General features: G+C 64.0%; 55 protein-coding genes and 3 tRNA genes (2 of these 58 cut by a window edge). 29 read left to right on the top strand and 29 right to left on the bottom strand.

What is annotated here, in order from left to right:
• Positions 1-715: the 5' portion of an MFS transporter gene (locus AC1DMY_RS08150; RefSeq protein ID WP_477164460.1), read on the bottom strand. 560 nt of this gene lie to the left of the window's left edge; 715 of the gene's 1,275 nt are visible here — the first part of the coding sequence; the start codon lies at positions 713-715; the stop codon falls past the left edge of the window.
• A 70-nt stretch (positions 716-785) separates the two neighbouring features.
• Between AC1DMY_RS08150 and AC1DMY_RS08155 the strand changes: the two genes are divergently transcribed.
• Complete coding sequence (locus AC1DMY_RS08155; RefSeq protein WP_477164461.1) at positions 786-1,397, top strand: TetR/AcrR family transcriptional regulator; 612 nt, start codon at positions 786-788, stop codon at positions 1,395-1,397.
• Between the two features lie 3 nt (positions 1,398-1,400).
• Here the strand turns inward: AC1DMY_RS08155 and AC1DMY_RS08160 are convergent, their stop codons facing one another.
• Together AC1DMY_RS08160 and AC1DMY_RS08165 are read right to left on the bottom strand one after the other, a co-directional pair.
• Entirely contained in the window at positions 1,401-2,345 is a 945-nt protein-coding gene (locus AC1DMY_RS08160) for an MBL fold metallo-hydrolase (protein ID WP_477164462.1), read from the bottom strand.
• 106 nt (positions 2,346-2,451) lie between these two features.
• Positions 2,452-3,153 carry a pirin family protein gene (locus AC1DMY_RS08165; protein WP_477164463.1) on the bottom strand — a complete coding sequence of 234 codons (702 nt, stop codon included), beginning with the start codon at positions 3,151-3,153 and terminating at the stop codon, positions 2,452-2,454.
• Between the two features lie 237 nt (positions 3,154-3,390).
• On the opposite strand from AC1DMY_RS08165, the gene AC1DMY_RS08170 reads away from it, so the two are divergent.
• From AC1DMY_RS08170 to AC1DMY_RS08190, 5 genes are all read left to right on the top strand, one after another.
• Positions 3,391-3,466: transfer RNA gene (locus AC1DMY_RS08170), tRNA-Gly, on the top strand.
• Between the two features lie 83 nt (positions 3,467-3,549).
• Positions 3,550-3,623, top strand: a tRNA-Cys gene (locus tag AC1DMY_RS08175).
• A 101-nt stretch (positions 3,624-3,724) separates the two neighbouring features.
• A tRNA-Leu gene (locus AC1DMY_RS08180) sits at positions 3,725-3,811 on the top strand.
• A 42-nt stretch (positions 3,812-3,853) separates the two neighbouring features.
• Positions 3,854-4,099, top strand: a complete 246-nt coding sequence (locus tag AC1DMY_RS08185) for a hypothetical protein (protein WP_477164464.1) — start codon at positions 3,854-3,856, stop codon at positions 4,097-4,099.
• Positions 4,100-4,250: 151 nt separating this feature from the next.
• Entirely contained in the window at positions 4,251-4,919 is a 669-nt protein-coding gene (locus AC1DMY_RS08190; protein ID WP_477164465.1) for a response regulator, read from the top strand.
• 70 nt (positions 4,920-4,989) lie between these two features.
• Here the strand turns inward: AC1DMY_RS08190 and AC1DMY_RS08195 are convergent, their stop codons facing one another.
• Complete coding sequence (locus tag AC1DMY_RS08195; RefSeq protein ID WP_477164466.1) at positions 4,990-8,223, bottom strand: Rne/Rng family ribonuclease; 3,234 nt, start codon at positions 8,221-8,223, stop codon at positions 4,990-4,992.
• A 342-nt stretch (positions 8,224-8,565) separates the two neighbouring features.
• Here AC1DMY_RS08195 and AC1DMY_RS08200 point away from each other — a divergent pair, with 342 nt between their 5' ends.
• Positions 8,566-9,606, top strand: a complete 1,041-nt coding sequence (locus AC1DMY_RS08200; RefSeq protein ID WP_477164467.1) for an RluA family pseudouridine synthase — start codon at positions 8,566-8,568, stop codon at positions 9,604-9,606.
• On the opposite strand, the gene AC1DMY_RS08205 is transcribed toward AC1DMY_RS08200, so the two are convergent.
• Together AC1DMY_RS08205 and AC1DMY_RS08210 are read right to left on the bottom strand one after the other, a co-directional pair.
• Entirely contained in the window at positions 9,535-11,070 is a 1,536-nt protein-coding gene (locus AC1DMY_RS08205; RefSeq protein WP_477164468.1) for a CPBP family glutamic-type intramembrane protease, read from the bottom strand. The two genes, AC1DMY_RS08200 and AC1DMY_RS08205, sit on opposite strands and share 72 nt — an antisense overlap.
• On the bottom strand, positions 11,067-11,408 hold the full coding sequence (locus AC1DMY_RS08210) for a 4a-hydroxytetrahydrobiopterin dehydratase (protein ID WP_477164469.1): 342 nt from the start codon (positions 11,406-11,408) through the stop codon (positions 11,067-11,069). Before AC1DMY_RS08210 ends, AC1DMY_RS08205 begins: the two co-directional genes overlap by 4 nt.
• A gap of 138 nt (positions 11,409-11,546) precedes the next feature.
• On the opposite strand from AC1DMY_RS08210, the gene AC1DMY_RS08215 reads away from it, so the two are divergent.
• A complete protein-coding gene (locus AC1DMY_RS08215; RefSeq protein ID WP_046971167.1) occupies positions 11,547-12,155 on the top strand; it encodes an NfuA family Fe-S biogenesis protein in 609 nt (202 codons plus the stop codon).
• 71 nt (positions 12,156-12,226) lie between these two features.
• Here the strand turns inward: AC1DMY_RS08215 and AC1DMY_RS08220 are convergent, their stop codons facing one another.
• Together AC1DMY_RS08220 and AC1DMY_RS08225 are read right to left on the bottom strand one after the other, a co-directional pair.
• A complete protein-coding gene (locus tag AC1DMY_RS08220; protein WP_046971168.1) occupies positions 12,227-12,580 on the bottom strand; it encodes a c-type cytochrome in 354 nt (117 codons plus the stop codon).
• A 17-nt stretch (positions 12,581-12,597) separates the two neighbouring features.
• Positions 12,598-12,921: a c-type cytochrome gene (locus tag AC1DMY_RS08225; RefSeq protein ID WP_046971176.1), complete on the bottom strand. Its 324-nt coding sequence runs from the start codon at positions 12,919-12,921 to the stop codon at positions 12,598-12,600.
• Between the two features lie 179 nt (positions 12,922-13,100).
• On the opposite strand from AC1DMY_RS08225, the gene AC1DMY_RS08230 reads away from it, so the two are divergent.
• On the top strand, positions 13,101-14,270 hold the full coding sequence (locus AC1DMY_RS08230) for a glycoside hydrolase family 18 protein (RefSeq protein ID WP_477164470.1): 1,170 nt from the start codon (positions 13,101-13,103) through the stop codon (positions 14,268-14,270).
• Positions 14,271-14,582: 312 nt separating this feature from the next.
• Here the strand turns inward: AC1DMY_RS08230 and AC1DMY_RS08235 are convergent, their stop codons facing one another.
• From AC1DMY_RS08235 to AC1DMY_RS08250, 4 genes are all read right to left on the bottom strand, one after another.
• A complete protein-coding gene (locus AC1DMY_RS08235; protein ID WP_477164471.1) occupies positions 14,583-15,815 on the bottom strand; it encodes a TraB/GumN family protein in 1,233 nt (410 codons plus the stop codon).
• A gap of 76 nt (positions 15,816-15,891) precedes the next feature.
• Positions 15,892-16,782 (bottom strand): carbon-nitrogen hydrolase, encoded by an 891-nt coding sequence (locus tag AC1DMY_RS08240; RefSeq protein WP_477164472.1) that lies wholly within the window; start codon positions 16,780-16,782, stop codon positions 15,892-15,894.
• A 133-nt stretch (positions 16,783-16,915) separates the two neighbouring features.
• A complete protein-coding gene (locus AC1DMY_RS08245) occupies positions 16,916-17,950 on the bottom strand; it encodes an agmatine deiminase family protein (RefSeq protein ID WP_477164473.1) in 1,035 nt (344 codons plus the stop codon).
• 302 nt (positions 17,951-18,252) lie between these two features.
• On the bottom strand, positions 18,253-18,540 hold the full coding sequence (locus AC1DMY_RS08250; protein ID WP_477165002.1) for a hypothetical protein: 288 nt from the start codon (positions 18,538-18,540) through the stop codon (positions 18,253-18,255).
• A gap of 285 nt (positions 18,541-18,825) precedes the next feature.
• Between AC1DMY_RS08250 and AC1DMY_RS08255 the strand changes: the two genes are divergently transcribed.
• Genes AC1DMY_RS08255 through recJ form a run of 3 tightly spaced genes read left to right on the top strand, consistent with a single transcriptional unit; the run spans position 18,826 to position 23,374 of the window.
• Complete coding sequence (locus AC1DMY_RS08255) at positions 18,826-20,733, top strand: ABC-F family ATP-binding cassette domain-containing protein (RefSeq protein WP_477164474.1); 1,908 nt, start codon at positions 18,826-18,828, stop codon at positions 20,731-20,733.
• Between the two features lie 8 nt (positions 20,734-20,741).
• Positions 20,742-21,662 (top strand): phosphoglycerate mutase, encoded by a 921-nt coding sequence (locus AC1DMY_RS08260; RefSeq protein ID WP_477164475.1) that lies wholly within the window; start codon positions 20,742-20,744, stop codon positions 21,660-21,662.
• Positions 21,659-23,374 carry a single-stranded-DNA-specific exonuclease RecJ gene (gene recJ, locus AC1DMY_RS08265; RefSeq protein WP_477164476.1) on the top strand — a complete coding sequence of 572 codons (1,716 nt, stop codon included), beginning with the start codon at positions 21,659-21,661 and terminating at the stop codon, positions 23,372-23,374. The genes AC1DMY_RS08260 and recJ overlap by 4 nt, the downstream gene beginning before the upstream one ends.
• Positions 23,375-23,392: 18 nt before the next feature.
• Here recJ and AC1DMY_RS08270 read toward each other — a convergent pair whose 3' ends face one another.
• The 4 genes from AC1DMY_RS08270 to AC1DMY_RS08285 all read right to left on the bottom strand — a co-directional run bounded on the left by AC1DMY_RS08270 (position 23,393) and on the right by AC1DMY_RS08285 (position 26,829).
• On the bottom strand, positions 23,393-24,184 hold the full coding sequence (locus tag AC1DMY_RS08270; RefSeq protein ID WP_477164477.1) for a hypothetical protein: 792 nt from the start codon (positions 24,182-24,184) through the stop codon (positions 23,393-23,395).
• A 124-nt stretch (positions 24,185-24,308) separates the two neighbouring features.
• Positions 24,309-25,256 (bottom strand): helix-turn-helix transcriptional regulator, encoded by a 948-nt coding sequence (locus AC1DMY_RS08275; protein ID WP_477164478.1) that lies wholly within the window; start codon positions 25,254-25,256, stop codon positions 24,309-24,311.
• A gap of 195 nt (positions 25,257-25,451) precedes the next feature.
• On the bottom strand, positions 25,452-26,384 hold the full coding sequence (locus AC1DMY_RS08280; protein ID WP_477164479.1) for a LysR family transcriptional regulator: 933 nt from the start codon (positions 26,382-26,384) through the stop codon (positions 25,452-25,454).
• Positions 26,385-26,517: 133 nt separating this feature from the next.
• On the bottom strand, positions 26,518-26,829 hold the full coding sequence (locus tag AC1DMY_RS08285) for a hypothetical protein (protein WP_477164480.1): 312 nt from the start codon (positions 26,827-26,829) through the stop codon (positions 26,518-26,520).
• 204 nt (positions 26,830-27,033) lie between these two features.
• On the opposite strand from AC1DMY_RS08285, the gene AC1DMY_RS08290 reads away from it, so the two are divergent.
• Positions 27,034-27,276 carry a hypothetical protein gene (locus AC1DMY_RS08290; RefSeq protein ID WP_477164481.1) on the top strand — a complete coding sequence of 81 codons (243 nt, stop codon included), beginning with the start codon at positions 27,034-27,036 and terminating at the stop codon, positions 27,274-27,276.
• A 376-nt stretch (positions 27,277-27,652) separates the two neighbouring features.
• Here the strand turns inward: AC1DMY_RS08290 and AC1DMY_RS08295 are convergent, their stop codons facing one another.
• On the bottom strand, positions 27,653-28,258 hold the full coding sequence (locus AC1DMY_RS08295; protein ID WP_477164482.1) for a TetR/AcrR family transcriptional regulator: 606 nt from the start codon (positions 28,256-28,258) through the stop codon (positions 27,653-27,655).
• A gap of 180 nt (positions 28,259-28,438) precedes the next feature.
• Here AC1DMY_RS08295 and AC1DMY_RS08300 point away from each other — a divergent pair, with 180 nt between their 5' ends.
• Entirely contained in the window at positions 28,439-29,365 is a 927-nt protein-coding gene (locus AC1DMY_RS08300) for a helix-turn-helix domain-containing protein (protein ID WP_477164483.1), read from the top strand.
• Between the two features lie 81 nt (positions 29,366-29,446).
• The gene (locus tag AC1DMY_RS08305) at positions 29,447-30,577 is read left to right on the top strand and encodes an FAD-dependent monooxygenase (protein WP_477164484.1); all 1,131 of its coding nucleotides are present in this window, start codon (positions 29,447-29,449) and stop codon (positions 30,575-30,577) included.
• 103 nt (positions 30,578-30,680) lie between these two features.
• Here the strand turns inward: AC1DMY_RS08305 and AC1DMY_RS08310 are convergent, their stop codons facing one another.
• Positions 30,681-30,965: a hypothetical protein gene (locus AC1DMY_RS08310; protein ID WP_477164485.1), complete on the bottom strand. Its 285-nt coding sequence runs from the start codon at positions 30,963-30,965 to the stop codon at positions 30,681-30,683.
• A gap of 222 nt (positions 30,966-31,187) precedes the next feature.
• Between AC1DMY_RS08310 and AC1DMY_RS08315 the strand changes: the two genes are divergently transcribed.
• From AC1DMY_RS08315 to AC1DMY_RS08330, 4 genes are read left to right on the top strand one after another with little or no spacing between them, the layout of a single operon-like run.
• On the top strand, positions 31,188-31,895 hold the full coding sequence (locus tag AC1DMY_RS08315) for a MarC family protein (RefSeq protein ID WP_477164486.1): 708 nt from the start codon (positions 31,188-31,190) through the stop codon (positions 31,893-31,895).
• Positions 31,896-31,897: 2 nt separating this feature from the next.
• Positions 31,898-33,559, top strand: coding sequence for an alpha/beta hydrolase (locus AC1DMY_RS08320; RefSeq protein ID WP_477164487.1), 1,662 nt, complete (start codon positions 31,898-31,900; stop codon positions 33,557-33,559).
• Positions 33,556-33,732, top strand: a complete 177-nt coding sequence (locus AC1DMY_RS08325; RefSeq protein WP_477164488.1) for a hypothetical protein — start codon at positions 33,556-33,558, stop codon at positions 33,730-33,732. Before AC1DMY_RS08320 ends, AC1DMY_RS08325 begins: the two co-directional genes overlap by 4 nt.
• Positions 33,733-33,737: 5 nt before the next feature.
• Entirely contained in the window at positions 33,738-33,941 is a 204-nt protein-coding gene (locus tag AC1DMY_RS08330; RefSeq protein ID WP_477164489.1) for an MliC family protein, read from the top strand.
• 36 nt (positions 33,942-33,977) lie between these two features.
• Here the strand turns inward: AC1DMY_RS08330 and AC1DMY_RS08335 are convergent, their stop codons facing one another.
• Together AC1DMY_RS08335 and AC1DMY_RS08340 are read right to left on the bottom strand one after the other, a co-directional pair.
• Complete coding sequence (locus AC1DMY_RS08335) at positions 33,978-35,189, bottom strand: alpha/beta fold hydrolase (RefSeq protein WP_477164490.1); 1,212 nt, start codon at positions 35,187-35,189, stop codon at positions 33,978-33,980.
• Between the two features lie 5 nt (positions 35,190-35,194).
• Positions 35,195-35,575 (bottom strand): hypothetical protein, encoded by a 381-nt coding sequence (locus AC1DMY_RS08340; RefSeq protein ID WP_477164491.1) that lies wholly within the window; start codon positions 35,573-35,575, stop codon positions 35,195-35,197.
• Between the two features lie 175 nt (positions 35,576-35,750).
• On the opposite strand from AC1DMY_RS08340, the gene AC1DMY_RS08345 reads away from it, so the two are divergent.
• Positions 35,751-37,142, top strand: coding sequence for an aminotransferase-like domain-containing protein (locus AC1DMY_RS08345; protein ID WP_477164492.1), 1,392 nt, complete (start codon positions 35,751-35,753; stop codon positions 37,140-37,142).
• Positions 37,143-37,157: 15 nt separating this feature from the next.
• Here the strand turns inward: AC1DMY_RS08345 and AC1DMY_RS08350 are convergent, their stop codons facing one another.
• Positions 37,158-38,198: an AraC family transcriptional regulator gene (locus tag AC1DMY_RS08350; protein ID WP_477164493.1), complete on the bottom strand. Its 1,041-nt coding sequence runs from the start codon at positions 38,196-38,198 to the stop codon at positions 37,158-37,160.
• A gap of 517 nt (positions 38,199-38,715) precedes the next feature.
• On the opposite strand from AC1DMY_RS08350, the gene AC1DMY_RS08355 reads away from it, so the two are divergent.
• On the top strand, positions 38,716-40,107 hold the full coding sequence (locus AC1DMY_RS08355) for a DUF3300 domain-containing protein (RefSeq protein ID WP_477164494.1): 1,392 nt from the start codon (positions 38,716-38,718) through the stop codon (positions 40,105-40,107).
• A 45-nt stretch (positions 40,108-40,152) separates the two neighbouring features.
• Entirely contained in the window at positions 40,153-41,085 is a 933-nt protein-coding gene (locus AC1DMY_RS08360; protein ID WP_477164495.1) for a DUF2950 family protein, read from the top strand.
• 24 nt (positions 41,086-41,109) lie between these two features.
• On the opposite strand, the gene AC1DMY_RS08365 is transcribed toward AC1DMY_RS08360, so the two are convergent.
• The 4 genes from AC1DMY_RS08365 to AC1DMY_RS08380 form a co-directional block, all read right to left on the bottom strand.
• Positions 41,110-42,264 (bottom strand): FUSC family protein, encoded by a 1,155-nt coding sequence (locus tag AC1DMY_RS08365; protein WP_477164496.1) that lies wholly within the window; start codon positions 42,262-42,264, stop codon positions 41,110-41,112.
• 67 nt (positions 42,265-42,331) lie between these two features.
• The gene (locus tag AC1DMY_RS08370; RefSeq protein ID WP_477164497.1) at positions 42,332-42,547 is read right to left on the bottom strand and encodes a rubredoxin; all 216 of its coding nucleotides are present in this window, start codon (positions 42,545-42,547) and stop codon (positions 42,332-42,334) included.
• Between the two features lie 138 nt (positions 42,548-42,685).
• Positions 42,686-43,855 (bottom strand): hypothetical protein, encoded by a 1,170-nt coding sequence (locus AC1DMY_RS08375; protein WP_477164498.1) that lies wholly within the window; start codon positions 43,853-43,855, stop codon positions 42,686-42,688.
• 27 nt (positions 43,856-43,882) lie between these two features.
• A complete protein-coding gene (locus AC1DMY_RS08380; protein WP_477164499.1) occupies positions 43,883-44,731 on the bottom strand; it encodes a hypothetical protein in 849 nt (282 codons plus the stop codon).
• Positions 44,732-44,967: 236 nt separating this feature from the next.
• Here AC1DMY_RS08380 and AC1DMY_RS08385 point away from each other — a divergent pair, with 236 nt between their 5' ends.
• From AC1DMY_RS08385 to AC1DMY_RS08395, 3 genes are all read left to right on the top strand, one after another.
• Positions 44,968-46,422 (top strand): DUF3300 domain-containing protein, encoded by a 1,455-nt coding sequence (locus AC1DMY_RS08385; protein WP_477164500.1) that lies wholly within the window; start codon positions 44,968-44,970, stop codon positions 46,420-46,422.
• An 11-nt stretch (positions 46,423-46,433) separates the two neighbouring features.
• Entirely contained in the window at positions 46,434-47,336 is a 903-nt protein-coding gene (locus AC1DMY_RS08390) for a DUF2950 domain-containing protein (RefSeq protein ID WP_477164501.1), read from the top strand.
• Between the two features lie 162 nt (positions 47,337-47,498).
• Positions 47,499-48,728: a BamA/TamA family outer membrane protein gene (locus tag AC1DMY_RS08395; protein WP_477164502.1), complete on the top strand. Its 1,230-nt coding sequence runs from the start codon at positions 47,499-47,501 to the stop codon at positions 48,726-48,728.
• A 47-nt stretch (positions 48,729-48,775) separates the two neighbouring features.
• On the opposite strand, the gene AC1DMY_RS08400 is transcribed toward AC1DMY_RS08395, so the two are convergent.
• Both AC1DMY_RS08400 and AC1DMY_RS08405 read right to left on the bottom strand, forming a co-directional pair.
• Positions 48,776-49,234 (bottom strand): hypothetical protein, encoded by a 459-nt coding sequence (locus tag AC1DMY_RS08400; RefSeq protein ID WP_477164503.1) that lies wholly within the window; start codon positions 49,232-49,234, stop codon positions 48,776-48,778.
• A gap of 76 nt (positions 49,235-49,310) precedes the next feature.
• Positions 49,311-50,003, bottom strand: coding sequence for a response regulator (locus tag AC1DMY_RS08405; RefSeq protein ID WP_477164504.1), 693 nt, complete (start codon positions 50,001-50,003; stop codon positions 49,311-49,313).
• 491 nt (positions 50,004-50,494) lie between these two features.
• On the opposite strand from AC1DMY_RS08405, the gene AC1DMY_RS08410 reads away from it, so the two are divergent.
• The 3 genes from AC1DMY_RS08410 (at position 50,495) to AC1DMY_RS08420 (ending at position 53,250) form a co-directional block, all read left to right on the top strand.
• Positions 50,495-52,072: a sensor histidine kinase gene (locus tag AC1DMY_RS08410; protein ID WP_477164505.1), complete on the top strand. Its 1,578-nt coding sequence runs from the start codon at positions 50,495-50,497 to the stop codon at positions 52,070-52,072.
• Positions 52,069-52,683, top strand: a complete 615-nt coding sequence (locus tag AC1DMY_RS08415; protein ID WP_441602424.1) for a response regulator — start codon at positions 52,069-52,071, stop codon at positions 52,681-52,683. Before AC1DMY_RS08410 ends, AC1DMY_RS08415 begins: the two co-directional genes overlap by 4 nt.
• 102 nt (positions 52,684-52,785) lie before the next feature.
• On the top strand, positions 52,786-53,250 hold the full coding sequence (locus AC1DMY_RS08420) for a response regulator (protein ID WP_477164506.1): 465 nt from the start codon (positions 52,786-52,788) through the stop codon (positions 53,248-53,250).
• Here AC1DMY_RS08420 and ligD read toward each other — a convergent pair.
• On the bottom strand, positions 53,247-54,149 hold the full coding sequence (gene ligD / locus AC1DMY_RS08425; protein WP_477164507.1) for a non-homologous end-joining DNA ligase: 903 nt from the start codon (positions 54,147-54,149) through the stop codon (positions 53,247-53,249). The genes AC1DMY_RS08420 and ligD overlap by 4 nt on opposite strands.
• Before the next feature lie 23 nt (positions 54,150-54,172).
• Entirely contained in the window at positions 54,173-54,409 is a 237-nt protein-coding gene (locus AC1DMY_RS08430) for a hypothetical protein (protein WP_477164508.1), read from the bottom strand.
• 331 nt (positions 54,410-54,740) lie between these two features.
• Between AC1DMY_RS08430 and AC1DMY_RS08435 the strand changes: the two genes are divergently transcribed.
• Positions 54,741-54,941 carry the 5' portion of a hypothetical protein gene (locus AC1DMY_RS08435; protein ID WP_477164509.1) on the top strand. 36 nt of this gene lie beyond the right edge of the window, so only the first 201 of its 237 coding nucleotides appear in the window; the start codon lies at positions 54,741-54,743; the stop codon falls past the right edge of the window.

Genomic DNA, 54,941 nt, shown 5'->3' on the forward strand with positions numbered 1-54,941 from the left:
GGAACCAGAACGTGCGCTGCTTCGATGCCGTCGCCAAGGTGCCCAGCGCAATGGCGAGCAGGTTGCGACGCGGTGCCGTGTCGACTTCGTCTTCGGTCGCGCCGTAGGGGCGCAGGCCGATGTCCGACGGACGCTCCGGCAGCAGCCACCAGGCGAGCGGGATCAACAGGGCGCATCCTGCCGCGACGGTCCATACCACTGGACGCCAACCGCCATGTTCGGCAATCGCGGCCAGCGCCGGCAGGAAGGCGAGGGTGCCGGTCGCCGTGCTCGCCGTGAGCAAGCCCATCATCAGACCGCGATGGGTGACAAACCAGCGATTGACCACCGTGGCGCCCAGCACGATTGCCACGCAACCCGATCCGATGCCGGAGAACAGTCCCCAGCTCAGCATCAGGTGCCAGGGCTGCGTCATCCAGGCGCTGGCAGCAATGGACAGGGTCATCAAGACCAGGGCCGCGATCAGCGTCCGGCGCACGCCTACGGCCTGCATAAGCGCTGCCGCGAAGGGTCCGACCATGCCGTACAGGAAGATGCCCAGGGCGGCCGAGAGGGAAATCGTGTCCCGGCTCCAACCGAAAGCTTTGCCCAGCGGAAGGATCAGCACGCCAGGAGCGGCGCGGACGCCCGCAGCGGCGAGCAGGGCCAGGAAGATCACGCCGGCGACGACAAAGGCGTACTTCTGGCCGAAGGGGCGGGTGCGCGGTATAGTCATGTTACCGACCGGTACGTGGAATGGGCGAATCGTACGTACCGATCGGTAACATTGTCAACCCTGATCAGCCATGCCGACCAAACGCAGCCAGACCCCGCCAACCGAACCCACCTCCGACGCCAAACCCAAGGCGGCCGAACGGATTCGCCGCACCGCGCGCGAACTGTTCTATCGCGAAGGCATCCGTGCGATCGGCGTCGAAGAAATCGTGACGCGCGCCGGCGTGACCAAGCCCAGTCTCTACCGGAGCTACGCGTCCAAGGACGAACTCGCCGCCGAATACCTGCGCGACTACGAAGTGGCGTTCTGGAAAGTGTTCGAGGCTGGCGCGCAAATCCATCCCGACGATGCGCGCGCGCAGCTGATGGCGTACTTCGAAGGGCTGGCTCAGCGCGCCACGCAAGCGGGCTATCGCGGCTGCGGCTTGACCAACGCCGTGGTGGAATATCCCGGCGACGATCATCCCGCGCGGAAGGTCGCCGAGGAACACAAGCAGAAGTTGCGCGAGCGACTGATCGAACTGTCGACCGCGATGGGCGCGAAGGATCCGGCGTTGCTTGCCAATGGATTGCTCTTGCTGCTCGAAGGCACTTACTCCTCAGGCCAGCTATTCGGACCGCACGGCCCGGCGGAATCGCTGGTCAAGGTGGCGAACCAGTTGATCGACGCCTCCCTGCGTTGACCTTTAGTCGGCGCGGCGCTGCTGATCCAGCCAGATGCCGAGGCCTTGCGCGTTGAGCTCCACGTCCATGCCCAGGATTTCCAGCAATTGCGCGCGGTCACCCGACCAGCCATGCGCTTGTGCGCGGGCCAGATAGAGATCGGTCAAGGCGGCTTTCATCGCTTCATGGCGGTGCGCTGCCTCCGTTGAAGCATGCGCGGCCGATCGAGCGATGGACACCATCGCATCAATCTGCGTGTGCAAATCATCGGCGAGCCTTTCAACGCCTTCGACGCGGTCGTAATGGGTGAGATACATCGCCAAGGGTTGCAGCGCGATCAGTCGGCTGATCGAGGCATGCAAGGCCTCCGGGTCGAACTGCACAGGCGATGTCGTGGGCAGGATGAAAGGGCCTCTCGCGGTGTCGAATTCGCGATACGACAAGCCGAACGTGTCGCCGGTGAAGCACACCCTGGCGCGTTCGTCGTAAACACCCAGATGATGGCGCGCGTGCCCCGGTGTATCCAGACATAGCAATGGACGACCCGACAGCGAAACCACATGGCCGTCCGGTGCTTCAACCACGCGTTCAGCGGGGATGGCGCGCAGACGTCCATATGTGGACTCCATCACTTCTTCGCCATAGACCGCCGACGCGCCTGCCCACAGTTGACTGGGATCGATCATGTGCCGCGCGCCGCGCGGATGCACGACCACCCGCGCATTCGGCAGCTGCGCGATCAACTCGCCCGCGCCGCCGGCATGATCGAGATGGACGTGAGTGAGGATCAGCCAGTCGACGTTCGCGGGAGCAAGGCCCGCCGCGTCCAGCGCCTTGAGCATATTGGGCACGGCATAGTTGGTGCCGCAGTCGACAAACGCTGCGTGTCCATTTTCCACCAGCAAGTAGGCCGCGTCGAAGTGAGGCCGAACGAAGCCGGTGTCGATCGTATGAATACCGTGTGCCATCGCCAACCTCGCGCTGTGGGATCAGGCGAGGTTAGCAAGGTCGCTGCAGCGGTTCACTCCCACCTTGGTCGGACGGAGGATGGACAGCGCCATCCTCCGCGATCAATCACGCCGCCGTATCGACCAGCACCAGCTCGGCGTCTTCAAGCGCCGTCACGGTGAGCTTCGATTCGTCGCGAATCGCCGCACCGTCGCGGGCATCGAGCGCCACGCCGTTCACTTCGATCTTGCCCTTGGCGGGGACGAGATAGGCGTAACGAGTGGTGTCCAAGTCGTACACCGCCGTCTCGCCAGCTTTCAGCGTCGCACCCAGCACGCGCGCATTCGTGCGCAGGGGCAGGGCATCGGCGTCGTCGTTGAAACCGCTGGCGAGCGTTACAAAGCGGCCGGAACGATCGCCCAGCGGGAACGGCTTGGTACCCCACGACGGCGGTTTGCCGTGCTCATCGGGAATGATCCAGATCTGGAAGATCTGCGTGTTGCCCGATTCCAGGTTGTACTCCGCATGCGTGATGCCCGAACCGGCACTCATCACCTGCACATCGCCGGCTACCGTGCGGCCCTTGTTGCCAAGATTGTCCTGGTGGGTGATGGCGCCTTCGCGCACATAGGTGATGATTTCCATGTCCGCATGCGGATGCGGCGGAAAGCCCGTCTGCGGCGCGATGGTGTCGTCATTCCACACCCGCAGCGCACCCCAGCCCATGCGCGCAGGGGCGTGATAGTTGGCGAACGAGAAGTGATGCTTGGCGTCGAGCCAGCCATGGTTGGCTCCGCCCAGGCTATTGAAAGGTCGACGGTCGATCATGCTGCACTCCTGATAGTGGGTAGCGCGATAAGCGCCTCCACACAAGATAAGCCCGCGCGCCGTGGTTACCAGTCACTGCAAAGGGAACGGACTGTTGCCGGAATACGCTTATGGGGCGACGGCGGGTTGCGGCTCGAGGTTTCGAGACGCCGGCGGCAGGGCCGGGCGGAATGATGAAAAAAGTCTTGCCAGACTCTTCACAAATGCCTTCGTTCTGCTATTATTTCCGACTCAGACGCGGGAATAGCTCAGTTGGTAGAGCACGACCTTGCCAAGGTCGGGGTCGCGAGTTCGAGTCTCGTTTCCCGCTCCAGTTTTTCGGCAAAACCTCGGCATTCCGGGGTTTTGTTTTTTCAAACGGATGGTGACTGTTTCAGGTTACGATCCGTGCGCAATGGCCTGGTGGCAGAGTGGTCATGCAGCGGCCTGCAAAGCCGTGTACGCCGGTTCGATTCCGACCCAGGCCTCCATTGCGCACCAGCATCAACCCGCCGCCAGGCGGGTTTTTTCTTGGCCTCATCCCTGCAGGCGCCCGTCGCACGCGTGCTAGGATGCGCATCCTTCCGTATCGGCCCGGATGGCGAAACTGGTAGACGCAAGGGACTTAAAATCCCTCACCCGCAAGGGTATCCCGGTTCGATCCCGGGTCCGGGCACCAATCGCATGATCACCGCTGCGAGTCGCACTATCGAGGGATGTCATGAGCGGCATCAGACTACTTGGCCCTTTTGAGGATCGCGTGGCGGCGCAATTGCCGGAAGGCTTTGTCGTGGGCCATTGCGAGAGTGCTGGTAGGATCGAACAGAGGGCGATCATCCAAGGCGTGGTTCGTCGTGTTGGCGAACAGCAGTGGACGGATGAACATGGCCACGAAATGACTGTGCTGGTCGAGGATTTCGACCTTGATGCAGTGGCCTTGCGGAACTGGTCAACGGGTGTCGAATAAGCTCGTCAGTGTCACGGCGATGAGACATGTAAGGCAATGCCGTTCACGCCAGTAGGCCCTTATTGCGGATCTGTTTTTTAGGTAGTTCAGCTGCTTGCATTAACCCAGGCGGCGGCCTATGGTCATTAGACACACCCAAGGAGGGAGACTGGTGATCAAGGTAGTTTTAATTGACGATCACGAGCTGGTGCGCACAGGGTTCAGGATGATCCTGCAGCAGCAGCCGGATATTCAGATCGGCGGCGAAGCGGGAACTGCCGAAGAAGGGTTGAGACTGATCCGCGCCAAGGCGCCGGATATCGCCCTGGTGGATGTCCATATGCCCGGCATGAGCGGCATCGAGCTGACCGAGCGTGTATCGCGGTCCAAGCTGGCCACCCACATCATCATTGTCACCGTGGTGGACGACGCACGTTTCCCCAAGCGCTTGCTCGACGCCGGCGCGCTTGGCTATCTCACCAAGGGTTGCACCTCCGAAGAGTTACTCGACGCGGTACGCCAAGTCGCGTCCGGCCGACGCTATCTGGCTCCGGCGGTGGCGCAGCAGCTGGCACTGGCGACTTTGGATGGGGAGGGTTCCCCGTTCGACGCCTTGTCCAGTCGCGAGCTCGAAGTGGCCATGATGCTGGTCCGTGGCAAAGCCCTCACCATGATCGGTGAGCAGCTCAATCTCAGCCCCAAGACCGTATCCACTTATAAGCAGCGCCTGATGGAAAAGCTGCAGGTGGATCATGTGATCAGTCTGGCGCACCTGATGACGATCCACGGCCTGCTCGATACCCACAACAACCAGGTAGGCAACAACCAGCCAGGCGGTTGATCTTCTTCAAGGGCAGGCACAAAAAAAGCCGGACATGCGTCCGGCTTTTTTTTATCGGCCAGACGCGTCCTCAACCGTGCGAGGAGGCGTCCTTCTTGACGTCATCTGCGGTTTCTTCGCTAACCGCATGAGGCGCTGCCGGCTCGACGGCCTGCGGCTGCGACAGTGCGGCATGCGCCAGCAGATCGCCCTGTGTGGGCGAAGCTACTGGCGTCGCTTCGGGGTCTACCAGGTGCTCGGTCTTGACCGCTACCTCATTGTGCTCCGCAATCGCGGTGGCGGCGGGCTCAGCAACGGCGGCGTGACTGATCGGCGCCGACACCGGCTCGATCTTCGGCGACACATCGAGATGCGCGCGGAAGTCGATGGTGGTGGTGGCTTCGATCGGCGCGGCCTCGACAGCCACCGGGGCGACTGCCGGTTCCACGGCGTGGGTAGTGCTCGAAGGGATGTCGGTGATCGGGCTGTGCGTCGCGGCTTCGAACACCGGAGCGGCCGTCGCCATCACGGGTTCTGCGTGCACCGGCGTGGCGTTCGACGCTTCGCGGAAGGCGGGCGCTTCGACCTGCACATGCTCGGCGACGTGTTCCATCACCGCTTCGGCAGCCGGAATCGGCGGCAGCGTCGGCAGATTGAACGAGGTGGGCGCAACGGCGCTAATCACCTGCTCGGGCGCGTGCATCGGTGCCTGCGGCGCGGCAACAGGGGCGGTTTCCTGCGACTTGACCGGCGCCGCGTCGAGCGTAGCAGCGGGCGATTCCTCACGAGTCGCATGCACCACGGCGGTAGCAGCGGCCGTACTGACCACCGCGGCGGTCACCTGCGCAACCGGGGCCGGGGCGGCGGTGGCGGCGGGTGGTGCGGCAGAGGTTGTTGCCTCGGACCGGTCTTCATCGTCCAGGTCATCGAAGTCCTGGCCATCGGCCGATTCCGCTGCCTGCGTTCCGGTCTGGGTGGCGTCTTCATGGCGGCGACGACGACGGCCACCGCGACGGCCGCGACGACGGCGCGACTGGCCGCCCTCGGCTTCCGCGGCGCCCGCGACGGCCGGTGCCGTATCGGCGACGACAGCTTCACCGGTGGTCTCGCCCGGTGCCACCAGATTCTGGTTCTTGATCAGCTCGGCGTCCGCGGCGTTGGCGGGACGCTCTGCCAGCGCATGGCTGGCTGCCGACGCGGTGACGACGGCTGCTGCTGCGGTCGCGGCGGGCTGGGCCTGCTGGCCCTGCTGCTGCGGCTGGCGCGGCTGGCGGGGCTGCTGTTCCTGGCGCGGCTGTTGCTGCTTGCGCTCGCCCTGGGCTGCCTGCTGGCCTTCGCCCTTCGGCTGCTGCGGCTGACGATCCTGCTTGGGCTGCTGCTGGGCTTGCGGCTGACGTTCTTGCTTGGGCTGCTGGCGACCGCCCTTGGCCTGCTGCTGTCCCTTCTGGCCCTGCTGCGGCTGCTCGCGACGCTGCTGCTGGCGGTTGCCCTGCGGCTGGCCGCCTTGGGCCGGGCGAGCGCGCTCGTCGCGGCGGTTGTTGTTGCGGTTGGAGCTTGCCGGTTCGGCCTTGACGGTCGGGGCCGGTTCGGCCGGTGCGGAGGTGCCGCGGAACCAGCCGAGCAGGCGCGAGATCACGCCGCCGGCAGGGGCGGGTGCGGCAGCCGGCTGGCGTGCAGCAGGTGCCTGCGGAGCCGCCTCGGCCGCGCTTTCTTCGCGCACGGGAGCCGGCGACGACGGCACGATGCCGCTGACGGCGGGCTGCTCGCTGCTGCCCAGCGCCTGGCCCATCTTGGGCACAGCGGAGGCTTCGACGGCGGTGAGGCGCTCATAGCTGGGCTTGCTGTGCTCGCCCATGTCAGCTTCGCGGATACGCTGGATTTCGATATGCGGCGTCTCGAGCTTGTCGTCCGCCACGATGACCACGTGCACCTTGTTGCGCAGCTCGATCTCAACCACGCTGGCGCGCTTTTCGTTGAGCATGAAGTTGGCCACGGTCGGCGGGGCCTGCACCAGCACCTGGCCGGTGTTGTCCTTCATCGCGTGCTCTTCAATGAGACGCAGGGTGGACAGGGCCAGCGACTCGACGCCGCGGATATGGCCATGGCCTTCGCAGCGCGGGCATACGATCTGGGTGGCTTCGCCAAGCGACGGACGCAGGCGCTGGCGCGACATCTCAAGCAGGCCGAAACGCGAGATGCGGCCGATCTGCACGCGGGCGCGGTCCAGCTTCAGCGCGTCCTTGAGACGCTCTTCCACTTCGCGCTGGTGCTTGGGGCTGTCCATGTCGATGAAGTCGATCACGATCAGGCCGCCGGCATCGCGGATGCGCAGCTGGCGGGCGATTTCCACCGCCGCTTCAAGGTTGGTGTTGAACGCGGTTTCTTCGATGTCGCTGCCCTTGGTGGCCTTCGACGAGTTGATGTCGATGGCGGTGAGGGCTTCGGTCTGGTCGACCACGATCGAGCCGCCGGAGGGCAGGCGGACCTGGCGGTCGAACACGCTCTCGATCTGGGTTTCGATCTGGTAGCGCGAGAACAGCGGGGTCTCGTCGCGGTACATCTTGAGCTTGCGCAGGGCGTTGGGCATCACCTGCTGCATGAACTCGCGCGCGTCGTTGTACAGCGATTCCTCGTCGATGAGGATTTCGCCGATGTCGTTGCGCAGGTAGTCGCGCAGGGCGCGAATGAACAGCTTCGATTCCTGATAGATCAGGAACGGGGCCTTCTGCGCCTGGGCGGCGCCGGAAATGGCCTTCCACAGCTGGAGCAGGTAATCCAGATCCCACTGCAGCTCTTCGGCGTCGCGGCCGAGGCCGGCGGTGCGCACGATCAGGCCCACGTCGTCAGGGACGTTGAGGTGCTCCAGCGCTTCCTTCAGCGCCTGGCGGTCTTCACCCTCGATGCGACGCGACACGCCACCCGCTTTGGGGTTGTTCGGCATCAGCACCATGTAACGGCCGGCGAGGCTGATGAAGGTGGTCAGGGCGGCGCCCTTGTTGCCACGCTCCTCTTTCTCCACCTGCACGACCACTTCGTGACCTTCTTTGATGAGGTCACGGATATTGGCCTTGTTGGGGTCCAGGCCCGGCGTGAAGTACTCGCGGGCGACTTCCTTCAGCGGCAGAAAGCCGTGGCGTTCGGCACCGTAGTCGACGAAGCAGGCTTCCAGGGACGGCTCCACGCGAGTGATGCGGCCCTTGTAGATATTGGCCTTTTTCTGTTCGCGGGACGGGATTTCGATATCGAGATCGTAAAGGTTCTGGCCATCGACGATGGCCACACGCAACTCTTCACGCTGAGTTGCGTTGATCAACATACGTTTCATTGTAATTTTTCCTCGGCTTGCCGCGCGTCGCGTGCCTCGGTGGCGCCAGTCACTTCGGCGGCCTGCCGGGGATCGCGCCGCTGCGGTTAAGCGGCAAATGACGGCATCGTTCTCGGTGCCGGGATGATTCTTAGGTCGCGCCAGTCGCCCCGGCTTCCCCTAGGAAACCGGACAAACGACAACCCGAACCGTTACGATGTAAGGGAGCAGCAACCGGCTGCCAAAGAGGCGACCGGCGCTATCCTCGCCGACGTCACGGGGTGGGTGTCCCGCCCCTATCCGAACTTCGGCGGGGCAAGACCAAACGCCGCCCGAGTATCCTATTTCGGCAGGTTTTATTCAATGCAGACGGTAACTTCCCCCGACGCACCTCACGGTGTGCGTCAAGTTGAGATCGGTCCCGAGCGGGACGGTCAGCGCATCGACAATGCGCTCATGACGATGCTCAAGGGGGTACCAAAGAGCATGATTTACCGCATTCTGCGCACCGGACAGGTGCGTGTGAACGGTAAGCGCGCCAAGCCCGATACGCGTCTCGTGGCGGGCGATATGCTGCGTATTCCGCCGGTCCGAGTGGCCGAAAAGGTCGAAGGAAAGGCCCCGGCGACCGGCATGGTCTCAGCGATCACTGATTCGATCATCTTCGAAGACAAGCATTTCATTGCCATCGACAAGCCCAGCGGCATTGCCAGCCACGGCGGCAGCGGTGTCAGCCACGGTGCCATCGAGCTGCTGCGGGCGGCCCGTCCTACTGAACATATTGAACTGGTCCATCGCCTCGACCGCGATACCAGCGGCGTGCTGGTGTTCGCCAAGACCCGCGCCGGACTGACCGGGCTGCAGGCAGCCATCCGCGACGGCTCGGTGGTAAAGCAGTACCTCTGCCTGATGGTCGGCCATCCGAACAAGGCGAAGTTCAGCGTGAATGCCCCGCTGCTCAAGTCGATACTGCAGGGCGGCGAGCGTATGGTGAGGGTGTCCGACAACGGCAAGCCGTCGCTCACTTTCTTCCAGGAAATGGAGCAGTACCCGGGCGGCCGCCTGATGCAGGCGACGCTGGGCACTGGGCGCACGCATCAGATTCGCGTCCATGCTGCCCATATTGGCCACCCGCTGGCGGGCGATCCGAAGTACGGCGACAAAGAGATCAACAAAGGCATGAAGGAGTTGGGCCTCAATCGCCTGTTCCTGCACGCCTCGCACATGAGTTTTGAGCTGGACGGCCGTTCCTATAGCTTTTCGGCGCCGATGCCCGACGATCTGAAGGAATTCCTGGACGTTCTGGCCGTGAAGGGCAACAAGATCCGTCGTCTACTGGAAAAAGCGCGCGCTCACCTCGAGCGAACGCAAGAGATGACCGGTAAGCCCACTTTCCACAAGTAGGGCGCTGGCGGCGTGGGCCACGGCGATGGGCAGTAGCCGTGGCGAGCGCATGAAGCTCCACGCCCACCAGAGTTCGGCCGCCACGCACAGCTGCATCAGAGACCCGTTCGGGGTGTGCAGCAGACCGAACAGGGTCGCCGTGACCAGGAAGATGGCCGGGCGCGGCAGTCCGGTCCGTTCCAGTCGGCCCATGACCAGGGCGAGCATGGCCCACTGCTGGAGCAGCGCCCAGGCCAGGTAGGCCAGGATGTGGCGAACATCCAGGTGAAGCAGATGGTGGCCGTCAGCCAGGGTCAGGGCCAGGGCGACGGGCAGCGGCAGCAGGGGGTAGATCCAATCGGACCAGCTTCGTCCGAACCAGCCCCATTCCACTGGCCGCCGGCGCCATTCGCTCTGGCCGCCGTAGACCAGTGCCGCCAGAAAGGCGGTGATGCCCGGGATGGATGCCCCCGGCCCCCAGCGCAATCCGGCGATGAGCCAAAGCGGACCGAAGGCAATAGCGGCCACTTCGGTCCATGGCCGCACCACTCCCGGACGCTGCCGAATGGCCAGCCAGGCCAGCCAGGCGAGATAGAGCGCGGCCACGCCGGTATCGAGCCAGGTCGGCATATGGTTCGATGTTGCGCGCGGCAGTGCCTGCCCGAAGGGAAGAATGATCGCGGCCGGCCAGTACTGACGCACCCGGTCCCGCCACAACAGCATGGCCTCCGCGGTGGCGCCCTCCGGCAGCCGGACCATCGGTGTTCGGTAGCGGGCCAGCTGTTGAGGTGTCGGCGTCCAGCTGCCCGATGATTCGGAGCCGAGCAAGCGGATGTCGGCCGTCTGGCGGTCGATCTTGGGCGGCAGCGAGGCGGGCTCGGGCGATGCCAGTGCGGCCGAATGCAGTGCCAGCGTTGCTCCCGCCGGGATGGTCACCCGCAGTCGCAACAGATAGGCCACCACGCCCGGGGCGCTGCAGGGCGCGCCATCGATAGCCCGCCACGACTGGCTTGCCAGATCGATGGATAACGAGGCCGTCTTGGTCGAAACGATCGCGGCGCGATCGGCGGAGCAGGGCGTTCCCGACTCAGTCGCCTGATAGCTCAAGTCCAGCGCGCCCTCGCGGTTGCCCTGCATATCGATGCGCAGCAGCGGCCAGTGCGCGAGGTCGACCGGTCCGGCCAGTGGCAGGCCGACTTCAAACGGTGTGCCGTCGCGGCTGGTGATCACCAGGCCGTCGGGCGTGGCCGCCAGATCAGCCGCGCCGAACACGCGGCTCGCCACCAGGTCGGAGGGTTGGTGCAGCTGCCATTGCCATAGCGGTCTGCCAGCGCGCAGCGTCGCGACATCGTGGCTGGCCTGGTGAATCAACTGGCCGCGCGTGATCCAGCCGGACAGCGCCGCCATGCACCACAGCAACACCGCCACCGCTGCGAGGAAACCCGCAGCGGGAAGCAGGCGCAGCGTGGGGCGCGCCGAGTTCAACGCTCGAGCAGGACGTCGACGCGCGCAGCGCAGATGATGTCGTTCATCGACAAGCCGCCGACATCGTGCGTGGACCACAACAGCTGGCAATGACCGTAGCCGGCTTCGAGGTCGGGGTGGTGGTCCTCTTGATTGGCCATGAAGCCAACCGCATTGATGAAGCCGAGCGTGTGGTGAAAGTCAGGGAACTTGAAATCCTTGACGATGGCCTTGCCGTCGTCGGTGACCTTCCAGCCGGGCAGCGCAGCGAGCAGTTCCTTGAGCTTGGCGGCGTCCAGCGCGTGTTCTTTGCCCTTGCGCGGCGTGCAGTGCTGGCTGGCGAGTTGGCTGAGGTTCATGGCGAATCGTCCGTGCTGAGAGAAAGGTGCGAAGCGTCGAAGCTACGCCAGGAAAAGTCAAAGCCGGGCAGGCGACGCAAAATAGGACTAAAATGGTGCTGTATTCCCGGCCAGGCCGGTGTTTCAGCTGGAGTAGACATGATCGACATTTCAGAACGCGCGCAACGGCACTTTCTGCGCCTGCTGTCGCAGCAGGGCATCGAAGGGCTGAGCATCCGCCTGCGCGTGACCTCGCCGGGTACGCCGGCGGCCAATTGCGAGCTGGAGTTTGCCGAGCCCGACGAGCTGACCGGGCAGGAATGGACCATCGTCTGCGATGGTTTCGACTTCAACGTGGAAGGCGACAGCGCGCCCTGGCTGGAAGGCGCGAGCATCGATTTCGAGCCGAACGCCACCGGCGGCCAGCTCAATATCCGTGCGCCGCGGATCAAGGGCGAGATCCCGGGCGAAGAGGCCGGCCTGATCGAGCGCGTGCGCTATGTGCTCGAAGCCGAGGTGAATCCGAAGATCGCTTCGCACGGCGGCCGCGTGAGCCTGCTGGAAGTGAATGCGAACGGCGTGGTGATCCTGCAGTTCGGCGGCGGCTGCCACGGTTGCGGCATGGTCGACGTCACGCTCAAGCATGGCGTGGAAAAGACCCTGCGCGAACGCGTGCCGGAAATCACCGAAGTGCGCGACGCCACCGATCACAGCGGCGGCAGCAATCCGTATTACAGCAAGAAGGAAGGCCAGTCCGCGCTCGGCTGATCAATAGCCGTCTGGACGTCCAAAAGAAAAGGCCCGCGCGATGCGGGCCTTTCCATTTATTGCGGTACGGCTTACTTGTCGCCCTGGATATGACCTTGCAGCGTATCGAGCTTGGTCGGCAAGCTGGAGAAGTAGGCGGCGACGTCCTGGATGTCCTGGTCCGACAGCTGCGCCACGAAGCCCTTCATGATGGCGTTGTCGCGCTGTCCGGTCTTGTACTCGTTGAGGGCCTGCTGCAGGTACATGTTGTACTGGCCGGCCAGGCGCGGGTACTGCGGATCGATCGAGTTGCCGTCGGTGCCGTGGCAGGCGAAGCAGGTGGCAGCCTTCTGCTTGCCGTTTTCGATATTGCCGGCAGCCAGCAGCTGGGTGGAGGCGAACGCCAGGACGGCGCCGAAGGAAAGCAGGGTGAGTGCACGATGCATGCGTTCGGGTCCTTGGCTTACTTGGCGAGGCTGGACAGGTAGGCGGCAATGTCCTGGATGTCCTGGTCGGACAGACTCTGCGCCTGGGCCATCATGGTCGGATGCTTGCGCTCGCCGGCCTTGTATTCGTGCAGTGCACTGATGATGTATTGCTGGTTCTGGCCCGCGATGCGCGGCACCGGGTAGTTCGGATACGCGTTGGCGTAACCGGGTACGCCATGGCAGCCATTGCACGTATAGATCAACTTGCGTCCGGCAGCTTTATCACCCTCGGCATGCACGCTGGCAGTGGCGAAAAGAGCTGCGGCCACGGTCAGGCCAAGCAGTTGCAGTCGAGTCATCAGCATCGTCCCCACGATTCCGGCTGGTACATGGTGAAAGTCCCGGAAGTATAGTCGTAGCGTTCACGAACGGACAACATGTCGCAAGCCACTGATTCCAATCAGTGCAAGGCTTCACAGTAGGGGGAAGGTGCAGGCGCGCCCCTGCGCCGCGCAACGTCACACGCAAAGGACCGAGCATGAAAGGAACGCTGGAAAATGCGGGAAATCGCCGTGGCCTGAAGGCTGCGCTGACGATGGCGATGGCCTTGGGCGTCGCATGGAGCGGGGCCCAGGCGCAGGCCGCACCCCCTGCGGCAGATTACCGCATCGTCGGCTATGTCTCCGATTCCCAGCCGTTGCCGCCGGTGAGCGCGCAGAAGCTCGACGTCATCAACTATGCGTTCGCGAAGGTGGACGTCAAAGGCAACGTGCAATTCCCCAGCCCCGTCGCAGGCCAGACGCTGGCGGCCTTCACCGGCCTGCGCAAGATCAATCCCAACCTCAAGATCATCGTCTCCATCGGCGGCTGGGGTGCAGACTATTTCTCCGATGTGGCTTTGACCGCCGACACGCGCCAACGCATGGCCGACAGCGTGGCCGCCTTCATCGAAAAATACGATGTGGATGGCGTGGATCTGGACTGGGAATATCCCACGCTGGCGGGTCCCGGCATCAGCCATCGCCCGGAGGACAAGCGCAATTTCAGCCTCTTGCTGGAAACGCTGCGTGCTCGCCTGGACAAGCTCGGCGCTGCGCACAGTGGCCGCCACTATCTGTTGACCATTGCCGCCGCCGACGGTGAATTCGTGGCGGGCATCGAGTTGGAGCGGGTGTCGCGTTCGCTCGACTGGATCAACTTGATGACTTACGACTTCCACAACAGTCTGACGCCGACCACCGGGCATCACGCGGGCCTGCATCTGGCCGATGTTGCCCCGGCGGATGATCGCGCGGGCGACAAGGCGGTGGCGCAGTTCCTTGCGGCGGGTGTACCGGCGAAGAAGCTCAATCTTGGCGCGGCGTTCTATGGCCGTGCGTTCTCAGGTGTCGATCCGGCGCACGATGGGCTGCAGCAGAAGTACGCGAAGTACGCGGGCAGTCCTTCATGGCAGGAACTGGTGGCCAGCTATATCGACAAGAATGGTTATGTGCGCCACTGGGATGCAAAGGCGCAGGCGCCTTATCTGTGGAACGCCAAGACGCGCACGTTCGTTACTTATGAGGATCCGCAGTCGTTGCGGGCGAAGGCGGCCTTCGTCAAGGCCAAGGGCCTAGGCGGGGTGATGTATTGGGAGCAGAGCCTGGATCGCAATGAGGAGTTGCTTGGCGTCTTGGATGAGGCGCTGGGTAAGCACGGAATTTTCTGATCGTCGTCCCGGCGCAGGCCGGGATCCAGTAGCCATGCGCGGTGATTGTCGCGATATCGCCAGCGTGCCGCCTACGCGCTGGATACCACGCCCCGCGCTTGTCTGTGGGAGCGCACCCTGTGCGCGACTGCCACGCTGCGGTGTACTGCTCCGTAGGCTCGTCGCGCACAGGGTGCGCTCCCACAAAGAGGTGATCGGCTAGGCCTGCGTGTTCCCTTGCAGGAGCGCACCTTGTGCGCGACCGCGGCGTTGCGATGTGCCGCTCCGTTGGGTGGTCGCGCACAGGGTGCGCTCCTACAGGGCTGCTGCCGCTTAGAGCAAGCTCTTTACGATATGAATGCCGGCGGTGTATTCGCCGATGATCGTACCCAGGCAGACCAGGAAGAAGTTGAGCAGGGTGCGGGCGACGCGGTTGCTCCACCAGCCGCGCCAGTGGCCGATGTCGTCGCGCAGGGTTTCGAAGTCGGCCACGCGCGGGCGGCGGACCCAGGCTTCCACCATCGCGCTGATGCCGCCGGATGGAATGCCGGGGCGGAAGGGTTTGATCGGGCCGGCAATGAAGGCGGCGAGCACGCTCAAGGGATGGGCGCCCGCGATGATGGCGCCGATGGCGGAGAAGCCGCCGGTGTAGAGCACCCAGTCGCGCAAGGCGGCAGCACCCAGCGATGGGCTGCGGTAGAAGGCGAAACCAATGGCAATGAACACCGCCAACACCAGGCCAAGGGCCAGCCACTTTGGCCATGCTGCCTTGCGCGGTGCCGCGGACAGCGCGGCAGCTTCGGTTGCGGGATCGCCTTGCTGGGTGCGCAACTGTTCGCACAAGCCCTTGAGGTGTCCAGCGCCAATCACCACCAGCACGCGGCGGCCTTCGCCGAAACCGGCCTGCGCGGCTTGTTCGCGCAAGCGTGCCGCCATGTACGCATCGCGTTCGGCGATCAAGGCGCGATAGAGCGGGGCGGAGTTGGTCGCGAACTCGCTGAAGGCGCTTTCCAGCATGTCGCCTTGCTTGAGTTTTTCGATCTCGGCTTCCTGGATGTTCTCGCGTTCGAACACGCTGGCGATCAGGCCGCCCATCAGGCCGAAGCGCTGCCAGAAACCGACGCTATGCCAGGCGCGACGCAGCGTGGTGCCCACTTCGCGATCCACCAGCCATACCGGCACACCACGTTGATCGGCGCCGTCCATGCCTGCTTTCATTTCCGCGCCGGGCTGGATGCCGTACTGCTCGGCAAGGCGCTTCTGGAACGAGGAGAGCACCAGGCTGGCCGCGACCATGCCGGCCTTGCCCTGGCGGATCACCTGGAACAGATCCATCTGCTTGAACGCTTCGGGATCGCGCATGCCTTGGGCACGGCTCTCGCACAGTTCCACGGCAACGGCATCGAAGGTTTCATGCGCGAGCAGCGCTTCCACGGCCTCGACGCTGGTGCGCGATACGTGCGCCGTACCGAGTACCACGTATTCCACGCCGTCGCGCATGACGCGCTCGATCGGTTGGTCGTGCAGCACGGGCGGCAGGGAATCGGTGATGTCGGTCTGGCTCATGCGCGGTGTCGGTAGGGCTCAGGCAAAGGCTGCAGGGAATGGCGGAGGCGCGAGGCGGGGCGCGTCACCGTCGGCATTAATCGCGGAAACGCTTGAGCAGATCGCCATAGGCGTCGATACGGCGATCGCGCAGGAATGGCCAGATGCGGCGGACGTGCTCGCTGCGCGCCATGTCGACGTCGGCGATCAGCAGCTCGCGGCCGTCGGTGCCGGCCTGCGCCAGGAATTCGCCCTGGGGACCCGCGACGAAACTCGTGCCCCAGAACTGGATGCCGTTGCCCACGCCCGCCTTGTCGGCTTCGAAGCCGGTGCGGTTGCACGACAACAGCGGCAGGCCGTTGGCGACAGCATGTCCACGCTGCACGGTGACCCACGCTTCGCGCTGGCGATCCTTCTCGGCCTGGTCGTCCTGCGGGTCCCAGCCGATGGCGGTGGGATAGAGCAGCAGGTCGGCGCCGGCCAGCGCCATCAGGCGCGCGGCTTCCGGATACCACTGGTCCCAGCACACCAGCACGCCCAGGCGGCCCACCGAGGTGTCGATCGGATCGAAGCCGATGTCGCCCGGCGTGAAGTAGAACTTCTCGTAGAACGCCGGGTCGTCGGGGATATGCATCTTGCGGTACTTGCCCGCGATGGCGGCCGAGCGATCGAACACCACGGCGGTGTTGTGATACAGGCCGGTGGCGCGCTTTTCGAACAGCGAGGCGACCACTACCAGCTTGAGCTCTTCGGCCAGCTTGCCGATGCGCGCCGTGCTCGGGCCCGGAATGGTTTCGGCGAGGTCGAATTCGTCCACCGACTCGCGCTGGCAGAAGTACGGTCCGTTGTGCAGTTCCTGCAGCAGCACCAGTTCCACGCCCTTGGCCGCGGCGTCGCGCAGGCCTGCCTCAATGGCGTCGAGATTGGCATCGCGGCTGCCGCGGTCGGTTTCCTGCAGCAGGGCGACTTTGAGGGTCTTGCGGGTCATGGGTGGGCTTCCAGAAAGGGCTGCTGGGGAGCAGAACGCAGAGTCTAACGGATACGGCTGCCCGCCCCATTCAGGGCAGGCGGCGGTCCACTACATATGGTGTGCTTTGAGCCAGTTTCCACCGGCCCAGGCTTCAGACGATGCCGGCCGGCAGCTGCATGGTGATGCAGTGCAGGCTGCCGTTCTGCCAGATCAGCGGGCGGCAGGGCACCTGCACGATCTCGCGGCCCGGGTGGGCTTCGCCGATGATGCGCGCGGCCTCGTCGTCGGCTGCGTCGCCATAGGCGGGCACCAGCACCGCGTCGTTGACGATCAGGTAGTTCGCATAAGAGGCGGCCAGGCGGCGGCCCTCATCGACGATCGGCTTGGCCCAGGGCAGGGGATAGAGCGTGTACGGCTTGCCTGCGGGCGTGCGCAGCGCGGCGAGCTCTTCACCCATGCGCTTGAGCTCGTCGTAGTGCGGATCGCTACTGTCGTCGCATGCCTGGTACACGATGCGCTCGCCGGGCGCGAAGCGGGCCAGCGTATCGATATGCGCGTCGGTGTCGTCGCCTTCGAGGTAGCCATAGTCCAGCCACAGCACGCGCTTGGCATGCAGGCTGTCGCTGAGGATCTCGGTCATTTGTTCGCGCGACTGTTCCGGGTGGCGCTGGGTCAGGCAGCGCCAGGTGGTGAGCACCGTGCCCTCGCCATCGCTTTCGATGCCGCCGCCTTCCAGCGCCCAGTCGATGCGCTTGTGCTTGGCCTTGCCGAACACGCCTTCCTGCACGAGGCCAGCGATCAGTGCGTCGTCCTGCTCGGCGCCGAACTTGCCGCCCCAGCCGGTGAAGCGGAAATCGGTGAGCTGGTATTGGCCGCCATCGGCCTTCAAGGTGATCGGACCGGAATCGCGCAACCAGGTGTCGTCGTAGGGCAACTCGACGAAACGGATCTTGGACAGATCGACGCCTTCACCGGTCAGCAATGCCTGCACGCGCAGACGCAGCGGGTTGCCGCCGACCACGATGATCAACGGCTGGAAACGCGTGACTGCTGCGGCCAGTGCCACATAAGTGGTTTCCACATCAGCGAGGCGGTCAGCCCAGTCGGTGCCGGCATGCGGCCACGCGATCAACACGGCCGATTGCGGCTCCCATTCCGCCGGAAGGCGAAGGCTTTGGTCGGTCATCGTCAACAGTTCTCTTGCAGCGGGGACGGCAGCAGCTGCCCGGGGCAGACTACGAGGGCCGCAGAGTGTAAACGATGAGGTGTGACAGGGCAGAAAAGAGAACGCGGCCCGTGTTGCCACGGACCGCGTCTAGGGTCGCGTCTGAAATCTCTCGACGACGTCTATTTCCCTCACCGTCATTCCCGCGGAAGCGGGAATCCAGCGTCCTTGATGGTGCATAAAGGCGCTGGATCCCTGCTTTCGCAGGGATGACGGTGAGGGGTACTGAAAGGGCTTCTAACAGGCTCTACCCTTCGCGCCGATCAGTTGGCGGAGGCTGGATTGGTATTGTTGCCCGCCGGCGTGTTGAGCACGGCGTGGATCACGTGGCTCTTCTCGAAATACACGATGAAATTCGCGTAATCCCAGCGGTTGATCACCGGATGCTTGTCGCTGTCGCCACCACGGGGCGAGAGCTTGCGCTGCGGAGCACCGTACTTCTTCTCCACCTCGGTCATGCTCATGCCGCGGCTGGGCAGGTCCATGCCCTTTTCCTGCTGCACGCGGTTGACGAGCAGGCTGTCCGCCTTGGCGGCAGCCGGAGCGCTCATGCCGGCGGTGGCCAGCAGGGCGATGGACAGGCTGATGCTGAACTTGCTGATTCCGTACTTGTTCACGGTTCCCCTCTCCGCACAAGGCGTTGCCGCGTCGTTGTAGCAGAAGTATCGGGCCTTAGCCATGCGAATCTGCGGCGATTGCGACGGCGTGGGCATTCGTTGTGAGGAACCGGGCGCAGGGCCCGCTATCATGGGCGGCTACGGCCGGCACCCGGCCGGCTCCGGGAGCCTGCCTGCGCGGGCTCTACTTCGGCATTGCACAGGCTCTAAGCTCTCCTCATGATTTCGTTCCGTCACTTCGCCCTCCGCCGTGGCAGCCGACTGCTGCTTTCCGATATCGACCTGGTCATCCAGACTGGCTGGCGGCTGGGCGTGGTTGGGCGCAACGGCTGCGGCAAGTCCAGCTTGTTTGCCGCCCTGCAGGGCCAGGTGGAAGCCGATGCCGGCGATCTGGAGCTGCCGGCGAAGATCCGCATGGCCTCGGTAGCCCAGGAAACGCCTTCGTTGCCGGACCCGGCCATCGAATACGTGATGGGCGGCGACGTGGAGCTGGCCAAGGCCTTGCGCGACGAGATCGACGCCGAAGCACGCGGCGACACCGAAGCGATGGCGCTTGCGCATCACCGCATCGAAGAACTCAACGGCTACGACGCCCGGGCGCGAGCCGGCCGCCTGCTGCACGGCCTGGGCTTTGCCGCCGAAACGCATGAGACGCCGGTGAAGGAATTCTCCGGCGGCTGGCGCGTGCGCCTCAACCTGGCGCGTGCGCTGATGGCGCCGTCCGACCTGTTGCTGCTCGACGAGCCTACCAACCATCTCGATCTCGACGCGGTGCTGTGGCTGGAAGAATGGCTGCGCCGCTACCAGGGCACCTTGCTGATCATTTCGCACGACCGCGAATTCCTCGACGGCGTGATCACCCATACGCTGCACCTCAACGATGGCAGCGGCAAGCTCTACACCGGCAACTACAGCGCGTTCGAGCGCCTGCGCGCCGAGCAGTTGCGACAGCAGCAGATCGCGCACGAGCGCGAGCAGGCCGAGCGTGCGCATCTGCAGTCGTTCGTGGATCGCTTCAAGGCCAAGGCGAGCAAGGCCAAGCAGGCGCAGTCGCGCGTGAAGCGTTTGGAAAAGATGGCCGGTACCGAGGCGGTGCGCGCCGAGCGTCCGTTCCATTTCCAGTTCGCCGTGCCCGCGCGCCTGCCTGATTCGATGGTGCAGATCGAAGACGTCGATGCCGGTTATCCGGGAGAGGACGGCGCAGCCGCCACCACGATTTTGCGCAACGTGCGTTTTCGCCTGGAAGCAGGCGAACGCATCGGCTTGCTCGGCCCCAACGGCGCCGGCAAATCCACCCTGGTGAAGACCCTGGTCGGGGAACTCACGCCGCTGGCGGGCGAGCGCAAGGGGCATAAGGATCTGAAGATCGGCTACTTCGCCCAGCACACGGTGGAGAGCCTGCACGAAGGGTCATCGCCGTTCGATCATTTGCAGGAGAAGGCGCCCGGTGTGGCTGCGCAGGTATTGCGCGACTTCCTGGGTTCGTGGAATTTCGCAGGCGATCGCGCCTTTGAATCCGTCGACGGTTTCTCCGGTGGCGAACGCGCGCGTCTTGCGCTGGCCTTGATCGCCTGGGACAAGCCCAACCTGTTGCTGCTCGACGAACCGACCAACCATCTCGACCTGGACATGCGCGAAGCACTCGCCGACGCGCTGGCCGAATTCGACGGTGCGCTGGTGCTGGTCTCGCACGATCGCCACCTGCTGGGCATGGTCAGCGACAGTTTCTGGCGCGTGGCCGATGGCACGGTGGAATCCTTCGATGGTGACCTCGACGACTATGCGAAGTGGCTGCGCAGCCGTGGTTCGGCCGCCAAGAAAGCCAAGAACAAGGAAAACCCCAAGCCGGTCGAACGCGTGGAGACGCCGGACGAGCGCCGCGTCCGCACTGCCGCCGAGCGCGACAGCGACAAGGCCAATCGCCAGCGCGTGAAGAAGATCGAGACGCGCATTGCCACTTTGGAAGGCGAACTGACGGCACTCGAGGCCAAGCTGGCCGATCCGCAGACTTATAACGGCCCCACCACCGAGATGATGCGCTTGGGGCAGCGACAGACGGAACTTCGCAGCGAGAAGGAAACGCTCGAAGTCGAGTGGCTGGCACTCTACGAACAGCTGGAGGCATGAGTCTGGCCATGCACGATTCGGCCCCTCACGCGATCGATGTCTGGCTGCCGAATCTCGCGCGATTGGCGCCCGATCATCCGTTGCGCGGTCTTGTGCGCAAGGCCGATCGTCTGGCCGATGGCGCACGGGGTTACATGGCGGGTTTAAGCGAGCGCTTTGATGCGCCCGACCCGCTGCCGGCCGCGGCGCTCACGCGCCAGCTGATTGCCGGCGATGCAGCCAGCGATCGTTGGCTATGCGCCGATCCCGCGTGGGTGCAACCCGATCTCAACGGTGCACGCCTGCTGGCCTGTGGGCAGATGCAGTTGTCGATGGACGACGCGCAAGCGTTTGCCGAGCCGCTCAAGCCCTTGTTTGACGAAGCCGACATGGCGCTCATCGTCTCCTCGCCCGATCGGTGGCACGTGCGCTTGTCTGCCGATACCACGCTGCCGGAGTTTGCCGCTCCCGAGCAGGCGCTGGGCGAGGACCTTTACTACCACTTGCCGCAAGGCGTGGAAGGGCGGCGCTGGCGCATCCTGCTCACCGAGGTGCAGGTGATCCTGCATCAGCATCCGCTCAATGCCGAGCGACGTCAGCGCGGCGTGCCGCCGATCAATCATGTGTGGCTGTGGGGCGGTGGCGCGCTGCCGCAAGCCGTGCGTACCTCGCTTAACCAAGTTGTTGGCGATGATCTGCTGTTGCGCGCGCTGGCGACGCAGGCAGGCATTGCCGTGGCGGGGCGTACAGAGTCGTCGGTTGCAGCGGCGTTGCCGGGCTCGCTGATTGATCTGCAAGACCTGCCGGAGGACGAGCTTGCCATGCGCTGGACGCCGAGCCTGCTCGCCTTGGCCAAGCGACATCCGTTGCAGCTGAACTTTGCCAGCAGCGAACGCTGGCTGCACCGTCCCTGGCATCGCTTGCGCCTGTGGCGCGGGAGCCGCTCTTGAAGCGCAATAGTCTTCGTCGACGCGTGCCTCAGGGCAGCCCCGAAGGTTGGGGCGCGGACGTCCATCCGGTCTTGCAGCAAGTGTTCGCGGCACGCGGCGTGTTGTCGCCGCTGGATGCCGAATACCGTCTCGCGCGTCTGCTTTCGCCACGGCAGATGGGTGGCCTGGACCAGGCCGTTGCCTTGTTGTCGGAAGCCATACGCGACGATTGGACCATCCTGATCGCCGGCGACTACGACTGCGACGGCGCCACCGGTACCGCCGTGGCCGTGCGCGGCCTGCGCATGCTGGGCGCGCGCAGAGTCAACTACGCCGTACCCAATCGCTTCGTGCATGGCTACGGCCTGAGTCCCGCGCTGGTCGAATCGTTGCAGCCCACGCCGCAGCTCATCGTCACCGTGGACAACGGTGTGGCCAGCGTGGCCGGCGTTGCCGCGGCGCAGGCGCGCGGCATCCGCGTAATCGTTACCGATCATCATTTGCCGGGCGAGCAATTGCCCAGCGCCGATGCGATGGTCAATCCCAACCTCAATGGCGACGCGTTCCCGAGCAAGGCGCTGGCAGGCGTGGGCGTGATGTTCTATCTGCTGCTCGCGTTGCGTGCATCGCTGCGCGAGCAGGGCAACTTTCCCGCGGGCGGCGAGCCGGATCTGTCCGTGCTGCTCGATCTGGTGGCGGTGGGCACCGTGGCCGATCTGGTGCCGCTGGATTTCAACAACCGCGTGCTGGTGGAAGCGGGGCTGCGGCGCGTGCGCAGCGGCCGTGCTCATGCCGGCGTGGCGGCGCTGGTGGAGACCAGCCAGCGCAGCGCGGCGGCGCTGTGCGCCAGCGATCTGGGTTATGCGATTGGGCCTCGACTCAATGCGGCGGGTCGGCTCGAAGATATGCGCATCGGCGTCGAGTGCCTGCTGACTGATGATCCCGTGCAGGCGCGTCGTTACGCCGAGCTGCTTAGTTCCATCAATCAGGAACGCCGCGAGTTGCAGGCCACCATGGTGGCCGAGGCGGAGGTGATGGTGTCGCGCACGGCGGACATCGACGCGGTGGGCGTGGCCTTGTTCGAACCGAGCTGGCATGCCGGCGTGGTGGGACTGGTGGCGTCCAAACTCAAAGAACGTTTGCATCGCCCGGTGATCGCGTTTGCACCGGCTAGCGAGGAGATGCAGGACGAGCTGCGCGGCTCTGCGCGCTCCATTGCCGGTTTCCACATCCGCGACGCGCTGGCGATGATCGATGCGCGCCATCCGGGCCTCATTGCGCGCTTTGGCGGTCATGCGATGGCCGCCGGACTGAGCCTGCGCACCGAAGACTATCCACGGTTCGCCGCGGCCTTCGACACCATTGCACGCGAGTGGCTGGACGACGATCAGCTGCAGGCCGTGCAGCACACCGATGGCGAGTTGCCTGTTGGCGCGGCGACCTTGGAACTGGCGCGACAGTTGCGCGCCGCTGGTCCCTGGGGCCAGGCATTTCCCGAGCCGGTATTCGACAACGTGTTCGAATGTGCGAGCTGGCGCGTGATGGGCGAGCGGCATCTGCGGCTGAGCCTGCGCGATCCACGCGACGGCTCGGTGCACGACGCTGTGATGTTCAACGCCTACGAAGGCTCGCCACCGCCAGCAGTGTTGCGCGCTGCCTACGAGCTGGTGATCAATGACTGGCAGGGCCGCGAGAGCGCCCGCTTGCTGCTGCGCTACCTCGAGCCCATCTGAGCCAGCCGGCAAGACGCCTCAACGCAGATCGAGGTAACGCAATAGCGCGTGGTTCGGCCTGGACGAGAGTGCATGGATCGACGAGGTCGGCGCAGCCTTCCATGCATAGCGTATGCGGATCGCCAGCACGGCCGTGCGCATGGCCTTGACGTTGCGGCCCAGAAACCGGCACCACGGATGCTCGAGCGCGGCAAGGTTGTCTGCCGTTTGACGCAGCATGTCGGTAGGGGCTTCCGGCAGTACGCGCATGGCGCGGAACAGGATGGCGGCCAGATCATTGCTGCGCTCCTCGTAATGCGGCGCGACGCTGACGGTGAACAGCAGCCAGTCGCGTGTTTGCGCGGTAGCGATATCCAGGCGGTCGCAGGCATCGCATTCGAGCTCGGCGAAGCCGACTTCGTTGCCCATGATTTCCATATATTCGGCGCGTGCATAACCGAGATAGCCGCCGTCACGATGGAGTTCGGCCATCGCGCAGGCCGCGCGCCTGACCAGGATGTCCTTCACGAACTGACTGTCGATGGCCTCCAGTTGCTCGGCCAGACTGCTGCCCGTGCCAAGCAGCATGGCGCCTTCCGGATCCTCGCTGCCTAGCGCCATCGCGGTCGAGCGATAGGGCGTCGATGTATGGGGGCACAAGGGCTTTGCGCCGCCGAGCGCATCACCCAGCCACGCGTAGCCGCGTCGCGCCATGGTCCGTTGCCAGACCTTGTCCAGCATGCGTTCGCGAAGGCGATTGAGCTTGTTGCGTGCCGGGAGCGTGATACGCCGGGGAGACGGCTGCCGGCCTGGCGCGAGTGACGATGTCATGGCGAGTGCCTGGTGTGGGTCGCAGCTGCCGTGGGGACGGCCGATACGTGCATGTTAGACAGGCGGGTCTGCTGGGTTTTTCGGCTGTGCCGTTGCTTTTTCCGATTCGCACGACCGCGGACGTCTAAACGTGCTGTGCCCGCAGGGCGTCGCCGCGCCATTGGCTGGGCGTCTTGCCGGTGAGGCGCTTGAACACGGTGGTGAAGTGCGCCTGCGTGTGGAAGCCCACCTCGAGCGCCACATCCAGCATCGAGCGCGGCATCTCGGCGATCAGCTGCTTGGCGTGCTCCATGCGGCACAACAACAGGTAGTGGTGCGGACGGAAACCGGTGGCTGCGCGGAACTGGGCGGCGAAATGCATGGGCGACAAGCCAGCCGCAGCGGCCATGTCGTTGAGCGTGATGTGTTCGGACAGGTGCGCCTTCACGAAGTCGTCGACGCGCTGCAGGCGCCATTGCGGCAACACGGTTCTCTTCACGGCGCAGGCCATCGGTGCAGCGGCCGCACGAAGATGGCGCAGGCGATCGACGAACAACTCCAGCACCTGCGTGGCCAACGCGTGCTCGCGGCTTTCGCCATGCATTTCCAGCAGCGTGCGGGCCAGCTGCAGCAGCAAGGCGTCATGCGCCGGCCCCATCGAAAAGCAGACGTGGCTGGCTTCATCGGCGGACCAGAACAGCTGCACGGGCAGTTCCACATACAGCGCCCGGCAGTTGCCCGGGCACGTCACGCTGACCGACTCGCCGGGTCGGCTCACGTAATACGAACCAGCGTCGCAGGCGCGTTCCTGCAGTTCGTGGGCATCGCTACGCAGGGATAGGCGGGCGTCGTCGAGCAGCAGCAACACGGCATAGGCGTCCTGCGGCGTGGTGGCCTCCCAATGGGTGGAGCCGATGCCCTGGTGACTCCAGATGGATGCCTTTGCCTGCGTCGTGCGCGGGTCGGCCTGCAGGGACAGCTGCTGCCAGTGGGTATTCGCAGCGGCGCAGCGATCGAGCAGGGCGCGGGTGGCGGAGTGGGCCTTGGCGGCGAAGGCCCGGTTCAAGGTGCGGGATTTGGCGACGGTAGACATGACTTCTCCGTTCCGGCGGATGGCATGCCGGTTCGAATAATGGCGATCGAGGGATGGAAGGCGCCGGTGCGGCGGGTTCCGAAAGGAGGAGGCGGGAGCGGTGCGGCGAAAGCCTTGCTTGTGCGTTGCAGCAGAGTCTGTGCTTGTGCCGCCTCGAAAGAAAATACTGTTTCGCTATGCGGGCATAACGGCCGGTTATGGCTCGGCGTCCACCCATTCGGCGCCCTTGAAGGCGGACGCGCCGACCTGGCTGCGAATAAAGCCCAGCAATTGGGCCTCGATCGCCGAGGCCGCTCGGCTCAGCGGCTTGTCCCGTGAGGTGATCAGGCAGGCGGTGAGATAGATCGGCGGCTCGATCGGCGTGGTGGCGATATCCGGGTGTCCGGGCATATCGGTGAAGTCGCCTTTGGGCAGGATGGCGTGCCCCAATCCCGTCTCCACGGCGGACAGCACCACGTCGAACAGATCCGACTCGGCCACCGGTTCGGCGTGCAAGCCGGCGGCGGCCAGTTCCCGGTCCAGTGCCTTGCGCAGCACATTGGTCGGCGTGGGCAGCATCAGCGGCAGCTGCGCGATCTTCGCCAGTGTCGTCGACTTCTCCGCTTTGCCCTGCTGTTTGCGGCTGGCGAGATAAAGCCGCTGGCGGAACAGCACCTCGCGGGTGAAGCCGGTCTCCGGCCCGTTCTCGAACACGATGGCCAGGTCGATGGTCTTGGCGGCCACTTTGTCGCGCAGCGTTTCGCTGTCGCCGGTAATGAAGCGCAACGTGATCTTGGGCAAGGTGGCGCGGCAGATCTCCATCATCTTGCCGGTCAGTGCTGGCGCCATGGTCGAGGCCATGCCAAAACACACCACGCCCTGGATCTCCCCTTGCGCGGAGCGCACCACGGCGGGCAGGTCGTCCACCTGCCGGATGAGTTTCAGCGCTTCCTGGTAAAGCACCTCACCGGCAGCCGTGGGCGTGACGCCGCGTGCGCTGCGGTGGAGCAGGGTGACGCCGAACTCGTCTTCCAACTCGGCAATCTGTTTGCTCAGTGCGGGCTGAGCGATATGGATGAGCGCCGCCGCGCGGGAGAAGCTGCCCGCTTCCACGATCTTGGCGAAATAGCGCAAATGACGAAACTGCACGAGGGCGCTCCCATGGACGGCCGCTAGTCGCTCTGGCTCAGACGTCGGCACAAACGCAAGAAGTATCGGGGCATGCGCCCACGCGCGCCACCGTATGGCGGCCCGCCATCGTGCTTTTACGAAATGAGGCGGTTCAGCTGCACGGAAACAGCTCGTCGAATGGCGGCTCGGAAATGCCGTAGACGGCTATCTCGATACCCTCGCCGTAGTCGCTGTAATCGGCAATATGGACCGAGACAGCCTGGAGCACGCCGTCGCTGCCGACGACATGCAAGCCCATCAGCACCTGATCGTCCTCTCGGCAGGCGATGAAATCCGGCTGCAACGTGCCGTAGTGGTGGGAGGCCACGAAGCTGCCGAAAGCCGTCGCCTTCATGCGGTCGCCTGCTTCCAGTCTCGACCAGCCGATCAGCAGGTCGCCACTGAACACCATGTACCAGGACATAGCTCTTCCTCGCGCACGTCGATTCGTGCGTCAAAACCATGGTGCTGCGTTTTGAGCCTGCCGGTTTGCGCGGAAGCAGCCGCATTTTCCGAAAGCCACGCCCGTGATCGGCATCGTGGCAATCGGCAAAACACCGGCGTCTTTGGAAAACCTGCCTGCCAGCGGCGGCCTAACGTGACATCACCTCTCGATGTGGAATCCGCCATGGGACGCTTGAAGAAAAAATCGCCGTGCCAGCTTTCACCCTTCAGCGAACTGGATGATCGCCTGAGTCGACTCACTTCTGACGGCACACCATCGGACGACGTGTGGCGCGCCTTTGAATGCCTGCCGGTGGTGCCGTCGGCGCTGGACAGCGTCAGCGATCGACGCTGCTGGTGGCAGCATCTCTACGCGATACTCGAACGCCATGGCCTTGGCGTGGCGCACGGCTCGCCTACGGCTTGAGGTAACGAGCCGTTCGTTTTGAAAGCCGTTCGTGCGATTCGAAAAGCGATTGCGTGTTCATCTCGGCAAGCTATGCATGCACCCACCGCATTCCTGCGAGACGTGCATGCAGGAGCCCGGCACACGGACAGGCTGGCTCTCGCGTTCTCTGTCGTCATGGCTCCCCAGCGGGATTCCACCCCAATCCCGGCCGTCCGCAGATCCGCTACTGCATGCACGCGATGCCCCTGCATCGCTCGCGCGCTGCCATTAAGCCTGCATCATCGCGATGCACGCTCCATGCATGCTTTCCTGATCATCAGGACGCAACGCAGGAATGCGGGTGGTGTGCTTTCCCGGATTGACGCGTGCATGCGACGCATGTCGCCATGGCCGATCAGCTGCGCGAGCTGCTGATCAGGCCGTTTTCTGCAGAAGCGAGCATCGCCTCGAACAAATCTTCGGGCGCCGATCCTTCGGGCATGGCCGCCAGCAATGGGGCGAGTCGTCCGTCGAGCAGCAGCATGGCGAAACCGTGCACGATCGCCCAGCCACCGGTGATATGCCCCAGTTGGGCCAATGAGGGCTCGCTCTCGCCGATGCCGCGCGTCTGTGCCAGCTGCCGGATTGCTTCGGTGCGCGCCTCCACCAGCGATGGACGGCCAGGCTCCAGTCGGTCGGACTGGAACATCAGTTGGAACAGCGCGGGATGGGCACGTGCAAAAGCGAGGTAGGCGCGCGCCGCATCCCAGGTGCGTCGCTCGGGTGAGGATTTGATCGCCTTCAATTGCTCGCTCAGCCGACGCAGACCCACTGCGGCAAGTTCGGTGAGCAAGCCCGGCAGGTCGCCGAAGTGATAGCCGGGGGCCGCATGAGAGACGCCTGCTTCCCGCGCCGTGGCGCGCAGGGTGAGGGCGAGCAAGCCGTCTCGGCGAAGAATGGTCTCAGCGGCCGTGAGAAGAGCCTCGCGCAGGTCGCCGTGGTGATACGGGGTGCTTTTCATAAAAGGCATCTTACCACTGTAAAGATTTTTGTTGACAAGGGGTTCGGGCCCACCCAAACTATCTAGACAGTGTAAAGATGGGCGGTCGCGAAGCGCGGCCCCATTCCCCGACCAGCCACCTCGTAAAGGCATCACCCGACGAGAAACTTCACCGGACGCCCCGCCCGGTGGGAGACCGACATGCAACCCGCGATCCTGTCCTCTGTACCCATGCCGTCCGCCAACTCAATCCTGCCGACCTGGCCGGATCCCGCCGCCGGCGAGTGCGACGAAAACGTCTTGGCGCCGCGCGATGCCGGCGAAGTCACCGCTTCAGTGTTGCGCCATCAGATGGATGCGCCGCGCACGCAGATCGAGCAGACCCCAGCGGACGCCGTGATGGTGCGCATCCTCATGGCGCCTTGCTCGTTGGCCGTGTCGCTGGGTACGCAGTGGTTGAATCTGGGCGAGATGGGCGAGGGCAGCGTGCATATCAGTCATGCGCGCCAGGTGGTGCGTACCCATTGGCAGGGTGCGCGCGAAGGTTTGATGCTGTGTATTCCGGCGTCCCACTGGCGCAATCTGTCGGTGTCGGAAGCACCGGCATCGGCGCTGCCGGCGCACGACATGCCCGCGGATGCCACGCTGCTGCAACTCACCAAGATGCTGATCAATGCGGCTCCGGGCGAATCGGATGCGGCGTTCTCCCGGCACATGGTCGAAGTGATCGTGGCACGCCTGGGTGTGCTGCAGATGCGCCGCGGCGCCGAGTCCCGCAACACGAGCAAGGCCTTGCCGCGTTGGCGCCTGCAGCGGGTGACCGCCTACGTCAAGGAACATGTCTCCGATGCGATCAGCCTGGCTGACATGGCGACGGCAGCCGGCATGTCGCCGATGCATTTTGCCGCTCAGTTTCGCGCGGCCACGGGCCAGCGCCCGCATCACTATCTGCTGCAGTGTCGCATCCAACATGCCAAGGCCTTGCTGACGGACGCCTCGCGCTCGCTGATCGATATCGCCATCAGCGTGGGCTTTCGCACGCAGGCGCACTTCACCACGGTGTTCAAGAACTTCGAGCAGACCACGCCGATGCAGTGGCGCCGCAGCCGCTTGTATCAGGTGGATTGAAACGGCGTTGCCCCGGGACGTCCACATGCGTTTTGCGCAACGACGATCACTCTTTCATCTCACTTTGCCGCAGGTCTATCCATGAGCAGGAACGTACTGATTTCAGGTGGCGGCGTCGCCGGTCTGGCGCTGGCGTACTGGCTGGACAACGCGGGCTTTCAGGTCACCGTGGTGGAGCGCGCGCCCGAGTGGCGCGGCGGCGGGCAGGCGGTCGATATTCGCGGCGTCGCGCTGGACGTCGTGAAAGCCATGGGTCTGGATGAGGCGATTCGCGAGAAACGCACTCAGCTGCGCGGCATGTCGACGCTGGATGAGCAGGGCAATGAGGTGGAACGCACCGAAGAGCGTACCTACAGCGCCGGGCGTCTGGACAGCGACGATATCGAGATCTTCCGCGACGACTTGTGCCGGCTATTGATGGAACAGGCGGGTGAGCGTGTCCACTACATGCTTGGCGACAGCATTCGTTCGCTGGCGCAGGACGATGACGGCGTGACGGTTTCCTTCCAGCACCGTGCCGATGCTCGATTCGACCTGGTGGTGGGTGCAGACGGGGTGTATTCCAACGTGCGCAAGCTCAGCTTTGCGCACGAGGATGCGTTCGTGAAACCGCTGGGTGTCGTGCTTGCGATGTTCACCACCCCCAACCAGATCGGTCTTGATCATTGGCAGCTCGCCCATCGCGGAGAGGGCGTGGGCTGCGTGATCTACCCCAGCCTGGATCAACGGCAATTGCGCATTGGGGTTGGCTTCGGCACTGATGGCATGGACGCACCGCGTGATGATGTGTTGGCGCAAAAAGCCATCGTGACGGCCAAGTGCGCCGGTCTGGGCGGCATGTTCCGGCCGCTCATCGATGTCATGCAGGACGCCGAGCAGTTCTACTTCAACGAGCTGGCCCAGATCCACATGCCGTCGTGGTCACAGGGGCGGGTGGTGCTGGCGGGCGATGCGGCGCACTGCGCGTCGCCGTTCTCGGGGCAGGGCACCAGTCTGGCGCTGGTCGGTGCGCTGGTGCTGGCTCGCGAACTGCAACGGACGCCTGCTGATATGGCCCGTGCATTTGCGGCCTACGAGCAGCGCATGCGTCCGTTTGTCGATCTCAACCAGGCCTTGGTGGATCTGGAGCGTCGCGGCCACGTGCCCGACGACCAGCTCACGCGCGCGAAAAACGGCATCGTGCTGGACGACTTGTTGAACGTGGCGGCTTGAATCAAGCCAGCCTCGGCGATCTGACGATTGTCGGGGCTGCACCAGAAACAACGACACCCGGCAGATGTCGCCATGTGCCGGGTGTCGTGATGTTGCGTCGGACTTAGCGACCGTGTTCGTTCGCAACGTCGGCTGCGAGTCGCAGCTCTTCGTTGGCCTCGCTCAGCAATTGCTTCGCGCGTCCGGCGTGGCCGCCCAGGCGCGAGTCGTTGTCGACCTGCGCATCGCTGACCAGCTGCCAGGCCTGGACGATGTGCTCCTGCGCATTGCGCAGGTTGCCGTGGCGGTAGCCGATGTCCACATAGGGGGAACCCTGCTGCGCCATGGTGGCGCAACCGAAGGTGGAGGCGGCACCGAGGATGATGCCGATGAATAGTGCTTTCTTCATGGTGACGAGTCTCGGATTGGGGATCTGCGGTTATGGCCGGTGGCGCTGTCCTGCCTGGATGGCCTGCGAGCGTAGGTTAGGCAGAGCGCTGCAGGAGAGATTTCCTGACCGCACGCGGCTTTTCGAAATCACACGACGCCTGTGGCGATCGCGCGGCCGTCGTTCGTTTTGGAAAGGGCGCGTGGCAACCGGAAAGCCTGCCATGGCGACAACCCCGAACATGTGCGGCGACCCACCACCGTTGCCACCGCCATGCTGCAGGAATTCGTCAAAACCACGCTGTTTATCCTGGCCAGCCTGCTGCCGATCATCAATCCGCCGGCAGTGGGTTTCATCGTGCTCGGCATGGTGCCGCATGCGACAGAGATGGAACGGTCCGAGCTCGCGCGCAATATCACGCTGAACAGTGTGATCCTGCTGACGGCATCGCTCCTGCTGGGCGCCTACGTGCTGGCCTTCTTCGGCATCTCGATCCCCGTGCTGCGCGTCGCGGGCGGCATCATCGTGGCCGTGGCCGGCTGGAAGCTTCTGCAGGCACGTGAAGACGAGCGCCAGGACCGTGATCACGAAGAGATGCCGGGCGGTAGCATGACGCTGCGCATGCAGGCGTTCTATCCGCTGACGTTGCCGATGACGGTGGGTCCTGGCGCCATCGCCGTGGCCATCGCGCTGGGTACAGGTTCGCCGAAGGAGGGACCGCTGCCGGTGCATGTGGCAGGCGTCGCCGTGGCGCTGATCGTGCTGAGCATCGCGATCTATCTGTGCGTGCGCTATGCCTGCCGCTTGCAGCGTTTTCTTGGCGAGGTGGGCACGCAGGTCGTGATGCGCCTGTTTGCCTTCGTGATTTTCTGCATTGGCGTGCAGATTTTCTGGAGCGGTCTGTCCGGCTTGCTCGATTCGCTGCACGGCGCCGCGTCGTTGATGTCCTAGCCATGAGTGCCGAGACCTCATCCCGTGCAGCCTGGAAAATCCTCGCGGGCTGCCTGGTTGCGATGATTGCCGTTGCGTCCATCTCAGTACGCGCGGCCTTGCTGTGGCAAGCCGCGCGCAAGCCGCCGATCTTCCTGGTGAAGCTGGATGGCGCATCGACCCAGCCAGTGTCCGGCCGACTATTGCTGTTTGCCACGCCGGCACGTGCTGCTCGCGCCTCGGCGGCGGGCGGCGTGGTGGCGTCCGTTGATGCAGACGCGTGGCATCCGAACAGGGCCGCCGTGGCCGCACGTGAAATCGCGCGACTTTCTCCTGGAAAGACCGTCGAGATCGACACAGACGCCTTGGCATTCCCAACCGGCTTCTCACATCTGCCTCCCGGTGAATACATGGTGCAGGCGGTGCTCGACCAGGATCACAACTACAACTACAGCGGGCGCGATACGGGGGACTTGATCAGCCCCGTGGTGAGCGTCACCCTGCCGGCCATCACGCCACCGGTGCTGAAACTGGTGGCCGTGCATACCCGGGACGAACCCTGGTCCCTACCGTGGGAGAGTCCGGCGGTTCGCGCCGACGCAGGCGATGCGCGGGCACACACGGTGATCCTGCAACGTAAGAGCGTGCGGCTATCGTCCTTCTGGGGACGCGACATCAACATGCGCGGCTGGGTGCTGCTGCCGCCGGGCTACGACGCATCGCCCGAGCGCCGCTATCCCACCGTGTATTTCACCCACGGCTATGGAGGCGTCGAAAACAGCTTGGTGGATGATCTGGTCAACGTGCACCTGGCCATGAGGCAGGGCAGCATGCCGCCGATGATCTGGGTGTTCCTCGATCAGTCCAGCCCCACCGGCACGCATGAGTTCGCCGATTCGGTGAACAACGGACCTTGGGGCGATGCGCTGGTCGATGAGCTGATTCCGTATCTGGAATCGCGCTATCGCATGGATGGCAACGCCCAGGGGCGCCTGCTGACCGGGCACTCCTCGGGCGGCTGGGCAACGCTGTGGCTGCAGACGCACTATCCCAAGGTGTTTGGCGGTACCTGGTCGACCTCGCCCGATCCGGTGGACTTCCACGATTTCTCCGGTGTGAATCTCTACGCGACCAACGTGAATCTCTATCGCCGGCCCGACGGCACGCCGTGGCCGATCGACCGCGTGCATTTCCACGCGGAAGGCTCCTTCGCCGACGCGGCGCGCCTGGAGCAGGTGCTGGGCCCCTACGGTGGTCAGCTCTCGTCGTACGAGTGGGTGTTTTCGCCACGCAATGTCGACGGCACGCCGATGAAGTTGTTTGACCGCGCGACCGGCGATGTCGATCCGCTGGTGCGCGATTACTGGATCGAGCATTACGACATCGCCCATTACGTGCAGGAACACTGGCCCGCGTTGAAGCCCGACCTCGACGGCAAGATCCATATTGCCGTGGGCACCGATGACACCTGGTATCTCGACGGCGCCGTGCACAAGTTCCAGATCGTGCTGGACAGCCTGCATGCGCGCGCCGATATCCGCTTTCTTCCCAACAAGGCGCATATGGACTTGTATGCCCAAGGCAACGACCCGAATGCGCTGTTGAAGCAGATGGCCTGGGAAATGTACGCCGTCGCGCGCCCCGGCCAACCGCTGCCACCCAATACCGAGGTTGCTTCCCGATGAACGTCATAGCCGCAGGGCGCGGCCGTCGCCGTCTGTGCTCGTTGCTGTTGTCCGCGGCCACGCTGCCCTTGAGCGTGCAGGCGCTGGCAGGTCCGCTGGTGATACCGCAAATCCAGATCGACAAGCGATCGACGCCGTCTACCGCTGTCCCGGTGGGCGCAGTTTCAAAGTGACGTATTTGAACTCGAACAATGGCCAGAGCTTTGCGCTGATCCCGTTGCAGGGGAGGCCGACCCTGCTGGTAAGCACCATGTCGGCCGACGGCGTGCGTTATCAGGCGGGCTTCTTCACCTGGTGGAGCAAGGGCAGGGGCGCGGATCTTTACGATGCCCGCGTCGATCCGGATCGACCGACTGTGCGCGGCTGCACGTCGTCACGGTGATCGAGGAAGGGACGGTCGTTGCGAGCGTCCCTTCGTTTAGCGAACTGTGGCGGCGCAAGTACTCGGCGCCGGCTTGCCTTCAAAGCGATCCGTCATCCAGGCCACCGCCTGCAGCGCGCTGTCGCTGCCGATGAAGCCATGGTGGACACCCGGCAATTCCAGGTATTGAACGCGGCTGCCGGCTTCGCAGAGCTGTTGCACATACGCCTGCGTGATGGCTGGCAGCACCAGGCGATCGGCTGCTCCCTGCGCGATGAAGACGGGGATCTGCGGCGGCAGCGGTTTGGCTTCATTGGCGTCGAGCAGCGACTTCCACGGTTCGATCGCGGTGACGTCCTTCACTGAGAGGAACTGCTGTTCGAGCGGGCGTTGCGAGTAGCGCCGTTCCAGCATGTCCAGCGGCGATTCGATGCATTCGTTCGACAGTGCATCCACGGCGGGCATCGCAGCAGGTTCGACCACTTGATCGATGGGCGCGCCGTAGACACGCTGCCATGACCACAAGGTCATCGCGGTGACGTTGCGACCGCCATCGGTATCCGCATCGTCGCGTAGCAGTGTCTTCAGATCCGTGGCGGGCGCCGCAGCAGCGACGCCGACCAACTGAAGTTCGGGCGCATAGCTTGCACTCAGCCGGCCGGTGAACAGCGCCGCCTGGCCGCCTTGTGAGTGACCCCATACGGCATAGCGTTCGCTGGCCTGTGCGTTGGGCACCTGATGGGCGGCGCGCACGATATCAATCACCGCGCGCGCTTCGCTGTCGCCCACCAGATAGGGATGCGGGCCTTCGGTGCCCAGTCCCGGATAGTCGGTCGCGGCCACGATATAACCATGCCGCACCATGTCGCGCAGACCCATCATGGTCTGGAATACAAAGCGCGCTTCGGAAGGCGCGCAGCGCGGCACCACGCCGGTGGTCGGGTGTGCCCAGGCAACCACCGGGCGACCGCTTGCGGGTGCGGGGTCGGCTGGGATCACGATGACGCCCGATACCGCGATCGGCTCGCCATGCACGCCGGTGGAGCGATAAAGCACGCGATAAGCGCTGGCGCCCAGCGGCGCACCATCCATCGCTTCGATTCGGAGAATGGAACCCGGCGCGCCCGTCACCTGGGTGGATTCGATGTTGTAGAACGCGCCATCAGCGTGCGCCTGAGGCATGCCTGCGCCGCTCCACATCGACAGGCCGGCCAGTCCCAGGATGGACAAGGCTACGGCGGTCGCGATCTTTCCTCGCTGCATGTTCATCGCGCTCATCCGACCGTCATCGCCCAGGTGATGAAGCCCGTGTTGATCACGGTGAACACCATGCCGGCGATAAAGATGCCGTCGGCCGTGTACTCCAATCGATGGTTGCGCTTGTGGTTGCGGGTGCGCAGCCCCCAGTAGGCAAGCAATGCCGAGGCGAGATACATCATGGCGTTGATGGCCAGCAGGTCGTCGCCCAACACGTCCTTGCTGCGCAGTGTCACCACCACGCGGAGAATGCCGACCACAGTCAGGCAGACGCCCACCATGGTCGAGGACGACGTGAAGATATGGACGCAGATGTCGTCGTCGAGCGCGCGCCGTTGGGCGTCGCGTTGCTCGCTTGCGGTGATGGTGGAAGGCAGCATGCGTCGGAAGGTGTTCATGGGCGATGCCAGGGGTGATGGCATCGAATTGTGGCGATCGGACGCTTGCGGGCGTTTCGGGTTTGCAGGGGCCTTTGTCAAATCGAACGATGGGGGCGCGGCGTGTCGGTCGGGGTGGACTTGATCGCCCGCATGCATACAATGCAACAATGAATCCATACACTGGACATGCTCGATGGCCAAGCCCCGCCCGCTGAGTTGGAAGCCTCGTTTGGCGGCTAACCGAGGGCCGATGTACCTGGCCATCGCCGACGCCATCGGCGAAGACATCCAGGCCGGCCGGCTATCGCCCGGCGACCGCCTGCCACCCATGCGCGCGCTGGCGGACTGGCTGGGTATCGACTTCACCACGGTCACGCGCGCCTATACCGAGGCGGCCCGGCGCGAACTGGTGGATGCGGAGGTTGGTCGCGGCACCTTTGTACGCAAGCGTGCCTTGCCCCCGCCGCGCACCGTGACGGTCGGCGCGGTCGAAATGAGCATGAATCACCCGCCGGAGTTCAACGACCCGGCCTTGCTCGCGCGCATGTGGCAAGGCATGCGCAGCGTGCAGGAGCGTGGGCCGGACCTGCTGATGCGTTACCAGCCGCCAGGCGGCAGCCCGTACGACCGTGAGGTGGGTGCGCGCTGGCTGGGCGCGCGCATACCCGGCATCGAGGCCGAACGCGTGCTGGTCTGCGCCGGCCTGCAAGGCGGTCTGCATTCGGTCCTGAGCATGTTGCTGTCGCCGGGCGATACGCTGGCGGTGGAATCGCTCACCTATCCCGGCGTGCGAGCGCTGGCAGCCTTGCTGCGCATCCGCCTGGTGCCGGTGCCGACGGACGAGCATGGCGTGGACCCGGCAGCGCTGGATGCGGTGTGCGAGTCGGAAGGCCCCAAGGCCTTCTACTGCATGCCAACGCTGCACAATCCCACCACAGTGACGATGCCGCTCGCGCGGCGCGAAGCGGTGGCGGCGGTGATGAAACGCCACAACCTGCCGATCATCGAAGACGACGACTACGGTTCATTGACCACCCAGGCGCCGCCGCCGCTGGCGACCCTGGCACCGGGCCTCACGTATCACATCGCCGGTCTCTCCAAATGCCTGTCGCCCTCGTTGGTGGTGGCCTATGTGGCAGCACCGGAAGCCTGGTCTGCGGCACGTCTCACTTCGGTGATGCGCGCCACCTCGGGTACGGTGTCGTCGTTGAGCGCCGCGGTCACTTCACGCTGGATCGAAGACGGCACGGCCGAACAGGTGGTCAAGGCGATACGCGCCGAAGCGAACCAACGGCTGGCGATCGCTGCACGCATGTTGCCGCCATCACAGGTGGTGGTACCTGCCGAAGGCTTTCATCTATGGCTGCGCCTGCCCGAGCCGTGGACCAGCGGTGAATTCGTGGGTGGCCTTCGTCATGCCGGCCTAGGCATCGTGGGCCATGAAGCATTCGGCGTGGGACGCTCGCCAGAGGCCGTGCGCCTTGCGCTGGGCGCATCGGCGACGCGCGAGCAGCTGAAGAATGGACTGGGCATGGTCGCCGATCTGCTGACCCAATTGCCGATGATGTCCTCGACCGTCGTGTGACGGTCGATCGTCGGTTCAGATCGTCGAGCGATGCAGCGGGATCACGGCCGCCCCGTTGAATGACGCCGGTACGCCGTTGTCCACCGCGACTTGCGGAAAGTAGTTGTCGCGGCGCCACAGGTGCGGCGTGGTGCCGGTGAAACGCTTGAACACCGTGGTGAAATGCGCCTGCGTGCAGAAACCCACTTCAAGCGTGACGTCGATCAGCGATCGGTGCGTGGATGCCAGCAAGGTCTTGGCGCGATCGATGCGGCACTGGAGCAAATAGTCGTGCGGACGCTGTCCCGTAGCCACACGAAACTGCGCCGCAAAATGCATGGGTGACAGGCCGGCGGCCGACGCCATGTCCGACAACGTGACAGGGTTTCCCAGATTTGCCTGGACGTAGTCGTGCACACGGTGCAGCCGCCAACGCGGCAGGGCAATGCGCCGTGGCTCGCTGCTGTGCAGATGCGCTTGCGCCAACAGATGGAAATAACGGGTCACGATGGGCGCCGCCACGCGCTCGGCGTATTGCCAGCCACACATCTTGTCGTCGGCGGCAAGCAGTGCGCGTCCCAGCTGCTCGATCACGGTGTCTTGCAGGAGATGGATAGGCGAGGGCGCCGCCATCAGGTGCAGCGAATCCGCAGCCACCGCCATGCGGCGCACGAAGGCTTCGGAAAGATGCAGGTGCAGGACTTCGCACGGCGCATCGAAACGCGCCTGCAGCTGCTGGCCGGGTGCACTCATATGAAAGCTGCCCGAGCGCCATTCGCCGTGATGCACGTCGTGCGTATCGGCAGTCAGCGCCAGCTGGGTCGAGCGCATGAAGATGCTCGCCACGTAGTAGCCGTGCGGACTCTGTGCGGCGTGCTCGCGCGACGTCGAGCGATGATCCGACCAGTGCGAGGCGACCACCGGATGGGCGGTCTGCTCCACATCGATGTCGGGCTGCCGCCAGGCGCGTTCGCCGTGAACGGCGACAGCGTGACGGCTCGCGGACGTGGCCGCATGACGGTGGGTACGGTGCCGGCCTGACGTGAGCGGCGCCTTGTGTGCGTAGAGCTGATGCATCTGTCCTTTCCTCCCAAAGGCGGACAACCATCGGAACCCCCTGCCTGTCCCACGCCATTGATTGGATCAATGTTGCAGGAAAGCGCGAATCGTATGCATACAATTTTGCCGAGTCAACTAGAAATTCGGCCTATGCCGGGTCGCGCACGTCGGCCTGAAACGCTCGTTTGAAGCCATTAAATGGCCGGATTATCGCGATTACATACTTGTCAGTATGTCTGGGCAAAGCTTTGAAAATTGTATGTATGAAGCTGGCCTAACCCCTCGCACGCGCGGGAGCCCGGTGGGGCGGGCAGCGGCCGCCCGGGATAGTTCCAGCCGTCTTTGACGCCTCCGCCGGCCACGTCGCCGTGCGATTTCGAAACGAATCCTGCGTAGCCACAAAAGTCGATGCGTTCCGGAAAACCCATGGCGCGCGCCGGTGGAACACTGCGCGCCATCCGAACTGGCGCCGTCATCGTTTTAGGTTGATTGACGCGCACGGCCAGCGGAACCGATCCACCCTCTGGAAATCGACATGATCACCAAGAGCACCACCCATGCACTCACCGCACTGGCCTGTGCGGTCGGGCTGGCCGTGGCCGCCACGCAGGTGTCGGCGGATGACGCCGGCAACGCGACCGCCCAGGCCACACCCTCGACGGTTCCCGCAGCTGCGCTGCTGCCGTCCAATCAGCTCGATTCGCTGGTCGCGCCGATTGCGCTGTATCCCGATGCGCTGGTCGCGCAATGCCTAAATGCGGCGACGTTTCCCGATCAGGTGTCGATCGCCCAGGATTGGCTGAGCGGCCACAGCGACCTCACCGGCGCCGACTTGGCCTCGGCGGTGAATGCGCAGACCTGGGATCCCAGCGTCAAGGCGCTCACCCAGTTTCCCAGTGTGCTGTCGAACCTGGCACAGAATCTCTCCTGGACCTCCAGCCTCGGGCAGGCGTATCACAACCAGCCTACCGACGTGATGGTGGCCGTGCAGGCCATGCGCGCGAAGGCGCAGGCGGCCGGCACGCTGAAGTCGACGCCGCAGATCAATGTGGTGCAGCAGTCGCCGCAGACCATCGTGATCCAGCCGGCCAATCCGCAGGTGGTGTATGTGCCGCAGTACAACCCGGCCGTAGTGTACGGCGTGCCCTATGTGGTGCCGTTCTACCGACCAGTGTTCGTGGCGCCGTCGCCCATCATCACCTTTGGTGGCGGCGTATTCATCGGTGCAGGGTTCAGCGCAGGCGTCGGGATCGTCGGCGGCGGTGGCGGTTTCCACTGGGGCTTCAATGCGTGGAACGTGAACTGGGGCGGTGGCGGTGGTGGCGGCACAGTCATCTACAACCACACGACTTATATCAACAACAACATCTGGCACGGCAACCACTACACGTATAACGGCTATCGTCCGTGGGGTCCGGGCCCGCATGGTCCGTGGCCTTATGGCCCGCATCCCTACGGCCCGCCGGTTCCCGGCAGCGCCGGCATGCGGCAGTACGACAACGCGCTGGCGCATCGCTATACCGCCGACGGCGGCGACACCTGGCGCCATGACGGCTACGGTCCGCGCGGTTCCGGCCCATGGGCGCCGGGCAGCCCGGCCATGAACCACTACGACAACCAGATGGCCAATCGCTATCCGGCCGACGGCGGCGACACCTGGAAACATGGCGGCTACGGCCCGATGGGCGCGGCGCGCGAAGGCTTCGGCCCGAACGGCGAGGGCTACCGCCACGACGCCGACGGCATCGGCATGCACGAGCCGGATCGCGGCAACGACGAGCGCTTCAACTCCTTCGCCGGCAACCGCGCGCATTCGGGTTGGAGCGGCAACGGCGCCTCCAGTCGCGCCGAAAGCTTCCGCGGTCACAACAGCATGGCGCATATGCGCGCGCCCTCGTTCCATGGCTTCGGTGGCCGTCGCCGTTGAGGCGACAACCATCCGGCCATCACCCACCTTCCAAGCAGGCAAACCATGAACTCTCATCTTTCGCTGTCTGGCGTGCGGTCGATCGCTCCGCGCGCGCTTTGCGGTCTCGCCATGGCTACGGCTGCGGCGCTCGGCCTGCTGCCATCGAGCCCGGCCATTGCCCAAGACATGGCGCAATACTTCGCCACGCCGGAACAAGCCGGGCAGGCGCTGGTGGATGCGGTGCGCGCAGGCGACGATCCGTCGCTGCAGTCGATCCTCGGACCCGATGCCGCGTCGGCGCTGTCGAGCGGCGACGCGGACGAGGACGCCAGCGCGCAGAAAGCCTTTGTGCGCAAATACGACGTGATGCATCGCTGGACCAAGCTGGCCGACGGCAGCGAGATTCTCTACGTGGGCGCGGACAACTACGCCTATCCGTTTCCGCTGAAGCAGCAAGCTGGTGCAGGCTGGCGCTTCGATGGCCTCGCCGGCACCGACGAGATGCAGGCCCGGCGCATCGGCAGCCACGAGCTGCTTGCCATGGATGCCGCCAATGCCATTGCGATCGCCGAAGAAAGTTACAAGGAGCGTGAGCACCAGTACACGACCCGCATCATGAGCAAGCCCGGCGCGCACGATGGCTTGTACTGGGCGGCAACGAAGGACGAACCGCCGAGCCCGCTCGGCAATCTGCGCGACGTACAGGCGTGTGCATCGTGTGCCGACGGCAGCCAGCTGTTCGACGGCTACGTGTTCCGCGTGCTCGATGCAAAGCAGGCCGGCAAGAGCACCAAGAGCTACGTGGTCGACGGCAAGATGACGGCTGGATTCGCCGTGTTGGCCACACCCGTGAAGTACGGCGGCACCGGCATCATGAGCTTCCTGATCGATCGCGATGGCGTGCTGTATGAAAAGGATCTTGGCGCCCAGACCAGCCAGGTCGCCTCCACCATCAAGGCCTATGACGTGCACGATGGATGGGCGCCGGCGGAGTAAGCCGGCAGTGCGCATCAGCGCAAGCTATTCGGCGGGGACGCCGGTGAAGCGAAGATGCTCTCTCGCCCAGGACAGCATCGCGATCACCGCCGAAAGGCTGACCAGGGCGATCACGATGCCCAGCAGTCGGCCCAATGCCGCGGTGGCATCGGGCGACCAGCCGTGATCCTGCACAAACACCATGATGAAGCCGACGCCAAATTGCGTGCCGATGTAGCTGACCTGGGCTGAGCCCGACTGGATATGCGCGGCCAGCCATACGCCGGCTGCCAGCACCAGCATGCACAGCACGGGAGCATGTCCAATCAACGGAAGCAGCGGTGCGGCGATCAATGCGGCGAACAGGCAGCCAAGCACGCGGTTGAACATGCGCAGGTGCACTTCGTGCGTCGCTGTCCCTTGCGTGAGTGCCGGTAGCGGCACCAGCAACACGGCGACGACGGAAACCAGGGCCTGCGGCAGGCTGGGCAGGGCGTGCAACTGGTTGATGCCTGCCAACAGCGCCACGCAGGCCGCTCCCTGAAACGCCTGCCAGGCCCTCAGGCGGCGCGATCCGCGCGCAGGCGGGAATACCAGTTTCGCTTCACCTGTTGCCGTGGCCTTGGCTGGCCCGGGAGGCTCAGCCGATCTGCGTCGGAGCCAGGCAAGGCCGTGCGCTGCCAGCGCCACCAGCAGGGTGGAGCCGACGCCGATGGCAACATCGATCACTCGATCGAGTGCAAGCCGCGAAAGCGAGGAAACCTGGTTCGCCGCGCTCAACACCATGAGCGCGGTCACCGTACCGAGGATCCAGCTATAGGCCCGTGGCGATCCGATCATGTTGTAGATGCCAACGCCTGCCACGATGGCCAGGGCCAGCACTGTCAGCGTCGCATGACCCAACAGCCGCGGGGCCAGCAAAAAGGCAAGCGCTGCACCTGCCAGCGTGCCCGCCATGCGTTCGGCGCAACGGACCAGAATTACCCGGAGCTCGGCCCGAAACACCACGTAGGCACTGAGCGCAACCCACCAACGATCGTTCAAATGGAACAGGTCGGCCAAGCCGACCGCCAGCACGACGGAGAGCACGGTCTGCCCGCATACCGCGGCGCGCTTGCCGCGCACGCGCACCAGCCGAAGCTCATCGGCGATGCCTTTGGAAACCAGTCGCAGGTGTTCGCGGGGCCACTGGGCCTGCATGGAGAGATCGACTCCGATCGCCAGATGGGAGTCATTGTGATCGAGTGGCGCGGCCGCGCCAAACCAATCAATAGACGGTGAGGGCGCAATAGGCCCGCTGATAGATCATCTCCACCGATTCGAACGCCGACTTGTTGGCGCCGCAATCCGGGCAGCGCCAGCTCCTGGGCACGGCCTCCCAGGCGGTCTGCGGGGCAATGCCGGAAGACGGGCAACCCTTGCTTGCTTCGTACAGCCTGCCGCAGCGGGTGCACAGCACGTCATCGACGCATGCGTGGTTCATGGACAGAATCTCCTTTGCGTTCAAGCCGACGGGTTCGATCTCCGTGGGCTTGGCAGGCATTCTGCGCATGCGCATGTCGAGTTATTTGCTGGTGTGCACGTTCCTTTTCAGAAGGCACGGCGTCGTTGCGGCGCGCGGTCAGACCACGAGTTTCAACAACTGCGTAAGAATGACCTTGGCAGGAATCACCGTCAGAAAGATGGGCGCGAACGGGAGGAGGGTGGCGAGAGCGAGCGCCAGCGCCGCACGCGCATCGAACAGCACGGGGCGCATGGCGTAGACATTGGCTGTGACGCTATACAGATCGGTAGTGGAAGAGAAATCAGGTTTCTCCAGTGATTCCGTATCGACCACGCTGCCAGACCTCAGCCATTTGTTTTCAAATTGCGTACCCAGGCGGCTGGCCAGTGCGCCGTACTCGAAGATGCCGCGTCGCCAGGCCATCAGCAGCATGCGTCCAAAGACCAGCGGCGGCATGAGAAAAATAACCACGACCACCGCCGCCGCTGCCAGTGGAGTTGCCGGGTGGTCAAGGGGATTGAGTCCCAGATGAAAGACCTCGTTGGCGAAGGTGCCTGCGATGATGATGCCGATGGCCAGCGCCAGCGGCGCGAACATGCGCGGCGAGAAGGCGACAAACAGCAGTCCGCCAGCCTTGTCGGGGTGCGAGGCCACCAGGTGCAGCCCCATGTGCGAGACCTGACGCAGAAAGCGCATCCATACGAACACGCGCCACACCCAGCTCAGCAGCAAACCCAGCAGCAGCGGCAGGCTGATCAACATATGCCACCAGCCGGCGAGCGACAGATGCGGCGAATTGGGTGCGTAGTGCCAGATCGGCAGCACGTTCTGACGTACGGTGATCGCGATAGTGATGACAAACGCATAGACGATGAACGTCATGGCTGTAGACGGCCATACGCCAAGACTCAGGCGGCGGGTCGAGGCAACAGCTTCATCGAAGCGCGTCTGATCGGATGCGTCGATGATATTGGAGGTGAGGAAGTGCTGCGCCGTCAGGTCCAGCCGCGGCAGGATGATGTATTCGCAAAGGATCAGGATCGGAACCGCTAAAACAAAGCGCGCATGCACGGCGATATCGGTAAAAAAGGCGTGCAGCAACTCGTCGTGACCCGTCAGCAAGGCCTGTGCGGCGCAGAGCAGGCCGAGCGGAATCCATGCCAACCCCACCGCGATAAGCACGCGACGCAATGCCTGGGTGCGATGCGCTGGCTTGATCAGGCGTAGTCGCCGCAAGACGGCGACATGCTTGGGCTCTTCGAAAATGCTCGAATGGGGATCGCTCACGCCGGCAGCTCCTGCAGCACGTTGATGCTAGAAGTGCCAGGCCACGCTTAGCGCAGGGCCGCTCAGTTCCACTTGCTTGAGGAATTTGTCGCCGCTGCCTTGCTTGTATTCGACATCGCGGTAATTGAGCGCGATATCGCCCCAGTGAAACGCGTAGGCCACGCCGATCATGGCCTGATAGGTGTTGTCCGAGCTGCCCGCGCCAACATCGACGTAGTAAGGGAAGAACCAGTGGCTATCGGCGAACGGCGACCAGCGGCCGCGAATGCCGATGATGCCATCGGTGACATGCGTCTGGTTATTGAGATGACCGCTGTTTTCGATATCCAGCCGGCCACCATTACCGGTCAGGTTGAAGTTCCAATCCAGATTGCCTTTGATCCACAAGTAGCGCATGCCGAACACAAGGTCGATATAGCCCTGCTGCCCATGGGCCATGGTGTAAAGGCCGGCCAAAGTCACCATGCCGCCCTTGATGCCCCAGCGCGTATCGAGATTCGCATCGCCGCCGATGCGGTCGCCGCCGATCCGGGTGAAGCGTCCCTTTTCGTCGGAAAACTTCACCCAGTCGAAGTCGCCATAGAAGCCCCAATCACCCTTGCGCACGGTGCCATCGATCATGAAGGCGCCGCTGAGATAATCGAAGATGTCGTTATTGGTTTTCTGTTCGACCGTGCCGCCATTGTTGGGCAGCTGATAGCGCGTCTTGGCGCTGATGCCCGGCAGCCAGCCGTAGGGCTGGATGCTGCCATGCCAATCGCCATCCCAGTAGTCGGGCGTGTCCGCCTTCGCCGATGACACCGCAAAGCCCATGACGCAGGCCGCTGCCAAGAGGGCGCGGGAAAAGCTGAGTCGCGAATTCCGGAGGCGGCGCATGGAGGTCATCCTTAAAGGTCGGCAATCGACGCTATGGTCGTGCTCTGTTCCACAGACTCCCAGCGAACTACTACTTACCTGCGGACGGTAAATCTACGGATACCGCGACCCTCAGGCAGGGCTCGCCGTTCTTTTAAGTAGTTTTACTGGAGTCGTTTGCGCATAAATGCAGTGGTCAATGCGTCGTGCGACGTATCAAGCTGGTGCAAGCGCGTGAGCGGCACCGGAGCGGCACCATGAACACGACTGGGAAGCACGGATTCTGGCGGGTCTTCTTGCTATGTCTCGTATGCCTGCCGCTGATGATCGCGGGTCCCGTGGCCGCACAGAGTACGCAAGGCGCCCCTGCCGCCCAAAGCGGTACGCAGAAGAGTTTCTCCACCCAGCAACTTGATCAGATGCTCGCCCCCGTGGCCTTGTATCCGGATGCGTTGCTCTCGCAGATCCTGATGGCCTGTACCTACCCTGGCAATGTGGCTGACGCTGCCGCGTGGTCGGCGGCGCATCCCAAGACGCAGGGCGACGACGCGGTGAAACAGGTCGCCAACACGGCCTGGGATCCCAGCGTGCAATCGCTGGTGGCTTTCCCGCAGGTGCTGGCGCAAATGAAGCAGCAACCCGAATGGGTGCAGAACGTGGGCGACGCCTTTCTTGCGCAGCCCGATGACGTGATGGCCTCGGTGCAGCGTCTGCGCGCGCAGGCCCAGAAGGCTGGCAATCTCAAGACGACCGAGCAGCAAAAAGTGGTGGTGCAGCAAGCGCCGCCCACGGCTGCGGCGCCGAGCACCACGGTGATCCAGATCGAGCCGACCAATCCGGAAGTGGTGTACGTACCGTCGTATAACCCGACCGTGGTCTACGGTACCTGGGCCTATCCCAGCTATCCGCCCCCTTATTGGCCGCCACCGCCGGGCTACTACTATCCGGTCGCCACCGGATTGGCGGCGGGCATTGCCTTCGGCGTGGGCGTTGCCGCCGTCAACTCGCTGTGGGGCGGTTTCAACTGGGGTCATGGCGACGTCGACATCAACGTCAACCGCTACAACAACATCAACAACGTCAACAACCGCATCAGCGGCAACGGCAACAACAGGCAGACGTGGAACCACAACCCGTCCAATCGGCGCGGCACGCCTTATCGCGACCAGGGCAGCCGTGAGCGCTATGGGCAGGGCGTCGGTGGCGCCAATCAGCGCGAGGCTTTCCGCGGCAACGACGCGAATCGCCAGCGCGCACTGCAGAGCTTCGATCGCTCCACCGGCAACGGCTCATCGATGGCAGCGCGGCGTGGTGCCGGTGAGACGGGCGCGGCACTCAATCGGCCATCGGGTGGCAATCGACCTGGTGGTGGCCAGGGCGCCGCCGGCGGCGCGGATCGCGGCAACCTCGGCGGCGCGGATCGAGGGAACCTCGGCGGTCAGGGGCGTGGCGATCTGGGCGGACAGACGCGCGAACGCGGCAACGCCGGTGGGCAGCAACACGGCAACTTCGGTGGTGATCGTGCATCGCAGGGGCCCCGCAACAACGCGTTCAGTGGCGGGCAATCGCCAGGTTCGGCGCATACGCAGATGAATCGCGGGCAATCCAGTCAGCGTTCGATGTCGCAGTCCCGTGGCGCCGGCGCTGGTGCTGGCAGGCAGATGTCCCGACCTGCCCCGGCACGGGCAGGTGGCGGCGGCCGTCGTCGTTGAGGAGCATGACCATGAATCGCACTCCCATGATCCGTCGCCTGGCCTTGAGCACGATGTTCTGGGCTGGCTGTGTCCTTTGCGGCGCCGCGTTGGCACAACAGGCGAGTTACCCAACGGCGGATGACGCCGCTGGCGCCTTCGTGCAGGCCGTGCGCAATCACGACCAGGCGGCACTCGCCAAGGTGCTGGGCAATAACTGGAAGGATTACATCCCGACCGAAGGAATCGATCAGGACGATGTCGATCTGTTCCTCAAGCGCTACGACGAAAGCCATCGCATCGAAACGGTCGACGGCAAGTCTCATCTGGATGTGGGCACGGAGAAGTGGGTGCTGCCCATGCCGCTGGTCAAGGGGAAGGACGGCTGGCATTTCGATCTGGCGGCAGCGCAGCAGGAGATACGCACGCGCCACATCGGGCAGAACGAACTCGCCGTCGAGCAGGCCATGCTGGCCTACTACGACGCGCAGCGCGACTACGCCTCGCAAGACCGGGACGGCGACAAAGTACTGCAGTACGCGCAGCACCTGCTCAGCACGCCGGGCAAGCACGACGGCTTGTACTGGCCCGTCAACGACAACGAGCCGCCGAGTCCGCTAGGCCCGAAATTTGCCAACGTGGTGCCGGGGCAGGGCTATTACGGCTACCACTACCGGATCCTGACCGCGCAGGGCGGTTCCGCTCCCGGCGGCGCCTACAACTACCTGGTCGGCAGTCGCATGACCAACGGCTTCGCGTTGATTGCGTGGCCAGCGCAATACGGCGAGACCGGCGTGATGAGTTTCATGGTCAGCCACGACGGCCAGGTGTTTGAGAAGGATCTGGGCAAGAACGGCGGCAACATCGCGCAGTCCATGAAGAGCTTCGACCCGGACAGCAGCTGGAAGGAAGTCGACGTGCCTGCTGCCAATTGATGCACGCGCCAGCGCGGTGAGCGCCCGTCGGCGTGGATGGCCGGCGAGCTCGCTACGTGCTTTTACTGAGCGTAATGCCGAGAATTTTCGCTGTCCGCAAAACGCCGGCTCCGGCAGAGTCTTTCCATCGCCCATGGCGGATGGTGCATCGATGGAGAAGTCATGAGGTCGCGCCCAGCGCTAGCAGCTTGCCTGCTGGGCGCATGCCTGCAGGTAGGCGCTGCGCTGCATGCGCAGGACGCACCCGCGGTTGCAGCGACCGCCGATAAGAGCCAACCGTTGTCGCCGACGGCTCCTGTGACGCAGGCCGAGGACACCCAAGCTTCATGGTGGAGCCGTTTTCGCGACCCCCAAGACAGCTCCGTCGACATGTCGCGCTGGCTGCTGCAGCACAAGGGCGCGCTGCTGGTTCCCATCATCATCACCGAGCCTGCCGTGGGCGACGGCGGCGGACTGGCCGCGGTGTTCTTCCATACCCCTAAACAATCGGAGGCATCCAAGCAAAGCGGCTTGCGCATTCCGCCAGACATCTACGGTGCCGCCGCCTTCAAGACCGAAAACGGCACCTGGGGTTACGGCCTGGGCGGTACGTTTCATTTCAAGGACGACACCTGGCGCTATGCGGGCCTGGTCGCCAAGATCAACGTCAACCTGGACTACTACACGCAGGGCTTGCTGCTGGGCCCGCACAAGATCGGCTACAACCTCGACGGCATCTTTTCCTACCAGCAGGTCTCGCGCCGGCTCGGCACGAGTGATTTGTTTCTCTCGGCGCGATGGCTATACATCGATCTGGATAATCGACTCAATATTCCCAGCGACGATCAGTACTTCAAGCCCAAAGAGTTCGCCAGCAAGTCGTCGGGACTCGGGCTGGGCCTGGGCTACGACTCCCGCGACAACACGCTCACACCGTCAAGCGGATGGTTTTGGCGACTGGAGGCGACCGATTACGCACCAGCCTTCGGCAGCGACACCAGCTTCCAGAGCTATCGCGGCCGCGCCTACGGATATTTCAAACTGGGCCAGGATTGGGTGCTTGGCACGCGTGTGGACTATCGCTCTGTGCGTGGCGATGTGCCGTTCTATCAACAGCCGTCGATCGATCTGCGCGGCATTGCCTATGGCCGCTACCAGGATCAGAACGTTGGCATGCTCGAGGCGGAGCTGCGCTGGAACTTCACGCCTCGATGGGCGTTACTTGGGTTTGGCGGCGCGGGCAAGGCGTGGGGACGCACGTTGGATTTCGGCGATGCGAGCACACACACGGCCGAGGGTGTTGGCGTCCGCTATCTGGTCGCGCGGGCCTTGGGCCTCCACGTCGGCCTGGATTGGGCGTGGAGCGAAGGCGACCACGCGTATTACATCCAGGTGGGAAGCGCATGGCGATAGCGTCGTCCGCCCTGGCACGAGCGGACAACGCGATGGCGCGAGCCGGTTCAACCGGTGGTGTAACCCTTACCCTTCATGCACGCGCTATACGCCTGGCCAAGGTTGGCGGAGTTCTGGTTCTGCGTGGCCGCCGAGGCTGCGTTTTGTTCGCGCTTCTGTTGCCGTGCACGCACACCGCCAGCCACGACACCGGCGGTAGCGCCCACGCCAGCACCATGTCCGGCATCGCCGTTGGCGACACCACCAATTACGGCACCGGCAGCGGCGCCACGCGCTGCGCCGGCAACACGCTGACCACCACCCACGGCCGGCCCGGTCTGTGGCGGAGGAACCGCCTGCTGGGGTGCGTTGGTCTGGGCCCAGGACATGCAGGCGCTCTTGTCGGCCTCCTGCTGGTTGGCATTCTGTCCTTTGGCCGGGTAAGTCGGCGGCAGTTGCTGAGCGGATGCGGCGCCGGTGACCAGGGCGAGCGAGAGGCCGATGATGCGAAGGCTTTGGTTTGTCATGGTGCTACTCCTTGCAGCGTCTTGAAGAGGCTGAGCGCCATCAGCTCGGCCTGAGCGTGAGAAGGAAAGGTCTGCGCTAAAAAAAGGATTCGTCCGCCGCCATGTCCATGTCGCCTGGCGCCACCGGAATGAGCCCGAGGCGCTCCGCCTCACGGATGAGCGCCACGCCGCTGTGTACGCCCAGCAGATCGAGCAGCGACTGGCGGTGGCTTTCCACCGTGCGCACCGAAATGCCCAGCTCGGCGGCGATCTCGCTGGTGCGCTTGCCTTTGGCCATCGACTCGATGACTTCGCGCTGCCGACGGGTCAGCCGTCGCAGCGATTCGGGTGCTTCAAGCAGGGTTGCCATCAACTGCGGGCTGACGAACTGGTTGCCCGCACAGACTTCGGCCATCGCGTTGAACAGCTCGCTGCTCGGCGACTGCTTCAGCACATAACCGTTCGCGCCCGCCTGCATGGCTTCGCGCACGATCAAGGGTTCACTGTGGGTGGACAGAACCACCACCGGAATATCGCTGCCCAGGCGTCGCAAGCGCTGCAAAGCCTGCAAGGCGCTGAAGGGAGGCATGGCGATATCCGTGATGACCAGGTCGATTTGTCCTGCCAGCACGGCCTCCATCAAGGCTTCGCCGTCGTGCACAAGGAGGACGGAACTGGTGCGCTTGGCCAGCAGGCCGGCCAGGCCCTCGGCGACGCAGCGATGCTCGTCGGCAAGCAGTACCCGCAGCTTGCGAGTACTCCTGGAAGCCATGCGCACCGTCGCTTTCATGCGGTCGCCGGCCAGTCGTTGTCAGCGAGCCAAACGGATGTCGCGGCGAGCCTCGCAGCGCCACAGGGCGCAGCAAGGGTGCCCGGACAAGGAGGAGGGCACGTAGATTTCATGATCGATCGGATCCCCGTTGGGCCGCAACTCGTTCCAGCCCAGCTTGGCCCGTCGATGCCCGCTTGGTAAGCGAACTTTCACTCAAAGGGGGTCAGTAAATTTACTCAAGACCGCGTGAAATCGTGGATTTTTGCGCGTGGACAGCGTCAGGAGGACCGGCCCTGCGCCGCCGCGAATTCGCTGATTTCATGAGACTAAGCCGGCGCCCCGATCGCTGATGCCGCGCGAGCTTCGTAGAACTACGTAAATCATCACGGTGCGACGACGGTCGTCGTGGGGAAATGCGGAAGGAATTCGGTGGACCGACGCTCAATACTCGCAGCGGCGACAGCTGCCACTGGCAGCAGGACGAAGGGATGCTCGGGGCAGAGGGGATCATGAGCGGGAAAGCACCGATCGGTGCATTGTCCCAGCAACTGATACGTGGTCTGGGCGCGGGCCTGGCCGCGGTGCTGGCGCAATGGATGTCGCTGGTGTTGTGGGATCACACGCGCGATTTCCAGATCATCTGGCTGCCCGGTCCGTTGCTGCTTGCGCTGTTGCTGTGCGCACCCTATCGCTACTGGCTCGCCAACAACGCGGGCTGGTTTATCGGCATGACGCTGATGTCTTTGATGGCGAACCTGCCGGTGCAGGGCCTGGCCGTCGCCCACGTGGGCGTGATCTTGCTGGTCACCGTCGCCGCCTGGGGGGTTGGCCAGCTGCGTGAAGAGCAGCCCATCGGCAATTTTCAGCAGCTGCTGGTGTTTGTGCTGGTTGCCGTCATTGCGCTGCCCGCTGCAACGGGCGCGGCGGTGTCGTGGTTGTCCACGCAGGTCGACTTGCCGTTCTGGCTATCAAGGCAGTGGTGGCATGTGGCGCTGGCCAATGCGCTCGGCTATGTGCTGCTGACGCCGGCCATCCTTAGCCTGGTCAATCCCGGCTCGTCGTTGCGACGCGATAGGCTGCCGGGCTGGAATATGCCGTTGATCACAGCCGCGGCGCTCGTTGTGCTCTGGCTGGCATGGCGCGAACTGGGCGACTACCCGACAACGAGACCACTGCTGCTGTTGGCGCCCGTGCCATTGGCGATCTTTGTGGCCTTGCGGGCGCAAGTGGTGGGCACCTGCGTGGTCAATCTTCTGGTCGGCCTGCTCGCCATCCAGTTGAGTCTGGAACATGAAGGCCCGTTCGTGCAGCCGCAAGCGGAACTCACCACCATCAGCGTACAGCTGTGGATGCTTGGCGTATCGGTGGCTTCGCTCTACCTCGCCGCCCTGGTCGAACAGCGACGGGCGACACAGCGCGATCTAAGCGTTACCAACACCGAAGTGCGCGAGCTGGCCGGACGCCTGATCGTGGCGCAGGAACAGGAGCGTGCGCGCATTGCGCGCGACCTGCACGACGATATCAACCAGCGTCTGGCGGTGGCGTCGATCCGGCTGAGCGCTCTACGTCGCAAGGTGGATGAGAGCAACAAGCAGGACGTGAGCCGACTTCAGAGCGACCTGATTGCGCTGTCAGAGGATGTGCGCCATCTGTCGCACGACCTGCATCCAAGCATGCTCTCGCAGACCGGGCTCACTGCTGCGCTGGCGGGCCTGTGCCAGAACGTGCGTCACCGCAACGGTCCCGCGATCGAGCTGCGGGTATCGCCGTATGCGAAGGATCTTCCCGAGGATGTCGCGCTCTGTCTCTATCGCGTTACCCAGGAAGGACTCGGCAACGCATTGCGCTACGCAGACGCGCAGCGCGTTGAAGTGGCGCTGCAGATCGAGCATCACCAGGTGGATCTCACCATCGTCGACAACGGCAAGGGATTTGTCACCGAAGGGGAGGGGCGTCGAGGGCTCGGGCTGCTGAGCATCGACGAACGCACGAAGCTGCTGGGCGGCAGCTGCCGATTGCAATCAACTCTGGGCAAAGGGACTGAGTTATGCATACGAATTCCGCTAGGAACCCAAGGGTCGGCGTGAGGCCAACCCTGATCATTGCCGACGACCACCGCATGGTGGCCGAGGGCGTGCAGCACATCCTCGACGAGGATTTTGATCTGCAGGACATCGTGGCTGATGGCGAGGCCCTGATCGACGCCGTGCAGCGGATAAAGCCGGACCTGGTCGTCGCCGACATCAACATGCCGCGCTGCAACGGCATGGACGCGCTGAAACGGCTCCGCCAGGCTGGCTTCGACACGCGCTTCGTCTTCCTCACCATGCATATGGAGCCGGCGCTGGCCGTCGCTGCGCTGCGCGCGGGTGCGCGGGGCTACATCCTGAAGAACTCAGCGGGCGAAGATCTGCGCAATGCGGCACAGCAGGTGATGGCCGGCGGTACCTATGTGACGCCGGCGTTGGGCGCGCGTTATATCAGCGGCCAGATGACCGATATGCGCAATCTCACCTCCAAGCAATTGCAGGTGCTTCGACTGGTGGGCGAAGGCTTGCGCTCCAAGCAGATCGCGCTGCAGCTTGGGCTGTCGGTGCGCACCGTCGAGGCGCACAAATACACCATGATGCAGGTGCTCGGCGTGCATTCCACGCTGGAACTGGTGCGTCGCGCGCAGGATCTCGGGCTGCTGTTCTAAACGGACGTTAGGCTATTGGCATGGCTTCGGTAGATTTACTTAGCATTGATCGGTTCGATTTCGGTGGCGCAGGTTGGTGCATTGGACGATGCTCAAGATGAGATGCGCGCTCCGACTGAAAGCAGCGACAAAGGGCGATCCAGCCTGGTGCTGGCCGAGGATCACTTGCCCATCGCTGAGCAGCTGCGCGAACTCTTGAGTGAGGAGTTTGACGTGCTCGCCGTGGTTGCGCATGGCGAGGCGCTGGTGAAGGCTGTCAGGCGCCTGCAGCCGGACGTGGTAGTGACCGATATCAGCATGCCCGGCATGGACGGGATGCAGGCGGCTCGCGAACTGCTCGTCGACCGTCCCGACTTGCCGATCATTTTCATCACGGTGCACGACGACGCTACGCTCGCGCGTGCCGCGTTGTCGCTGGGCAAGGGTTACGTGCTGAAGGCGTCGGCGGGAGAAGAGCTGATCGAAGCGCTCAACCAGGTGCTCAAGGGCGGCCACTTCCTTTCACCGGCATTGGGCCGGTTTGAAGTCTTGATGGAGCTGCCCGCGGCCTTCGGAAAAAAGCATTAGCCATCGTCAGCCGCGTAGGCGCGCATGCCCGTGCCGATATCCTGCCGCAGCGTAGCGAAGCCTTCCCATGGATCACCGCGAAGGCGCGCCAGGCGCTGCCTGGCAGAGCGGATATCGAACGCGCTTCCGCTGGTGCAGCGCCCCAGGTCTTGCCAGCGTAGCGGCATCGCGACGGGCGCACCGGGGCGCGCGCGCAGCGACAACGAAGCCACGCTGGTGGCGCCGCGGGTATTGCGCAGATAGTCGATGAAGATGCGTCCCTTGCGTTCGCTCTTGACCGATGTCGCGGTGAATGCGCCAGGACGCTCGTCGGCGAGCCGATGGGCAAACGCACTGCTGAACTTGCTGGCGTCTTCCCAGCGACACAACGCATGCAATGGCACCAGCACGTGCAAACCTTTGCCTCCCGTGGTTCGTACAAAACTCTTCAGCGACACCTTGGCCAGCCGGTCCCGCAGCCATCGCGCGGCTTCGATCACATCACGCCAGCTCACACCGCTGCCGGGATCGAGGTCGAACACGAGATAGTCCGGTTCCTCCAGCGCATCGGCTCGCGCCGCCCAAGGGTGGAATTCGATGGCACCGTATTGCACCAGTTCGATCACCGAACTGGCGTCGCTGGGGCAAAGATAATCGTCGAGTGCGCCGCTTTCCTCGCGCAGCCGTACGCTTTCCACCCGGCGAAGCCCCCGCATCGGGTGCTTCTGGAAAAAGCCCGGCTCCGCCAGGCCTTCGGGAAATCGGAATACGGAAGTCGGTCGGCCAGTCACGCCGGGTAGAAACCATGGCATCACTGCGTGGTAGTAATCGGCGATGTCCTGCTTGGTGATGTCGTCGTCGGGAAACACCACACGCTTGGGATGGGTGACCACGACGCCATTCAATTCGTTCGTTGCCATAAGCGACCTGCGCGAACCGCGCTTTATTCCGGCCGTGCGGCCAACATGGCCGTCAGCTGATCGGGTGTGACAGGCGGCAGGCCGCCGCGCAGTTCCATCATCTTGCGTTCGGTCTCGCGGATCTGCAGCTCGCCCACCGGATGCCTGCGCAGCTGTCCGCGCAAGAGTTCGTTTTCCAGCTCGAGCATGCGGTAGAGCTGCAACAGTTCGTCAAAAGCTCGATGCAGCGTCAGTTGGATCGTGGGTATGCCATCCGTCATCAGCAAGACTCCGTGATCGGGCCTTAGAAACTGACGATCAGGCAGTTAACGACGGGTGATAGATCGATGTGATTTCCGCCATCGGTGAGGTTGCAGATGGTGTGGCGTTCACGGATGGCAAGCGCATGTGTATCTGTGGTGAAACACTGCATGCCTGCGCCCCTATCCCAATCGTCGTAGTCGCATTCCTACGAAACATCAGGTGTCGTGCTGATAGGACGACCGGTGTAACAAAGGCATGCTCTTTTAGTCCGGAACGGACAAATCGTCGCGCACAATGCGTACACGATTAGTTGTGGCAAGCATCTCCTTTCCCCCACAGGGTTGCATCATGGTCACCTATTCGCTCAAGCAGTCCCCGGACGGTTCGTGGTGTGTGTGCCGTCTTGGTTTTTCGCTGTTCAGTGATCTGCGGCTTGGCAGTGCCATCAAACTCGCCCGGGAAGTCGCCCGCGATGAACATCTGCGTTCGGGTCGTTCGGTCTGCGTGGAAATGCCGGGCACCGACGCCTCGATCCGCCTGGCTCAGTAC

The organism is Dyella sp. 01L423, assembly GCF_056399945.1.

Excerpts from the sequence above, each read along its gene's own strand:
- AC1DMY_RS08385 (WP_477164500.1), top strand. The coding sequence starts at position 44,968 with ATGAACACGACTGGGAAGCACGGATTCTGGCGGGTCTTCTTGCTATGT.
- AC1DMY_RS08260 (WP_477164475.1), top strand. The coding sequence starts at position 20,742 with ATGCACGATTCGGCCCCTCACGCGATCGATGTCTGGCTGCCGAATCTC.
- AC1DMY_RS08405 (WP_477164504.1), bottom strand. The coding sequence starts at position 50,003 with ATGAAAGCGACGGTGCGCATGGCTTCCAGGAGTACTCGCAAGCTGCGG.
- AC1DMY_RS08195 (WP_477164466.1), bottom strand. The coding sequence starts at position 8,223 with ATGAAACGTATGTTGATCAACGCAACTCAGCGTGAAGAGTTGCGTGTG.
- AC1DMY_RS08365 (WP_477164496.1), bottom strand. The coding sequence starts at position 42,264 with ATGCAGGCCCAGTGGCCCCGCGAACACCTGCGACTGGTTTCCAAAGGC.
- AC1DMY_RS08310 (WP_477164485.1), bottom strand. The coding sequence starts at position 30,965 with ATGAAGAAAGCACTATTCATCGGCATCATCCTCGGTGCCGCCTCCACC.
- AC1DMY_RS08370 (WP_477164497.1), bottom strand. The coding sequence starts at position 42,547 with ATGAACCACGCATGCGTCGATGACGTGCTGTGCACCCGCTGCGGCAGG.
- AC1DMY_RS08340 (WP_477164491.1), bottom strand. The coding sequence starts at position 35,575 with ATGAACACCTTCCGACGCATGCTGCCTTCCACCATCACCGCAAGCGAG.
- AC1DMY_RS08285 (WP_477164480.1), bottom strand. The coding sequence starts at position 26,829 with ATGTCCTGGTACATGGTGTTCAGTGGCGACCTGCTGATCGGCTGGTCG.
- AC1DMY_RS08345 (WP_477164492.1), top strand. The coding sequence starts at position 35,751 with ATGGCCAAGCCCCGCCCGCTGAGTTGGAAGCCTCGTTTGGCGGCTAAC.
- AC1DMY_RS08400 (WP_477164503.1), bottom strand. The coding sequence starts at position 49,234 with ATGACAAACCAAAGCCTTCGCATCATCGGCCTCTCGCTCGCCCTGGTC.
- AC1DMY_RS08360 (WP_477164495.1), top strand. The coding sequence starts at position 40,153 with ATGAACTCTCATCTTTCGCTGTCTGGCGTGCGGTCGATCGCTCCGCGC.
- AC1DMY_RS08200 (WP_477164467.1), top strand. The coding sequence starts at position 8,566 with ATGCAGACGGTAACTTCCCCCGACGCACCTCACGGTGTGCGTCAAGTT.
- ligD (WP_477164507.1), bottom strand. The coding sequence starts at position 54,149 with ATGGCAACGAACGAATTGAATGGCGTCGTGGTCACCCATCCCAAGCGT.
- AC1DMY_RS08350 (WP_477164493.1), bottom strand. The coding sequence starts at position 38,198 with ATGCATCAGCTCTACGCACACAAGGCGCCGCTCACGTCAGGCCGGCAC.
- AC1DMY_RS08235 (WP_477164471.1), bottom strand. The coding sequence starts at position 15,815 with ATGAGCCAGACCGACATCACCGATTCCCTGCCGCCCGTGCTGCACGAC.
- AC1DMY_RS08255 (WP_477164474.1), top strand. The coding sequence starts at position 18,826 with ATGATTTCGTTCCGTCACTTCGCCCTCCGCCGTGGCAGCCGACTGCTG.
- AC1DMY_RS08420 (WP_477164506.1), top strand. The coding sequence starts at position 52,786 with ATGCGCGCTCCGACTGAAAGCAGCGACAAAGGGCGATCCAGCCTGGTG.
- AC1DMY_RS08300 (WP_477164483.1), top strand. The coding sequence starts at position 28,439 with ATGCAACCCGCGATCCTGTCCTCTGTACCCATGCCGTCCGCCAACTCA.
- AC1DMY_RS08380 (WP_477164499.1), bottom strand. The coding sequence starts at position 44,731 with ATGCGCCGCCTCCGGAATTCGCGACTCAGCTTTTCCCGCGCCCTCTTG.
- AC1DMY_RS08210 (WP_477164469.1), bottom strand. The coding sequence starts at position 11,408 with ATGAACCTCAGCCAACTCGCCAGCCAGCACTGCACGCCGCGCAAGGGC.
- AC1DMY_RS08220 (WP_046971168.1), bottom strand. The coding sequence starts at position 12,580 with ATGCATCGTGCACTCACCCTGCTTTCCTTCGGCGCCGTCCTGGCGTTC.
- AC1DMY_RS08430 (WP_477164508.1), bottom strand. The coding sequence starts at position 54,409 with ATGACGGATGGCATACCCACGATCCAACTGACGCTGCATCGAGCTTTT.
- AC1DMY_RS08230 (WP_477164470.1), top strand. The coding sequence starts at position 13,101 with ATGAAAGGAACGCTGGAAAATGCGGGAAATCGCCGTGGCCTGAAGGCT.
- AC1DMY_RS08275 (WP_477164478.1), bottom strand. The coding sequence starts at position 25,256 with ATGTCTACCGTCGCCAAATCCCGCACCTTGAACCGGGCCTTCGCCGCC.
- AC1DMY_RS08325 (WP_477164488.1), top strand. The coding sequence starts at position 33,556 with ATGAACGTCATAGCCGCAGGGCGCGGCCGTCGCCGTCTGTGCTCGTTG.
- AC1DMY_RS08290 (WP_477164481.1), top strand. The coding sequence starts at position 27,034 with ATGGGACGCTTGAAGAAAAAATCGCCGTGCCAGCTTTCACCCTTCAGC.
- AC1DMY_RS08185 (WP_477164464.1), top strand. The coding sequence starts at position 3,854 with ATGAGCGGCATCAGACTACTTGGCCCTTTTGAGGATCGCGTGGCGGCG.
- AC1DMY_RS08165 (WP_477164463.1), bottom strand. The coding sequence starts at position 3,153 with ATGATCGACCGTCGACCTTTCAATAGCCTGGGCGGAGCCAACCATGGC.
- AC1DMY_RS08320 (WP_477164487.1), top strand. The coding sequence starts at position 31,898 with ATGAGTGCCGAGACCTCATCCCGTGCAGCCTGGAAAATCCTCGCGGGC.
- AC1DMY_RS08240 (WP_477164472.1), bottom strand. The coding sequence starts at position 16,782 with ATGACCCGCAAGACCCTCAAAGTCGCCCTGCTGCAGGAAACCGACCGC.
- AC1DMY_RS08355 (WP_477164494.1), top strand. The coding sequence starts at position 38,716 with ATGATCACCAAGAGCACCACCCATGCACTCACCGCACTGGCCTGTGCG.
- AC1DMY_RS08245 (WP_477164473.1), bottom strand. The coding sequence starts at position 17,950 with ATGACCGACCAAAGCCTTCGCCTTCCGGCGGAATGGGAGCCGCAATCG.
- AC1DMY_RS08390 (WP_477164501.1), top strand. The coding sequence starts at position 46,434 with ATGAATCGCACTCCCATGATCCGTCGCCTGGCCTTGAGCACGATGTTC.
- AC1DMY_RS08215 (WP_046971167.1), top strand. The coding sequence starts at position 11,547 with ATGATCGACATTTCAGAACGCGCGCAACGGCACTTTCTGCGCCTGCTG.
- AC1DMY_RS08395 (WP_477164502.1), top strand. The coding sequence starts at position 47,499 with ATGAGGTCGCGCCCAGCGCTAGCAGCTTGCCTGCTGGGCGCATGCCTG.
- AC1DMY_RS08335 (WP_477164490.1), bottom strand. The coding sequence starts at position 35,189 with ATGAACATGCAGCGAGGAAAGATCGCGACCGCCGTAGCCTTGTCCATC.
- AC1DMY_RS08225 (WP_046971176.1), bottom strand. The coding sequence starts at position 12,921 with ATGACTCGACTGCAACTGCTTGGCCTGACCGTGGCCGCAGCTCTTTTC.
- AC1DMY_RS08250 (WP_477165002.1), bottom strand. The coding sequence starts at position 18,540 with ATGAGCGCTCCGGCTGCCGCCAAGGCGGACAGCCTGCTCGTCAACCGC.
- AC1DMY_RS08155 (WP_477164461.1), top strand. The coding sequence starts at position 786 with ATGCCGACCAAACGCAGCCAGACCCCGCCAACCGAACCCACCTCCGAC.
- AC1DMY_RS08305 (WP_477164484.1), top strand. The coding sequence starts at position 29,447 with ATGAGCAGGAACGTACTGATTTCAGGTGGCGGCGTCGCCGGTCTGGCG.
- AC1DMY_RS08295 (WP_477164482.1), bottom strand. The coding sequence starts at position 28,258 with ATGAAAAGCACCCCGTATCACCACGGCGACCTGCGCGAGGCTCTTCTC.
- AC1DMY_RS08270 (WP_477164477.1), bottom strand. The coding sequence starts at position 24,184 with ATGACATCGTCACTCGCGCCAGGCCGGCAGCCGTCTCCCCGGCGTATC.
- AC1DMY_RS08410 (WP_477164505.1), top strand. The coding sequence starts at position 50,495 with ATGAGCGGGAAAGCACCGATCGGTGCATTGTCCCAGCAACTGATACGT.
- AC1DMY_RS08160 (WP_477164462.1), bottom strand. The coding sequence starts at position 2,345 with ATGGCACACGGTATTCATACGATCGACACCGGCTTCGTTCGGCCTCAC.